This window comes from Halosimplex amylolyticum, from assembly GCF_051414035.1.
GTDB lineage: Archaea > Halobacteriota > Halobacteria > Halobacteriales > Haloarculaceae > Halosimplex > Halosimplex amylolyticum.
This window is the reverse complement of sequence record NZ_JBLKNW010000007.1, coordinates 1-56,799: the sequence shown is the minus strand read 5'-3', so window position 1 is coordinate 56,799 and position 56,799 is coordinate 1. Positions and strand designations below refer to the sequence as shown.

The window sequence follows — 56,799 nt, the reverse complement described above, 5'->3', positions numbered from 1 at the left end:
GCGGCCAAGCACGTCTACCCCGGTCCCCAGCCGGAGCCGGCGGACCTCGCGCGTCTCATCGAGGAGGAGGGCGTCACCGTCACCGCGGGCGTCCCGACGGTGTGGCTCGGACTGATGGAGTACGTCGAAGCGAACGACGTGGACCTGTCGGCGCTCGACCGGCTGGTGGTCGGCGGCAGCGCGGCCCCCGAGGCGATGATCCGCTTTTTCGACGACCACGACGTGGAACTGCTCCACGCCTGGGGCATGACGGAGACCTCGCCCGTCGGCTCGGCCGCCCACCTCAAGGGCAGCCTCGCGGACGCCGACTACGAGACGCAACTCGAAAAGCGGTCCAAACAGGGACTCATCACGCCGGGCCTGGAGTTCAGGGTCGTCGACGACGACGGCGAGGAGGTGCCCTGGAACGGCGAGGACTTCGGCGAACTGTGGGTCAAAGGGCCGTGGGTCACCACCGAGTACTTCGAGCGGCCGGAGGCGAACGACCTGGAGTTCGAGGACGGCTACCTGAAGACGGGCGACGTGGTCTCGGTCGACGAGGACGGCTACATCAAGATCGTCGACCGCGCCAAAGACGTCATCAAGAGCGGCGGCGAGTGGATCTCCTCGCAGGAGCTGGAGAACGAACTGATGGCCCACGACGACGTGGCCGAGGCCGCCGTCATCGGCGTCCCCCACGAGCGCTGGCAGGAACGACCGCTCGCGCTCGTCGTCCCGAACGAGGGCGTCGACCGCGACGCCCTCGACGCGAGCCTGCGCGAGCACATCCTCGAATCGTACCCCAAGTGGTGGGTCCCGGACAACGTCGTCTTCATCGACGAAGTGCCCAAGACCGCGACTGGAAAGTTCAACAAACAGGCCCTGCGCGAGGAGTTCGGCGACGAGTCGCTCGTCGAAGGGCGCGTCCCCGACGACGCCGCACCCGACGCCTGACCCCGTCGACGGCAGCGCCCTCCGACGACTGGGCCCGGGAACTCCGCCCGCACCGCCCGTCGAGAAGCGCGGGCGGGGTCGACACCGGAACTCGTCACGTCGGTCGCGGCGGCCGCTCGCGGCCAATCGAACGTCGCCGCGGGCAACGTCGTCGGTAGCTGCGTCTTCAACGTCCTCGGGGTGCTCGGGGTGGCCGCGATCGTTCGGCCCCTCTCGGTCGCCGATGCCGCGCTCCGCAGCGCGCTCTGGCTGCTCGCCATCTCCGCCGTCGCGACGGGCCTGCTGTGGACCCGACAGGCCCTCACGGGCCGCGAGGGGGCTCTCCTCGTCGCGCTCAACCTGTTCGACTGGGTCAGCGATCTCCTCTGGCAGTGACCGCCCGACGGCCTCGCGGCCGCTCCGCGACGGAGCGCGGAGGTGCTATTTTAACGATTTGTGCCGTTAGTACAGATCACATGACTCCCCTGGGGTCCGACCGATTTCTCGTGGTCGACGGCGGGGACGACGAGCGGCTCGCCCGCGCCGTCGGGCGCCACCGGGATCTGGCGACAGCGGCGGACTCGACGGCGGCGGTGACGGTGGTCGTCGGAGACAGTGCGCGCGCGGCCGAGGTCCGGCGGCTCGTCGCCGACCGCGGACTGGCCGGGCGCGTCTCCGTCGACGCGGTCGTCTCTGACGACCCCGCCGGTCTCGTCGCCGACCGCGTCGAGACTGGCGACGTGAGCGGCGTCGTCGTCGACCCCGCTCGCGTGGACCGAGCGTCGTTCCCCGACCTCCCGGTCCCGGTCGAGTGGCTACCGGCGCCGCGACCGACCCGCCGCCGACGTCTTCGCCACGGCCGCGACCGCCTGGGCGTCCTCGTCACGTTCGTCCTCTCCTCCTCGTTCTACCTCCTCCTCGGCGACCCGACCGACCCGTTCGACCTGGTCACGGGCGCCGCGACTGCCGCGCTCGTCGCTGCCGCGCTGGCCTCGGTGGCGGTCGAGACCGGTTCGTCGGCCGCGACGGCGGTCGCCCGGACCGCTCGCGCAACCCTGTTTCTCCCCTACCTCCTCTTCGAGATCGCGAGAGCGAACGTCCGAATCGCCTCCGTCATCCTCCGACCGTCGCTGCCGATCGACCCCGAGACGGTCGAGTTCGACCCCAGCGCCGATGGCCCCTTCGAGCGGGCCGTGCTCGCGAACGCGATCACGCTCACACCGGGGACCGTGACTGTCGACGCGACGGCCGAGTGTTTCCGCGTCCACACGCTGACCGCCGGGACGCGGGCGGGGCTCCGCGACGGGGGGATGGCCCGGGCCGTCGCCTGGGTGTTCCACGGGAGGGACGGGCGGTGATCGGCGGCGCACTCGTCGTCGGCGCTGCGGCGTTCGTCGCGCTCGCACTCGCGATGCTCGGGCGCGTCGCCGCCGGACCGACCGTCCAGGACCGCGTCCTCGCGGTCAACGCCGCGGGGACCGTGACGGTAGTCGTCATCGCGCTGGCGGCGGCCGCCTTCGACGAGCCCGGCTTCGTCGACGTGGCGCTGGCGTACGCGCTGCTCAACTTCCTGCTCTCGATCGGGCTGGCGAAGGTGCTCGTCGGTCGTGGGGGGCCGCTGTGACGCGCGTCGCCGCGCTCGCCCTCCTCGCGGGCGGGCTGGTCTTCACTGCGGTGGCCGCCGTCGGTCTCTACCGGCTCCCCGACGTGTACAGCAGGGCCCACGCCACCTCGAAGAGCGAGACGCTCGGCGCGCTGCTCGCACTCGGGGCGGCGGGCCTCGCGGACGCCGGGAGCGCGACGACCCCGAGGCTCGCCGCGCTCGCCCTCTTCTTGCTCGTGACCGGGCCGACTGCGGCGCACGCTGTCGTCCGTTCGGCCGAGGCCGACGGCGTCGAGCCCTGGGCGAACGACGGAGAGGAGGGCGAGGCGTGACGCCGGATCCGACCTCGCTCGCCGTCGTCCTGCTCGCGTTCGTCCTCGTCGCCGGCGCGACGGTGGCGCTCGCCCGGAACCTGTACGTGCTCACCGTCGCGTTCGGTGCGTACAGCCTCGGGCTCGCGCTGCTGTGGATCGTCTACCGCGCGCCCGACGTGGCGCTGACCGAGGCGGTCGTCGGTGCCGGCGTGACGACCGCGCTGTTTCTCGCCGCCGCGTCGCGGACCGACCCCTCGCCGGCCGAACGCGCCTTCGACGCGCGACCCGGCGGCCGCGGGCTGCTCGTCGGCGCGGCGGTGGTCGTCGTGCTCGGGTCGACGGTGCCGGCGCTCCCGCGGACCGGTGACCCGAGGGCGCCAGCGTTCGGCCCCGACGGCGCCGCGGCATTCTACCTCGCCGAGACCGGCGGGCTGGGTATCGACAACGTCGTCACGGCGGTGCTGGTCGTCTTCCGCGGTTTCGACACGTTCGGCGAAGTGGCCGTGGTGTTCGCGGCCGGCGTGGCCGTCGTCTCGGTCCTCCGGGGAGGGGAGTCCGCGTGAGCGACGACCCGCCAACGGTGGACAGCGTAGTCGTCACACAGACGGTCCGCGCGATCCTCCCGTTCGTCCTCACGTTCGGCCTGTTCACGATGCTCCACGGGACGTCGTCGGTCGGCGGCGGGTTCCAGGGAGGCGTCGTCGTCGGCGCGGCGGTCGTGGCCGTCGGCTTCGCGTTCGGCCTCGGACAGACGCGTCGGGCCGTCGGACTCCGCGGCCTGACGGTCGGCTCGGCAGCGGGCCTCGTCGTCTTCGCCGCCGTCGCGCTCGCGAGTCTCGCCCTGGACGGTGCGTTTCTCGACGCGAGAGCGTACGCGCGACTCCCCCTGGAGAAGGCCACCGTCTACGCGGTCGAGATCGCCGAGGTCGGGATCGGGATCACCGTCGCGAGCGTCGTCTCGCTGCTGTTTCTCGAACTCGGGAGGGACGAGCGGTGAGCGTCGCCGCCGCGCTGCTCGCCCGCCTCCCGCACGTCGTCGCGGTCCTGCTCGCGGCCACCGGGCTGGTCGTCCTGGTCGACGACGAGCACCTCGTGAAGAAGGTCGTCGGTCTGAACGTCTTCCAGACGGGGATCTTCCTGTTCCTCGTCGCAGCCGCGTTCCGCGCGGACGGGCGGTCGCCGAACCTCGCGTCGCCGGGTCCCCACGCCGACCCGGTCCCGCAGGTGCTCGTCCTGACGGCCATCGTCGTGGGCGTGTCGGTGACCGCCGTGGCGCTCTCGCTCGTGGTCAGGGTCTACCGGGCCACCGGAACCCTCCGCGAGGACGCCATCAGGGAGGTGCTGGAGCGGTGACCGTCGAGCCGACGCTGCTGGTGGCGGTGCCGCTCGTCGCCGGCGCGCTGGCGGTCGTCGCCGACCTGATTCCCGGCGGCGAACCGATCGAGAGCGGAGACGACGGCGCGACGCTCGCGTTCGCCGTGACCGCGGTCGCGCTCGCGGTCCAGACGGCGCTGGCCGCGGCGGTCGCCGCGCGGGCGATCACCGACGGCCCGGTCCGAACGGCGGTCGGCGGGATCGCCGAACCGTACGCGATCACGCTCGTCGTCGACGGGCTGTCGGCGCCATTTCTCGTCCTGACGGCGCTCGTCGGCCTCGGAACACTCGGATACGTCCGGGGGTCGGGCCCCCGGTCGGGCCCCTTTTTCGCCCTCTACTTGCTCCTCGTCGGCGGGGTTACCGGCGTCTACCTCACCGCCGACGCGTTCAACCTCTACGTCTTCCTCGAGATCAGCGGGCTGGCGTCGTACGCACTGGTCGCGCGGGGCGAGGGGCCGCGGGCGGCCCTCGCCGCGCTGAAGTACCTCCTCGTAGGCACCGTCGGCGCGTCGCTGTACCTGCTCGGGGTCGCCTACGTCTACGTGGCGTCGGGGACGCTGAGCATGGCGGCGCTGGCCGACGCCCTCGCGGCCGCCGGCGGGCTCGACGGGACGCTCGCCGTCACCGCGTTCGGCCTGATGGCCGTCGGCCTCGGCGTCAAGGCCGCTCTCTTCCCGCTGCACGTCTGGAAACCCGAAGCGTACGCGCAGGCACCGCCGGCCGTCGCGGGCCTGCTCGCCGCGCTGATCTCGACCGCCGCGGCGTACGCACTCGTTCGGTTGCTGCTCTCGGCGTTCACCGTCAGGTTCGTTCGCGCTGTCCCGCTCGTCGAGACGGGGCTGGTCGCCGCGGGGGTCCTCAGCGTCGCCACCGGGAGTCTGCTGGCGTTCCGCTCCTCTGACGTGCGCCGCCTGCTCGCGTACTCCTCGGTCGCGCAGATGGGCATCGTCGCGGTCGGGATCGGTCTCGTGAACCCGACCGGGTTCGTCGGTGTGGTCGTCCACCTCGTCGGGCACGCCGTCACGAAGGGCGGGTTCTACCTCGCCGCGGGCGCGCTCGCTGCGGGGTACGGCGTCCGGACGGTCGACGACTACGCCGGCCTCGCGGGCCGGGCACCGCTGCTGAGCGGCGCGGTCGCGGTGTTCGCCCTCGGCCTCGTCGGCCTCCCGCCGACGGTCGGCTTCGCCGGGAAGCTGTACGTCTTGCTCGCCGCCGCCGAGGGAGGCGCGACGGTCGCCGCCGCAGTCGTCCTCGCGAGCACGCTCGCCTCACTCGCGTACTTCGGCCGCCTCCTCCAGCGGGTGTTCGTCGAGCCCGTCCGCGAGGGGCCAGACGCCGGCGGTGCGCCGGTGGGAGCCGACAGCGACGAGTCGTCGGCCGACGGAGACGGTCGGCGCTCCGCGCGAGCGCCGGACCGTCACCCCTCGACGGGGGCGCTCGCGGTGATACTCGTCGCGGCCGTGCTCACCGTCGCGCTCGGCCTGGGCGCGGCGAGCATCGGCGGACTGGTCGACCCGACGGTCGCGAGGCTGGTCGGATGAGCGCCTCGCCGCTCGTCGCGCTGGCCGTGCTCCTCCCGGCCGCCGCGGTCCCGGCCATCTACGCGTTGCGCGCCCGGCCGAATCTCCGCGAGGGGGCGACGTTCGTCGCGGCCCTCGGACTGCTCGGGGTCGCGGCGGCGACGAGCTACCGGGTGCTCGGCGGCGCGCGCCCCTCCGCCGAGGCCGGTGCGTTCGTCTTCGACGTGAGCCTCGCGCTCCGCGCGGACCCGTTCGGGGCGCTGTTCGCACTTCTGGCCGCGGTGCTGTGGGTCGCGACCAGCGCCTTCAGCGTCGGCTACATGCGATCGCTGCGGGAACACGCCCAGACGCGGTACTTCGCGGCGTTCGCGGCCTCCATCGCGGCGACGACGGGGGTCGCCTTCGCCGCGAACCTCCTGACGTTCGTCGTCTGCTACGAGCTGCTGACGGTCGCGACGTACCCGCTGGTCGCCCACGCCGAGACCGACGAGGCGCGGGCGGCAGGCCGGACCTACCTCGCGTACACGTTCGGCGGGGGCGTCCTCGCGATCGGCGGGACCGTGCTGGTGTACGCCCTCGCCGGGACGACGACGTTCGCCCCCGGGGGGATCGCCGCGCTGGCCGACGCCGACCCGATGCTCGCACGCCTCGCGTTCGGCCTCCTGGCGACGGGTTTCGCCGTCAAGACGGCGGTGATGCCGCTGCACGGGTGGCTCCCGCGGGCGATGGTCGCGCCGGCACCCGTCTCCGGACTGCTCCACGCCGTCGCGGTGGTCAAAAGCGGCGCGTTCGGCCTCGGGCGGACGGTCATGTACGTCTTCGGCCCGGAGTCGGTCGCGGGGCTGGGCCTCGGGACGCCGCTGGCGGTCGCGGCCGGGACGACCGCGGTGCTCGCGGCCGTCGTCGCGCTCCGACAGGCGAAGATAAAGCGGGCGCTGGCCTACTCGACGGTGTCGCAGTTATCGTACATCGCGCTCGGATTCGCCATCGACGCCCGACTCGCGGTATTCGGTGCGCTCCTCCATATCGTCGCCCACGCGTTCATGAAGATCACGCTGTTCCTCGGCGCGGGACTGATATACGTCGAGACGGGCGTCGAGTACCTCGCCGACCTGCGGGGGATCGCCGCGCGGCTCCCGGCTACGACGGCGGCGTTCGCGGTCGGCGCCGCAGGTCTCGCCGGGATGCCGCTACTCGCCGGGTTCGTCAGCAAGATCTACCTCGTCCTCGGCGCGTTCGCGGCCGGGGTCCCCTGGTACGGCGCGGTCTACCTCGTCGCCGGTACCCTCAAGCTGCTGCTGTTCTGGCCGGTCCTCTCGGCTGCGTTCGTTCGTGAGGGCCCTCCAGTCCCGGTCCCCGAGTATCGCGACCACGCCGCGGACCACGAAGGGAAGCCTGCCGACCGGGCCGCCGACGGCGGGCACGGCGCGGGCGACGAGACGCACGACCGCGGACACGGCGACGCCGAGTGGGAGTCGCGGACGCCGTTCACCGAGACGCGCGTCGCGCTCCTCGCACCGGTCCTGTTCACCGCGGCGACGGCAGTGGTCCTCGGGATCGTCCCCGACGCGCTCCCGTTCTGGGACCTGGCCGAGCTGACGGTGGCGGAGGTGTTCGGCCCGTGAGCTTCACCGCCGTCCCGCCGGCGCTGGCGTTCGTCGCCGCGGCGGCGCTCGCGTCCGTCGACCGGCGCCTCGGCCACGCGGTCGGGGCTGTCGTCGCGGCTGGCGTCGTCGGCTGGCTCCTCGCCGTCCCGGCCGGAGCGCACGTCCCCGCGCGTCTGTTCGGCTTCGAGGCCGTCCTGTTCGCGGTCGATCCGGTCTCGCGAGTCGTCGGTCTCGTCTTCGCGTTCGTCGCCGTCGCCAACGTCGCCTTCGCGTACGGCACCGGCCTCTCGGCGCGCCAACTGGCGATCGGGCTGGCGTACATGGGCGCGGGGCTGGGCGCCGTCTTCGCGGGCGACTGGCTGTCGCTGGTCGTCTGGTGGGAGGCGATGGCGGTCACCGCGACGGCACTCGTCTGGCTCTCGCCCGGCGCCGCCCGTTCGGGGTACCGCTACGCCGTCTATCATCAGCTCGGCGGCGCGACGCTCGTCGCCGCCGTCCTCCTCCACTTCGCGCGGACTGGCACGTTCGCAATGGGTGACGGGCTCGCGGCGGGGGTCCCGACCCTGCTCGGCGTCCTCGGTGTCGGGCTGAACATCGGCTTCGTGGGGGTCCACGTCTGGATCGTCGACACCTACCCCCGCCAGCACGTCGCGAGCACGGTGATCCTCTCGGGGTTCACGACGAAGGTCGGCGTCTATGCACTCCTCAGGGTCGTCCCCGAGCAGCGACTGGCCGTAGCCTATCTCGGCGGCGCGATGGTCGTCGTCGGCGTCACGATGGCCGTCCTCCAGACCGACGTACGGCGCCTGCTGAGTTACCACATCGTCTCGCAGGTCGGCTACATGGTCGCCGGAGTCGGCCTCGCGACAGCCGGGGGTCGCGCTGGCGGGCTCGCACACCTGGTGAACAACGTCCTCTACAAGACGCTCCTGTTCATGGTGGCCGGCGCGGTGGTCGTCGAGACGGGCCGGGAGAGCCTGAAGAAGGTGGGCGGACTCGGCCGGCGGCTCCCATCGGTCGCGGCCGCCTTCGCCGCCGCGGCGCTCGCGATCACCGGCGTCCCCGGTTTCTCGGGGTACGTCAGCAAGGGGTTCGTCACGTCGGCGGTCGATTCGGCGGGCGCCGACCCGCTCTGGTGGCTGCTGCAGATCGGCGCGGTCGGCACCGTGATCTCGTTCGCGAAGTTCGGCTACTACGCGTTCCTCCGCCCCGCGCCCTCGGAGGACGACGGGCGACGGGGACACTCCGACGGCGTCGGTCCGTCCGCCAGCGCCGCGTTCGCCCTGCTGGCCGTCCCGTGCGTCGTCTTCGGCCTGTTCCCGGGCGCGCTCGCCGCGATCCTCCCGGCCGGCGTCTCCACGAGCACGGTCTTCTCGACGCGGAAGATGGTCGAGGCCGTCGTCATCGTCGCCGCGGGAACGGGCGCGTTCGCGCTCCTCCGCCGTCCGATTTCTCACCTGTCGCCCGCGCCCGACATCGACCGAGTCTACCATCCGTTGGGGGCGGCCGTTCTCGCTGCCGTCCCCGGTGCGGTGTCGAGGGCCGGCGCCGCCGGGTCGAACGCCGCCGCCCGCGCCGTCCGCCGGGCGAATGGCGTCGTCTCGGATCCCGGACTCGCGGAGCGGGCCGGCGTGTCCCGGGCCGACATCGGGACCGGCGTCCTCTGGCTCTCGCTCGCGACCGCGCTGGCGCTGGCCGCGCTGCTGTGGGCGAGCTGACGCGCCGGCCTCCGGACTTATCCTCGCGGAGCCCCCAGAACCCCGTATGGCACGCCCCGATTACGACGCCCTGCTGGAGTGGCTCCGCGACAGGTTCGGCGACTCCCTGCGGTGGGTGGCTTCCTTCGACAGCGACCGGTTCACCTACGACGTGCGCCACGTTCGCGAGGACCTGAAGACCGAGCTCACCAGCCTCCAGCTGGAGTACGTCATCCACCGGTCGATGGCGATATACAACCGTCGGCACCTCGAAGACGTCTATAACCACCTGGGCCAGGCCGAGGCGCTCGTCGTCCAGCACGACGAGGCGATGGCCGTCCACGTCTACTTCGAGGGCCCGAAGGGCGTGGTCGTCAAACTCGCCAAGGACGCCGCGGTGACGACGCCCGACTTCACCGACGACGCCATGGCACGGCTCTTCCCCGACGGGGAGTGAACGATCAACTCGCAGACCGTTTGTTAGCGTGTCAGCGTTTATTTGGGTCTCGCGCTCCTTGCGAGGGACATGGAACTACTGGACGACCGGCCGGTCCCCGAGGAGGCCCGCGAAGTAAAGGAACGGGCCCGCGAGTTCGCCGCCGAACACATCGCACCGAACGCCGAGTCGTACTTCGAGACGGGCGAGTACCCGACCGAGGTGCTGGAGGCCGGGATGGACGCCGGGCTCGTCGCCCAGGACATCGGGGAAGAGTACGGCGGGAAGGGGTTCTCGCTCCACCAGGTGCTGGCCATCGCCGAGGAGTTCTACCGCGCGGACGCGGGCATCGCGCTCACGCTGCAACTGGCGAGTTTCGGCGCCGAGATCCTCGAAGAACACGGCGACGAGGAACTCAAAGCGGAGTTCCTCCGACCCGTCGCTGAGAACGAGCAGATCACCGGGCTCGCCGTCTCCGAACCGGACACCGGGAGCGACCTGGCGGGGATGAGCACGACCGCAGAGAAAGACGGCGACGAGTACGTCATCGACGGGGAGAAGTACTGGATCGGCAACGGCGTCGAGGCCGACTGGGTGACCGTCTACGCGAAGACCGGCGACGACGAGAACAACCGCTACGGCAACTACTCGCTGTTCGTCGTCCCCACGGACGCCGACGGGTACGAGGCCGAACACATCCCCGAGAAGATGGCCTTCCGGGCGTCCAAGCAGGCCCACCTCACCCTGGAGGACTGCCGCGTCCCCGAAGACCACATGATCGGCGTGGAGGGCGCGGGCTTCTACATGCTCGCGGAGTTCTTCAACCACGGTCGCGTGATCGTCGGCGGTCACGGTATCGGACTGGCCGCGGCGGCCATCGAGGAGGCGTGGGAATTCGTCCACGACCGGGAAGCGTTCGGCCGGTCGGTCGACGAGTTCCAGGCCGTCCAGCACAAGCTCGCGGACATGCGGACGGAGTTCGAGGCCGCACGCGCGCTGAACTGGCGCGCCGCCGACCACGTCGCCGACAGCGACGACGCCGGCTTCTGGGCGGCGATGGCGAAGCTCAAGTCGACGGAGACGGCCAACGACTGCGCCCAGAAGGCCATGCAGCTCCACGGCGGCCGCTCGGTCCTCCACGACCGCCGGATCGCCCGCGTCTACCGCGACGTGCGCGTCCCGGTCATCTACGAGGGCGCGAACGACATCCAGCGCAACCTGATCTACAACCAGGCGCCGAAGTAACGCCAGCTTTCGACGCCGGGCCGAACCGGCGCCCGCTCGGTATTTCTGATACGACTCCCGTCCCACCCGACGCAGCGACGCCCACGCTCGCGACGTGACTACGACCGGGGGAGCCGTTCGCGCGTCCGATATCGGCGGATACCGGCCTGGAGCACGGCCTCGAGAGCGATCGATCACGCCGCAAACCGCTGTAGGGAACGGCTTACTGAAATAGAGAACACGTACAGAGATATACGACAGCGATCGTATGTGCGTGCAGTTGTCACCCTCGCCCGAGTTCAGGCGCGAGACGGTCCGTACCCATCCTTCACGATTATTCCCCGGTGACAGAGTGAAAACGCTTTAGTCAGGTCCATTCGTCGTTTCGTTCACGGCACCCGAATCGGGGCCGATCGATGTATCCATGACAGATCAGGAACTAATATGGCGGATTGCGGGTGGTTCCGGCGACGGTATCGACAGCAACAGTCGGTACTTCGCCAAGGCCCTCATGCGCTCGGGTCTCGACGTATTCACACACCGACACTATCCGTCCCGGATTCGGGGCGGCCACACCTACGTGGAAGTACGGGCCACTCCCGACGGGGCGGAGTCCCGCGGGGACGGCTACAACTTCCTGCTGGCGCTCGGTGACAGTTTCGCACGGAACCCCCAGGAAGACGCCTACTACGGGAACGAGGAACTGAAACCCCTCTCGGAGAACCTCGACGAACTCCGCGAAGGCGGTATCATCGTCTACGACTCGGGGCTCATCGACGAGGAGCAGGTCGCGGAGCTGAACCTCGAAGAGCGCGCCGAGGAGAACGACTGGCACGTCTACCCGGTCGACCTGCGCGGCATCGCGAAGGAACACGGCCGCGAGATCATGCGTAACAACGCAGGGATCGGCGTCACGGCCGCGCTCCTCGACATGGACACCTCGGAGTACGAGGGGATCATGGAGGAGATGTGGGACGAGGACATCCTCGAGGCCAACCTCGCAGTCATCCAGGACGGCTACGAGCAGGCCCAGGAGTTCGAGCAGAACCACGACATCTCCATTCCCGACCACGACGACCCCGAGGAGCCCCAGGCGCTGGTGTCGGGCAGCGACGCCATCGCCTACGGCGCCCTCGACGCCGGTTGCCGCTTCATCTCCGGCTACCCCATGACGCCGTGGACGGACGTGTTCACGATCATGTCCCAGAACCTGCCGAAGTTCGGTGGAATCTCCGAGCAGGTCGAGGACGAGATCGCCGCCGCGTCGCTGGCGCTCGGTGCCAGCCACGCCGGTGTGAAGGCCATGTCCGGCTCGTCCGGCGGTGGCTTCGCGCTGATGAGCGAACCGCTCGGGCTCGCAGAGATGTCCGAGACGCCGGTCGTGCTCGTCGAGGCCATGCGAGCGGGGCCCTCGACGGGGATGCCGACCAAGCCCGAACAGGCCGACCTCGAACACGTCCTCTACACGAGCCAGGGCGACTCCGCCCGCGTCGTGTTCGCGCCGGGCGACCAGGAGGAGTGTTACGAGCAGATCCGGACCGCGTTCGAACTCGCGTACGACTACCACATCCCGGCGATCCTGGTCTACGACCAGAAGCTCCAGGGCGAACTGCGCAACGTCGACGCGAGCTTCTTCGACCGCGAACCCGACGCGGACCCGGGTTCGGTCATCACCGAGGAGGAGATCGCCGAGGCCGCCGAACACCACGCTGGCAAGTTCAAGCGCTTCGAGTACGACGCCGAGGGCGGCAAAGAAGGCGTCAGCCCGCGCTCGGTGCCCGGACAGAAGGGCGGCCGCTTCCTCGCCACGGGGAACGAGCACAACGAGGCCGGCCACATCAGCGAGGACCCGACCAACCGCGTCCTCCAGATGAACCGCCGCCTCGGCAAGCTCGACTCCATCCGCGAGGAGCTCGACGAGAAGGGCAACCAGACCCACCACGGTCCCGACGAAGCCGAGTACGGGATCATGTGCTGGGGCAGCCACCAGGGCACCGTCTTCGAGGCCGTCGACCGCCTCAACGACGCCGGCCACTCGGTCAAGGCCATCGGCGTCAGCGACTTGATGCCCTATCCCGAGGAAGAGGTCAGCGAGTTCCTCGAATCCGTCGAGGAGTGCCTCGTCGTCGAGATGAACGCGACCGCGCAGTTCCGCGGGCTGACCCAGAAGGAACTCGGTCGCTTCGGCCCGAAGCTCTCGAGTCTGCTGAAGTACAACGGCAACCCGTTCGAACCGGCGGAGATCGTCGAGGGCTTCGAGTCCAGCATCGAGGGCGAGGAACTGGCCGTGAACAACATGAAGTACGTCCCAGCGGCAGGTGACTAACCAATGAGTGCATTCAGCGCCATCGGCGAACAACGAGAGGCCGAGGAAGACGAGTTCACACCCGGGATCGAGCCCCAGCCCACGTGGTGTCCGGGCTGTGGCGACTTCGCGGTGAACAACGCCCTGAAGAAAGCGATGTCCAAGCTCGGGAAGAACCCCGACGAGGTCCTCCTGTGTACGGGCATCGGCTGTTCGGGCAAGCTGAACAGCTACTTCGAGAGTTACGGGTTCCACACCATCCACGGGCGCGCGCTGCCGGTCGCCCGCGCTGCGAAACTCGCGAACCCCGGCGTCGAGGTCGTCGCGGCCGGCGGCGACGGCGACGGCTACGGGATCGGCGGGAACCACTTCATGCACACCGCCCGCGAGAACCACGACATGACCTACATCGTGTTCAACAACGAGATCTTCGGCCTCACCAAGGGCCAGACCTCGCCGACGAGCCCGAAGGGTCACAAGTCCAAGACCCAGCCCAGCGGGAGCGCCAAGCAGCCCGTTCGACCGCTCTCGCTGTCACTGGCGTCCGGGGCCTCCTACGTCGCCCGCACGGCGGCGGTCAACCCGAACCAGGCCGCGGAGATCATCGCCGAGGCCGTCGAGCACGACGGCTTCGCGCACATCGACTTCCTGACCCAGTGTCCGACCTGGAACAAGGACGCCCGCCAGTACGTCCCCTACACGGACGTGCAGGACTCCGACGACTACGACTTCGACGTCACGAACCGGGAAGAGGCCGGCAAGATGATGTACGAGGTCGAGTCGAAGCTCTACGAGGGCGAGGTGCTGACCGGTCGCTTCTACAAGAGTCCCGAGCGCCCCTCCTACGGCGAGGAGAAGCGCGCGACGGGCGAGATGCCCGAGGAGCCGCTGGCCGAGCGCTACTACGACGAGGACGCCGAGTGGGAGCGCTGCGCCGAGCAGCTCATCCAGAAGCACACGTAAGCCGGACCCGCCGGCGCGACGCGGAATCCCGCCGTCTCGGGGCGACTCGCCACCCCCGACGGGGCGCACTGGCGAACTCGAACGACCCGCCCGAACGGCGTTTGTGGTTTCGGAAGATATTTTTCGTCGCGAGGTAAATTAAGGTGTATGAGCGCCGAATCGACGGAGGAACAGATCCTCTCCGTCCTGGAGGAGGACGCCCAGGCCTCCTACGCCGAAATCGCGGACCGGGTCGAGGTATCGAAGCCTACGGTCCGCAAGTACATCCAGCGCCTCGAGGACGAGGAGGTAATCGTCGGCTACTCGGCCGACGTGGACCCGAAGAAACTCCCCGGCCAGTCGATCGCCCTCGTCGGGATGGACGTCGAGAGCGAACGCTACGTCGAAGCGATCCGCGAACTCAAGGGGATCGAGGAGATCGAAGCCCTCTACACCTCCAGCGGCGACCACATGCTGATGGCCGAAGTTCGCGCCTCAGACGGCGACGCGGTGGGGGACGTCATCGAGTCCCGGATCAAGGCCGTCGAAGGCATCAGCGCCGCCCACCCCTCTTTCCTCCAGGAACGCCTGAAGTGAGACTGACGAACGCGGACGGGGCCGCGACTCGGCCGATTCGCAGGGCGAAACGAGTGTGATGGTTTTTTACCCGCTGTTGACCGACCACAGGGTATGACGTCCCGCCTCGTCCTGGGGACCGGGTCGCTCGCGGGCACACTCGTCGGTGAGCTACGCGACCGGGAGGGCCGGCTTTCGGTGGTCGCCACCGACGAGAACGCCGTTCGGACGCTCCGCGAGGAAGGGGTGGCGGCGGAGGTCGGCGATCCGACGGCGGTGGCGACGCTGCGGGAGTGCGAGCGGCCGGACACGGTCGCCGTCGCGACGGCGGACCCGGGGACGAACGTGGCCGCCGCGCGCGCGGTCCGCCAGGTGTACCCCGACGCGTTCGTCCTCGCCTACGCGGGCGAGGAACCCACGGACGACCAGGTGGCGGCCGTCGAGGCCGTCGCCGACGAAGTCGTCGACCCGAGGGCGGCCACGGCCGAACGGTTGATCGAGAAGGTCGGCGACGCCGGCCTCCGGACGCGGAAACTGATGAGCGTGCTCCGGGACATCGGCGGTCGGTTGGCGATCGTCACGCACGACAACCCCGACCCCGACGCGATCGCGAGCGCCGTCGCGCTGGCCCGGATCGCCGACACCGCCGGCTGCGAAGCGGACATCTGCTACTTCGGCGACATCACCCACCAGGAGAACCGCGCGTTCGTTAACGTGCTGGAGTTCGATCTCATCAACCTCGAACCGGGGACGGACCTGGACGACTACGACGGCGTGGCGCTAGTGGACCACTCCCGGCCGGGAGTCAACGACGGACTGGCAGCGGACACGCCGGTCGACGTGGTCATCGACCATCACCCGCCCCGCTACCCGGTCGAGGCGCGCTTCGTGGACCTGCGCAGCGAGGTGGGCGCGACGAGCACGCTCCTGGTCGATTACCTCCGGACGCTGGGCATCACGCCGACGCGGGAGGTCGCGACGGGTCTGCTGTTCGGCATCCGCGTCGACACCGACGAGTACACCAGAGAGGTGAACCCCCGGGACTTCGAGGCGTCGGCGTTTCTCGTCCCGCACGCGGACGCGGGGACGCTCGACCGGATCGAGGCGCCGAGCATGAGCGCCGAGACGCTCGACACCATCGCGCGGGCGATCCGTAACCGCGAGCGCCACGGAACGGGACTGTTGAGTTGCGTCGGACAGCTCTCGGACCGAGACGCGCTCGCCCAGGCCGCCGACCGGCTGCTCGACCTGGAAGACGTGACGACGACGCTCGTCTACGGCATCAGCGACGGCACCATCTACGTCTCGGCGCGTGCCCGCGGCACGGACCTGGACCTGGGCGAGACGCTCCGTGACGCGTTCGGACAGATCGGGAGCGCCGGCGGCCACGCCGACATGGCCGGTGCCCAGATCTCGCTCGGCCTGCTGGACGCCATCGACGCCGACGACGAGTCGCTCAACGAGGTCGTCCGCGCCATCGTCTCCGACCGCTTCCTCGACGCGATGGGCTCTCGTTCCCACCGCGTCGTGGCCGACCTCCACGCCGAGGACTACCACGGCTCCGGCCTGGCCGGCGACGGCCGCTCGCAGGCGGACGCCGCCGCCAGCGGATCGAACAGTGACGACGGCGAGCGCGACGAGGACCGGTCCAGCGACGAGCGCGACGCCGGCGTGGAGTCCGACGGCGAGACCGGCGAGTGATCGGTCGGTCGCAGTCGCTCGACGACGCCCAGTACTGCGGGTCACAGGCGGTGTGTTTTTGCCCGCGCGACGAGTCTGACCGCTAATGGTCGAGGAGGGAGCGCTGTCAGTGAAAGATTACATGACCCGCGAGGTCGAGACCGTCTCACCGGACGACACTGTCGGCGACGTCGCCGCCAAGATCGCCGGCAGCACCGAACACAGCGGCTTTCCCGTGTGCGACGGGCGACACGTCGAGGGGTTCGTCAGCGCTCGCGACCTGCTCCAGGAGCCCGACGCCGAACCCATCTTCAAGGTGATGAGCGACGACCTGCTGGTCGCCCATCCCGACATGAACGTCGACGACGCCGCTCGCGTCATCCTCCGGTCTGGCATCCAGAAGCTCCCCGTCGTCGACGACGCCGGCAACCTCGTGGGCATCATCAGCAACGCCGACGTGATCCGGTCGCAGATCGAACGCGCCACCCCCGGGAAGGTGGACAACCTGATGCAGACGCTGGAGAATATCCACGGCGTCGCCGTCTCCCAGGAGCGTCGCGAGGTGTCGCTCGCGGAACTGACGCCCACCCAGGCGAAAGTCTACGCCGACGAACTGGAAGGGCGACGGTACGAACTCGAACGCCGCCTGGCGGAACCGCTCGTCGTCATCGACAACGACGGCGACCTGTTGCTCGCCGACGGCCACCACCGCGTCAAGGCCGCCGCGCGCCTCGACATCGAGTCGATGGACGCCTACGTCATCGTCCTCTCGGAACCCGTCGACCTCGGGATGGCCAAGACCGCCGAGAAGGAAAACCTCGAATCGATCGACGACATCGCCGTCGTCGACTACGCCCACCACCCGCTGGTCCAGAAGACCCACCGACTGCGGGACTGAACGCCGGAAACTCCCTTACTCGCGCTCGCATTCGACGACGTTCGTCTCCTCGTCGAGCCACAGCGACAGGCGGTCCCCGTCCAGACGCACGTCGATGCGAACGCGGACGGGATCCTCGGATTCGAGGGCGCCACGATCGAGGTGACAGAACGGCAGCGTGACGTAGGGCCGACCGCGGATCGGCTCGTCGTGGTGTCGGTAGAATGCCACGACAGCAGGGTGTTCGACGACGCACGCGCCCGGCGGGAGGTCGAACGAGATCCCACATTGGTCGCAATCGAACGTCGCGAGCAGGATGTCTTCGGGGAGGTCGACGTCTATCTGCGACGACAGCGACGCGTCCGTCCCGGGGAGTTGACCCTCTATCGGCCCCCAGCAGTTCGGGCAGACGCCCGCCCGGGCCCGCTGGACCTGCTGACGCATCTCCAGCATGGTGATCGCGACCAGTTCGTCCGCCGTGTGGTGATCGGCCGCGACGGGCGGGAGCGCCGTCCCGTTGAACACGTGGTGGGCCGGACAGCGAAGTCGGAAGTACTGGTCCTCGTAGACGGCGACGAGCGGGCGGTCGCAGTCGGGGTACGGACAGTCGTAGTCGACGTTCTCGCGCATCGGGTCTCCCGGGCCGGTGTACCGCCCCGACTCGACCGCACCGACCAGTTGCATGCCGCGATTGCGCAGGTGGTACTCGTCGCCGTCCTTGACGACGAGCGGCCCGCAGAGCTTCTCGAGGTGGTAGCTGAAGTTGCCGGCGTCTTCGACGCCCACAGCGCGGCGCAACTCGGCGAACGTCGCACCCGCCCACTGCCAGTTCGACTGGCGCTCCGCGGCGAGTTCCCGAACGATCGCCAGCCGCGTCTCGTCGGCGAGTAACTCGAACACCGACGTCGGGTCCGCGTCTTCGGCCGTCGTCTGCCCGTCACCACCGTCGCCGTTACCCACTCCACGGGATCCACCGCGCTCGACCATGCGATCCGTTGCCCGGCCGCCGGAAAAACGGTTGCGTCCTGTCAGATGCAGAACTGAACGGCCGTACAGGAAATGGTTATGGGCTGACACCGACTACGCCGAACTACGATGACCACGGCACCCGAACAGGTCCCCGACGAGGTGGCGACGGTCGACGAGCGTGGTGGACCGGCGCCGAGCGACGAGGGAGCGGCCCTCTCGATCCGGAACCTGACGAAGACCTTCGGCGAGGGCGAGGAGGCTGTCCGGGCGGTGGACGGCGTGGATCTCGACGTCCGGCCCGGAACGGTCGTCGGCGTGCTCGGCCCCAACGGCGCTGGCAAGACGACCCTCATCAAGTCCGTTCTCGGGCTGGTGATCGCCGACGAGGGCGACGTTCGCGTCGCCGGCGTCGACGTCTACGGCGACCCGCGGGCGGCCTACGCCCGCGTCGGCGCGATGCTGGAAGGCGCTCGAAACGTCTACTGGAAGCTCACCGTCCGCGAGAACCTGGAGTTCTTCGCGGCCGTCGGCGGCGAGTCCCCCGGCGCGCTCCGCGAGCGCCACGACGCCCTCCTCGAACAGCTCTCGCTCGCCGAGAAAGCCGACGAGCCGGTCAACGACCTCTCGCGGGGCCAGAAGCAGAAAGTGTCACTCGCCTGCGCGCTCGCCCGCGACGTGGAAGTCGCGTTCCTCGACGAGCCGACGCTCGGCCTCGACGTGGAGTCCTCGGTCGAACTCCGGCGGGAGATCCGCCGGCTGGCCGACCAGGAGGACATGACCATCGTCCTCTCCAGCCACGACATGGACGTCGTCCAGGACGTCTGCGACCGCGTCGTCATCATGAACGGTGGCGAAGTCATCGCCGACGACGCCGTCGCCGACCTGATCGACGTGTTCCGCACGTTCGCCTACCGCGTGGTCGTCGGCGCAGCGGGCGAGCGAGAGGCGGGGGCGACCGACGGCGAGACCGACGACAGCGGGAACGCGGTCGACGACGAGACGCGCGACCGCCTCCGGGAAGCCTACGGCGTCGAGGGGTTCGAGCCCCGCGGCGACCGGACGGCGTTCGACGTGGCGCTGGGCGACCCGGAACGGTTCTACGACCTCATGGACGACCTGCGGGACGCGGACCTGACGGTCCACGAGGTCGAATCGATCGACCCCGACCTCGAAGACGTCTTCCTCGAACTGACCAACGGGCACGGTTCGACCCCGCCGGGCCGGGCAAACGGAAGTGATCGGCGATGAGCGCCGAGACCGCTCCCGCAGAGCGCGGCGCGACAGACAGTCGAGAGCGCGAGCGAGCCACCGGGAGCTACGGGACGCTGCTGTGGGCGCTCGCGAAGAAGCGGGCGCTGTTGCTCTACCGCTACCCGGTGAACACGCTGTCGGGGCTCGCGATGACGTTCCTGTTCTTCGGGATGATCTTCTTCGGTGGACAGGCGCTGTCCAGTCGGGCGCTCACCGACAGCCTCGGCGGGATCATCGTCGGCTACTTCCTCTGGAGCATGGCGATGACCGCGTTCTCGGGCCTCGCGTGGAGCGTCACGCGCGAGTCTCAGTGGGGGACGCTCGAACAGCTGTACATGTCCCCGTTCGGCTACGGCCGGGTGATGCTCGGCCACATCGCGGTTCGCGTCGTCGAGAGCTTCGGCTGGGGCGCGGCCACGCTCGCCTTCATGCTCGCGCTGACGGGCGAGTCGTTGCACCTCCCCGTCGAGACCATCGTGGTCGTCACCGTCCTCGCCATCGCGCCAGCGATCGGGATGGGGTTTTTCTTCGGCGGCCTGGCGCTGCTGTTCAAGCGCGTCGAGAACGTGTTCAACATCCTCCAGTTCGTCTTCCTCGGACTGATCGCCTCGCCCACGCTGGACGTGTTCTGGGTTCGCCTGCTCCCCATCTCCCAGGGGAGCTACCTCCTCGCGACGTCGATGCAGCGGGGACTCCACCTCTGGGAGTTGCCGCCCGCAGAGGTCGCATTGCTCGTCGGCACCGCGATCGTCTACTTCGGGGTCGGCTACGGGGCCTTCCAGTGGATGGGCACCCGCGCCCGCCAGCAGGGACTGATGGGACACTACTGAGAGCCGTCGTCGGTTCGACTGGCCCCTTCGACGCTCGCGCGGCCGGTAATCACAGGTTACGGGCGGGTTCGTCCCACCGAGACGGGGCGTCCCGTGTCGAGTCCGGCCGGATCTCCGGCGCCTGGCAGGTATTCATCCGTGAGTATCCGGTAGTGAATCGCACGCACTGGTCCAGAGAACCGCAGGAACCCCTTTCAGGATATCCCTGTCTTACCCGGGTATGATGCGTCCTACCGCCCGGACCCGGACCGATTCGCACGGGCGTTTTCCATCGATCGAACCGACCACCTCGCCGACTCCCTCGACCATCACGAGCGGCTCCGCCCCGCGTTCGTTCCACCGCGGAGGGCGAGGCCGGTATCGGGACGTTACCGACGGTCGAGCGACCGTTGACGGGGGCCTGTGACGATGTCGACGCAAGGCGTCCAGTCGGAGCCCGAGTCGGTCGATCACCTCCGGCAGATACGGCAGGTGACGCTCCCCGAGCGCGTGGAACGGCTGGCCGACGCGTACGACGCCCACTTCGAGGAGCGCGACCGGTTCCTCTGGCAGTGGATCTACTCGCTGTTTCCCTCCTTTACGCTCTCGTCGGTCGCCGAGGAACACGCGGCGCACGTCCGCGAGCAGAAGACGATCCTCACGATGTACGTCACGGTGCTGGACGACCTGGTCGAACACCGCGGCGACCGCCGGACGTTCCGGGAGGCCTGCCGCCTGCCATGTGACGTCGTCGACGCCGACCCCGGGCGGGCCGCCGTCGACACCGAGACGTTCGCGTTCGTCGAGCGCCTGTGGACCGAGTTCGCGGACGGACTCGCGGACGCGCCCCGCCGCGAGGAGTTCGCGGACATCTTCGCCTACGACTTCAGCCAGACCGCGGACGCGATGGAGTACAGCGCGCTCCTCAGCGACAACCCCAGCATGGCGAACCTGACCGGCGCGACCCAGTACGACTCGCACAACATGGTAATGTTCCCCTACGCGGACGTCGACCTGATGTACTCGCCGGGGTTCGACCAGCGCGATCTGGGCACGCTGCGGAACACCCTCTGGGACCTCCAGGAGATGGCCCGCATCGGCAACTGGCTCACCACCTGGGAGCGCGAGGTCGTCGAGGGCGACTACTCGGCCGGGATCGTCGTCGCCGCCATCGAGGAGGGCGTCGTCTCTCCCACCGAGGTCGCGGCGACCGACGAACGGGAGGCCGTCGTCGAGGCGATCCGGGAAAGCGGCATGGATAGACGGTTCCGCCGACGCTGGCAGCGAATCTACGAAGACGTGCGTGCGCGCCACGCGACGGCCGACAGCGTCGACCTGGCGACGCTCGTGACCGGCATGGAGACCGTCTTCGAGTACCACCTCGCCACCGAGGGACTGAAGTGACGGCCCCCCGGGCTCCCCTCCGCTGGCGCTCCTCCGCTACCGCCATCGCACTCCCCCGCTGACGAGATCGCCCCACACCGCTTGCGTAATCCCCACCCGCTGGCGCCCCGCCGCTCGCACGCTGGCGCCCCTCCGTTCCCCACTGACGCGGCCCGTCCCACCCACTGACGCCGCTCCCATGCACGCTGTCGCCGCCCTCCTCGGCCCGCCCGAACTCTTATGCGCGCTCCGGCAATATTTGCGCCCATGTTCGACGACGAGGACCTCGCCGAGATCCGCGAGGCCCGCGAGGAGTGGGAGTCGGAGACGCTCGACCCCGTCCTCGACGGCTACGGCGAACGCAAAGCGGACTTCGCGACGGTCTCGAACCACGAGGTAGACCGGCTCTACACGCCAGAGGACGTCGCCGACGTCGACTACGACGAGGACCTGGGTTTCCCGGGCGAACCGCCCTACACCCGCGGGGTCTACCCGACCATGTACCGCGGGCGGACCTGGACGATGCGACAGTTCGCCGGGTTCGGGACGCCGCGGGAGACAAACGAGCGGTTCCACTACCTCATCGACGAGGGCCAGACCGGCCTCTCGACGGCCTTCGACATGCCGTCGCTGATGGGGCTGGACTCGGACGACCCGATGAGCGACGGCGAAGTCGGCCGCGAGGGCGTCGCCGTCGACACCCTGCGCGACATGGAGATCATCTTCGACGGCATCGACGTGAGCGAGGTGTCGACCTCCTTCACCATCAACCCGAGCGCACCGGTGGTCTACGCGATGTACGTCGCCATCGCCGACCAGCAGGACGTCCCCCGCGAGGAGATCCGGGGCACCCTCCAGAACGACATGCTGAAAGAGTTCATCGCGCAGAAGGAGTGGGTGGTGCCGCCCCGGCCGTCACTGGATCTCGTCGTCGACACCGTCGAGTTCGCCGTCGACCAGACGCCGAAGTTCAAACCCATCTCCATCTCGGGCTATCACATCCGCGAGGCCGGGTCGACGGCCGTCCAGGAACTCGCCTTCACCCTCGCCGACGGGCTGGCCTACGTCGAGGCCTGCGAGGAGCGCGGCCTCGACGTCGACGAGTTCGGGCCCCAGCTCTCCTTCTTCTTCAACTCCCACAACTCCATCTTCGAGGAGGTCGCGAAGTTCCGGGCCGGGCGGCGCATCTGGGCGACGCTCATGGACGAGTGGTACGACGCCAGCGAGGACGCCCAGGCGATGAAGTTCCACACCCAGACCGCCGGCCAGTCGCTGACCGCCCAGCAACCCCTGAACAACGTCGTCCGGGTGACCATCCAGGCGCTCGCGGGCGTGCTCGGCGGCACCCAGAGCCTCCACACCAACAGCTTCGACGAGGCGCTCGCCCTCCCGAGCGAGGAAGCGGTCCGCGTGGCCCTGCGGACCCAGCAGATCATCGCCGAGGAGTCGGGCGCCGCTGACATCGTCGACCCGCTGGGCGGGAGTTTCGCCGTCGAGGCGCTCACCGACGAGGTCGAGGCCGAGGCGATGGCGTACATCGAGACCATCCGGGAGATGGGCGACGGGTCGATGACCGAGGGCGTCCTGACGGGCATCGACGAGGGCTACTTCCACCGGGAGATCCAGGACGCCGCCTACGAGTACCAGCAGCGCGTCGAGGACGGCGACGAAGTGGTCGTCGGCGTCAACGCCTACACCGTCGCGGAGGACACCGAACCCGACCTCCTCCGAGTCGACGACGAGGTCCAGGAGACCCAGCTCTCGCGACTCGACGACGTGAAGGCCGAGCGGGACGACGAGGCCGTCGAATCGGCGCTCGCCGCCCTGGAGGAGGCGATCGACGCCGACGAGAACGTGATGCCGTACGTCGTCGACGCCGTCAAGGCGTACGCGACGATGGGCGAGATAATGAACCTGTTCGAGTCGCGATACGGCACCTACCGGGAACGGATCGGGATGGCCGACTGACCCGGGTCGCTACAGCACGTCCTTGTTCCTGAAGACGAGATAGCCCACGAGAGGGACGACTGCGAGCCAGACGAGCAGCGCGGCGACGGCGTACCACTCGGAGACGGCGAGGGAGTCGGCTTCCAGGCCCCGGGGGTTCGTCAGCAGCGGGAACGTGCTGTCCTCGTTGAACAACACGTTCACCAGCTCGAGGTAGGCGTTCATCGGGTTGAATCGCCCGAGGTAGAAGTACCACTCCGGATAGGGGCGGATGCCCACCTCGCCTTCCGGCCGGGTCAGCCACAGCCCGGCCCACTGCATCACGGGCCAGACCCCGCGGAAGAGCACGTAGGCGCTGATGATCCCGGTGGTCACCTGCGTCTCCGAGTCGAGGACGGCCGAGGTCGCGAGGCCGATGCCGACGAAGACGACCCCGAACGCGAGCGTCGCCAGCGTGAACAGGAGGAAGCTCAGGACGTCGGGCTGGCGCAGGACGCCGAAACCGACCCCCGCCACGACGACGAACCCGATCGCCGTCGAAGCGACGAACAGCACCGACCGGCTGAGGTACTTGCCGACGTAGGCCTCCAGACGCGAGTTGGGAAAGCCGAGCAGGAACCGGACCGATCCGGTCTCGCGCTCCTGGATTATCGCGCCGTAGCTCCCCAGCATCGCGACGAAGGGGAGGATGATCGAGGCGATGCTCCCGATCAGGAGCATGATCGAGTCGAACGGCGGCGCCTCGTTCCCGGGGTTCGAGTAGTGCGCGAGCGCGACCAGGATCGCGATCCCGGCCGTGAACGCGAACGTGGTCACGGCGACGCCCTGCCCGAGTCGGGACCGCCGCACGCCCAGCAGGTCGTCGTCCATGACAGTCTTCCAGGTCATCGCTCGACCCCCGATGTCGCTTCGACGCCGTCGGTCCGCCGCCGCCCGTTCTGCGTCCCGAGCGTCGCGACTTCGAATATCTCCTCCAGCGACGGGTCCTCCGTCGTGAAGTCGGCGAAGCCGACGCCCGCGCGCTCGATGGCGTTGAGAGCCCGGAGCTTGGCGTCGCCCCCGCGTGCGCGGACGAGGATCTGGTTGTCCGTCGCCTCGACCTCCTCGACGCCACTGATCCCGCGCAGATCGGCCAATAGTGAGGAGGGGGCGGCGCGTTCGACAGTGACAGTGATCGTGGCGGCGTCGAGTTGCGCCCGGAGGTCCGTGACGCTCCCCTCGGTGACCATCTCGCCGTCCTTGAGGATGCCGACCCGGTCGCAGACGGCCTCGACCTGGTCGATGAGGTGCGAGGAGAAAAAGACCGTCGCGCCGCGGCGGTTCTCCTCGCGGATCACCTCGCGCAGTTCGCGGGTGCCGTTGGGATCCAGGCCCGTCGACGGCTCGTCCAGCACGAGCAGGTCGGGGCCGCCGACCAGCGCCATGCCGATCGCCATGCGCTGGCGCATCCCCTTCGAGAGGCCGCCCGCCGTTCGGTCGGCGGCCTCGGGGATGCCGACGCGTTCGAGGACCGCCGTCGGGTCGTCGTCGGCGCCCTTCGCGCGGATCGCCCGTTCGACGTGTTCGCGGGCGGTGATCCGTTCGTAGACGCCGTAGCCTTCGAGGAGCGCGCCGGTCCGCTCGCGGACCCGCTTGCTCTCGGACCGGACGTCGTGGCCGAACACGCGAGCGGATCCGGCGGTCGGCTGCGTGAACCCGAGCAGGACGTTGATCGTCGTCGACTTCCCCGCGCCGTTCGGACCGAGGAAGCCGAATATCTCGCCTTCGGGCACCGAAAACGACAGGTCGTCGAGCGCTGTCACGTCGCGAAACCGTTTCGTGAGGTTCGAGATCTCGATCGCTGGCATCGGTTGGAGGGCAGAACGGGAACTCGACCGTCCTTGGTCAGACGCTCCGGCGGGGTGGTGATAAACCTGTCGCCCATCTTTCAGGGACGGACGGGCGCGGCGTTCGACGCGAACCCGGGCGGTACGGGCAGTGATGACGGAGCTACCGGACAGCGGACCGGCAGCCGTGTGCGTATCACTTTTTATAATTATGCACAACTATTATGATGGTGTCTGTCACCTGTGACTGTATGTCACGGGACGACAACTCGGTGTCGCGGCGTCGGCTACTGAAACACTCGGGCGCAGCGGGCGCCGTGGGACTGGCAGGACTCGCCGGTTGTACCGACGAAGGTGGCGACGGCGGCGACGGTGGCGACGGTGGTGATGGTGGCGACGGCGGCGACGGTGGTGACGGCGGTGACGGCGGCGACTACCCGTCGCTGGGTAACTACCCGATCGAGGGGGACACGGCGACCTTCGGGTTCAACGTGCCCCAGTCCGGGCCGTACTCCTCGGAGGGCGAGGACGAACTGCGTGCGTACGAGCTCGCCGTCAAGCACCTCAACAACGGGGGCGGGTGGGTCGACGAGTGGGACGACCTCTCCGGCGACGGCGTGCTCGGGTACGAGATCGACTACGTCGAGGGTGACACGGCGACGGACGCGTCGACCGCCGACGAGTCGGCGTCGCGGATGGTCCAGCGCGACGGAGTCATCATGTTCTCCGGTGGGTCCTCGAGCGCGGTCGCCATCGCCCAGCAGGGGGTGGCCCAGCGCGAGAAGGTCATGTTCATGAACTGCCTGACCCACTCGAACGACACCACCGGGAAGGACTGTGTTCGCTACGGCTTCCGGGAGATGTTCAACGCCTACATGACCGGACAGGCGCTCACGCCGGTCGTCACCGACGAGTACGGCGACGACCTCGAGTTCTACCAGCTGTACGCCGACTACTCCTGGGGACAGACCCAGCAGGCGTCGATGAAAAAGTTCTTCGAGGAAGCCGGCTGGAGCCAGGTCGACAGCGTGGCGACGCCGCTGGACACGAGCGACTTCTCGTCGTACCTCTCGGAGGCCCAGAGCTCCGGCGCGGACGCCCTCTTCCTCAACCACTACGGGCTCGACGGGGCGAACTCGCTGACGGACGCCATCGACGCGGGCATCGACGAGGACATGGAGATCGTGATGCCGCTGTACAACCGGCCGATGGCCGAGGCCGCGAGCGGGGCCATCGACGGGATCTACGGAACCATCGCCTGGGACTCCCAGATCGACAACGGCCCATCGAACTCCTTCGCCGAGGTGTTCGGCGAGGAGTACGACGGCCGCAGCCCGTCCGGACCGGCCCAGCTGGCCTACGCACAGACGCTCCAGTACGCGGCGGCCGCCGAACGCGCGGGGACGTTCTACCCGCCGGAGGTCATCCGTGAACTCGAAGGGTACGAGTACGACAACATCGGGATGGGCGAAGAGACGATGCGCGCGTGCGACCACCAGGCCCAGCGGGCGATCCCCGTCGTCCGGGGACTCCCCGAGTCGGATCAGCAGGGAGGCAACTACTTCGAGATCGTCAACATCACCTCTCGGGAAGACGTCGGCTACGCCTGCGACGAGGGGCCGGCCGCGGAATGCGAACTCGGCGACTACGGGGACGAGTAGGGACTCGGTTTCTCACAGGCACTAACAACTGTATACATGATTTCCAGACGACACGTACCATGAATGGCATTCACACCCGGACGGCTGACGACCGCGTCGGTCGCCACCGGAGACGGGGGGTGAGGTCGCAGTGAGCTTCGTCGGCGAACTCATCGTCTTGCTCGTCAACGGCCTCCAGACCGGAGCGATCTACGTACTGCTGGCGATCGGGCTCTCGATCATCCTCGGGACGCTCAAGTTCGTCAACTTCGCCCACGGCGCGCTCTACGTGATCGGCGCGTACGTAGGGCTGGTGATCACCCAGGAGATCTCGATCTCCAACGGGCGACTCGCCGAGTGGGGATTCCCGACGCTCGGGCTCGAGTGGGGCTTTTTCGCCGCGCTCGTCATCGTCCCGATGCTGGTGTTCGTCGTCGGGCTCGCGATGGAGCGGTTCGTCGCCCGCCCGTTCTACGACCGCCCCGACACCGACCAGATCCTGGTCACCTTCGGCCTCGCGATCGTCGTCCAGGAGCTGATCCACGCGCTGATCGGTCCCCGGACCTACAACTACGACATCCCGAGCGAGGTCGCCGGGGGCATCCCGCTGTCGGGGCCCGTCGGCGTCCCGCTCTCGGCCGTGACCATCGACGTCTGGCGCGTCTGGGTGATCGCGATCACGGCGGCGCTCGTCATCGCCGTCTACGCCATCGTCGAGTACACCGACTTCGGCCTGGTCGTCAAGGCCGGGACGCGCGACCCCGAGATGGTCCGGCTGCTCGGGATCCGGATCACCCGCCCGTACCTCGTGATGTTCGGCATCGGCGCCGCGCTCGCGGGGATCGCGGGCGTCGTCGGCGGCCCGCTGCAGAACATCAACCCCGAGATCGGGATGACCATCCTCGTCCCCGCGTTCCTGACCGTCGTCATCGGCGGCGTCGGCTCGGTCCGCGGCGCGGTGCTGGGCGGGACGCTCATCGGGATGGTGCAGGTGACGCTCATCTCGCTCGGGACCCAGTCGCTGGGCGGCTTCAGCGTCAACTTCACGCCGTGGGCGCAGGTCGGCATCTACGTGCTGGCGGTCGTCGTCCTGCTCACGCGGCCACAGGGACTGCTCGGGTCCGAGGAGGTGAGCACATGAGCGACGAGGTCCAGCCCTCGGGCGAGACGAGCGAGAGCGGCGAGGTCGCCGACGGCACGCCGTCGCTCTACGAGCGCTGGCGGGCCGTTCGCGACCGCGAGCTAACGATCGCCGTCCTCACGCTCGTCGGTGTCCTGCTGGCCCCGTTCGTGCTCGTGACGCTCCCGGAACAGCTGGGGATCCCGCGCGGGTACGTCTGGTACCGGAGCCTCGTCACGCTCACGCTCATCTGGGCGATCTTCGCCATCGGCTACGACCTGATACTCGGGTTCACCGGCCTCCTCTCGTTCGGACACGCGATGTTCTGGGGGACGGCGGCCTACGCGGCCGGTATCTTCAGCGCGAACGTGACCGGAAGTCCGATCGCGATGATCCTCGTGGGGACGACCACGGCGGTCCTGCTCGCGTGGGTGATCGGGTGGATCTCCCTGCGCCGCGGCGGCATCTACTTCGCGATCCTCACGCTCGCGTTCGGCCAGATGATCTACTACATCGCCCTCTCGCCGCTCGGGTGGCTGACCGGCGGCGAGAACGGCTTCAACGCGGTCGAGGTCGACCCGCTGCTGGGCTTTCTCGACCTCGGCGCGGGCGTCGCGCTCGTGCCGGACGCGATCATCGAGACGTGGATGTACGTGCTGGTCGGGGCCGCGACGGTCCTGGCCGTCGTCGTCGGCAACCGCATCCTCAACTCACCGTACGGCGCCGTCCTCCGCGCTATCCGCGAGAACGAGCAGCGCGCGGAGTTCGTCGGCCTCAACGTCTGGCGCTACAAGCTGATGGCGTTCGTCCTCTCGGGGGCGTTCGCCGGCGTCGCGGGCAGCCTCTACGTCATCCAGCGCTCGTTCGTCCCGATCGAGAACACCCTCAACTGGACGGTCAGCGGCGACATCGTCGTCATCACCGTCCTCGGTGGCGTCGGGTCCCTGTTCGGCCCGATCTTCGGCGCGGGTCTCTACATGTACGTCGCCAACATCGTCAGCGGGATGGAGGCCATCGGGCCCTTCTGGCACCTGATCCTGGGGCTCGTCTTCATCGCCGTCGTCGTCCTCATGCCGAACGGCATCTGGGGCGGCGTCGAGTGGGTCCGCGACCGCGTCGGCCGCAGCCTCGGAGGTGACGACCGATGACCGCGATCCTGGAGACGGACGACCTCGTCAAGGAGTTCGGCGGGCTCGTCGCCACGGACCACGTGAACCTGACGATCGAGGAGGGCGAACTGCTCTCGCTCATCGGTCCCAACGGCGCCGGGAAGTCGACGCTGATCAACCTCATCACCCGGATGCTCGAGGAGACCGAGGGCGACATCCGCTTCGACGGCGAGTCGATCACCGACCTGGATCCCCACGAGGTGGTACAGCGGGGCATCGGGAAGTCGTTCCAGACGGCCTCGATCTTCCCCGAACTCAGCGTCGAGGAGAACGCCAACATCGCATCTCTGGGCGCCGAACACGGCTCGTTCCGCTTCAACTTCCTGAAACACCGGAACAGCTACCCGGCGGTCGAGCGGCGGACGCTCGACACGCTCGAAGCGGTCGGCCTGCTCGACCAGAAGGACGCCAGCGCGGCCGACCTCCCCTACGGCGACAAGCGCCGCCTGGAGATCGGGATCGCGCTGGCGAGCGAACCGGCGTTGCTCCTCATGGACGAGCCGACCGCCGGCATGTCACCGGAGGAGACTCAGGCGACGGTCGAACTCATCAAGGACTTGCAGGAGGAGATGGACCTGACCATCCTGCTGGTCGAACACGACATGGAGATCGTCTTCAGCGTCTCAGACCGCATCGCCGTCCTCAACCGCGGCAGCATCATCGCAGAGGGCACCCCGGACGAGGTCCAGGGCGACCCGAGCGTCCAGGAAGCCTACCTGGGAGGTGTCGAACTGTGAGCCTGCTCGAACTCGACGACGTCGACAGCTACTACGGCCAGAGCCACATCCTCCGCGACGTGTCGATGCGCGTCGAGGAGGGCGAGATCTGCGCGCTGCTCGGGCGCAACGGCGCCGGCAAGACGACGACGCTGCGCAGCATCGCCGGCGCGCGACCCCCGGACGTCCGGAGCGGCCGGATCACCTACAAGGGTCACGACATCACGGACATGGAGACCGAGGACATCTCGGTGCTGGGCATCTCCCACGTGCCCGAGGAGCGCCGGGTGTTCGGCAACCTCACGGTCGAAGAGAACCTCCACCTGGCGGACGTGGTGCAAAACCGCTCGAACACCTGGGGCCGCGACCTGGAGTTCGAACACGAGGGTCAGTCGATCGAGCAGATCCTCGACGACTTCCCTCGGCTGGCAGAGCGACAGAACCAGCTCGCCGGGACGCTCTCGGGCGGCGAGCAGCAGATGCTCGCCATCGCGCGGGCGCTCAAACAGAGCACCGACCTGCTGATGCTCGACGAGCCCTACGAGGGGCTCGCACCGCAGATCATCCAGACGGTCGAAGGCGCGGTCGAGCGGATCCGCGAGCAGGGGACGACGGTCCTGCTGGTCGAACAGAACGCCGTCGCGGCGATGAAGATCGCCGACCGGTGTTACGTCGTCGACCAGGGGAGCGTCGTCTTCGAAGGGTCGGCCGACGAACTGCAAGCCGACGACGAGACGCGCGAGCGCTACCTCGGCGTCTGAACACACAGCTATGTCACAAACGATGGACGAACGGACGGTCGACACACACATCGACGCCCTCGTCGACGAGGGCGTCCTCGACTACGACGAGGCGAGCGACGAGGTGTGGACCACCGACGACTTCGAGCAGAACCGGCACGTCTACTACGACACGTACCTCGACGTGGACGAGGAGGAGTTTCACCGCTCGGTCGCCGACGCGTTCGACCTCCCCTCGACGGAGGCCGCCGCCGACCGGGTCGACCGCCTCGACGTCAGCCGCGAGGAGTTCGCGACGTACCTCACGCTGTACGCGCGCCTCGACGGGTACGACACCGGCGAACTCGCGGAGATGGCCGGCATCGTCGTCGAGGTCGGCCCCGACTCGCCCGTCCCCGACGCGGTGGCGGAACTCGACGACGACAGCTACGCCGACTTCCTCGCCGAACACGACCGCGCGGTCGTCACGGTGTGGAAACGCGGCTGCGCCCCCTGTGAGGGGATGAAGAGCGACCTCGACGAGATCCTGGCGGCGTTCCCCGACGACGCCGCGGTCGGCGGCCTCGACGGCGAGCAGTGTCCGGACTTCAGCCGGACCCACGAGGTCAACGCGGCCCCGGCCGTCGTCTTCTTCGCCGACGGCGACCGCCTCGACGTCGTGACCGGCCGGACGAGCCCCGACCCGCTCGCCGAGCGCGTCGCCGACCTGTACGGCGACGACTGATCCGGTCAGAGAGGCCCCTACGCTTTCTCGCCACTCCGTCGTTCGCCGTTCACTGCTGCTTGTCTGCACAGCGTGCGCTGTTCACTACCTCCTGTCCGCACAGCGTGCGCTGTGCACTGCTTCCTGTCGTCACAGCGTGCGCGTAGACGGCAACAGTGCAGACAGAACTGCCATGGACGGGGCCGAAAATCGGGGTCCCCCGTCGGTCTCGCGTGACTGTAGAAGACGGGTAGGGTCGAGCTACTGCGCGGCCGCGTCGCCGTGGAGCTGTTCGACGCTGTCGACGAGTTCGGCGACCGACGCCGTCTGCGAGTCGGTCGTCTCGACGATCCGGCGGGCGGCTGCCTCGGCGTCTTCCGCGTGGCTGCGTGCGTCCTCGATGGTGGTCGTGACGCCCTCGATGGCGTCGGCCTGGCTGTCGTTGGCGTCGGCGACCTCCTCGATGCCGGAGGCGGTCTCCTCGACGGCCTCGGCGATGTCGTCGAGCGCGTCGAGCGCCTGGGCAATCTCCTCCTCGGCACGCTGGATCTGCCGGTTAGAGGCCTCGACCGTGTCGACGGTGTCGGTGGCCTGGTCCTGGATCTCGGTGACGGTGCGGGAGATGCGGTCGGCGTACTCGCTCGTCTCGTTGGCGAGGGTCTTGACCTCGTCGGCGACGACGGCGAATCCGCTGCCGCTCTCGCCCGCCCTCGCGGCCTCGATGTTGGCGTTGAGCGCGAGCATGTTCGTCTGCTCGGCCACGTCGGCGATGATCTCGATCACTTCGCTGACCTCGTCCATGCGGTCTTCGAGCCCGACGACGCTGTCGACGAGTTTCTCGCTGGTGTCGGTGAGTTCGTCGGTGACGGCCTGGGCCGCCTCGCCCGCGTCAGCGCCCTCGTCGACGGCCTCGTTGGCGCGGTCGGCCGCCGCGGAGACCTGGTTCGACGTGGCGGCGATCTCTTCCATCGTCGCGCTCACGTCCTGGATGTCCTCGGCGGCCCGCCCCAGGATCTGGTTTTGCTCGACGACCACGTCCTCGATCTGGGCCGCGGCGTCGGCGGACTCGTCGGTCGCCGACGCCAGGTCCGTCGCGTTCCCGTCGACCCGCGTGATGAGTCGTTCGAGCGTGCTCGCCATCTCGTTGAGTTCGCCGACCACGTTCAACAGCGACTCGTCGACGTATCCTTCCGTGTTGTCGAACGACGCCCGCGCGTCGAGGTCGCCCGACTGGATCGCGCGCATCGTGTCCTCCAGTTCGGTCACCAGACTGGCGGTGTGTTCGTGGCGGAGCACGTCTGCCGTCCGGTCCTGGACCATCTCGACGACGCCCAGCAGTTCGCCGTCGTCGTCGTAGATCGGCGCCGCCGAGAAGGAGATGTGGACGTCCTCGCCGTGCTGGTCCTGCATCACGCTCGTGTCCCGGTAGAGGGTGAACGAGGCGTCCTCGACGCGCGGCACGTCGTACTCCTCGTCGGTCCGCTCGGGCGCGTCGATCACCTTGTCGGCGAGGGTCTTCCCCCGGCGTCCGTCAGGGTAGAACGCCATGCTCGCCATCTCCATGGCCATCGCCTCGTCCTCGGAGACGCCGGTCAGCTGCTCGAGCTGTGCGTTCCACGTGAGGATCTCGCCCTCGGGATCGAGGACGAAAAGCGGCGTCCCGATGTGGTGGAGAACCTCGTGGTAGTCGAGTCCGCCGCGCTCCGACGACCGACCGACCGCGTCGGCACTGTCCTCGCTATCGACCGCCTCCGTTGCCTCATCCTCGGTCGATTCGTTCGGCACTCGCTCGTATGCCTCGGCGCCGGCCGTGAACACGCCGTTCGCCGTCCGCAACCCCTCCCGCAGGTCGGCCCTGGTCTCCGCGAGCGCGTCCTGTGCGTCGGCGTCGAGTTCCTCCTCCAGTCGGTCGAACGCGGCGTCGACCAGCGCGTCCGAAACGACTCGCTGAGAGGCGGCGAACGACGGTGCGCCGATGCCAGCGGTCCGGTATTCGGCGACCACGTCGGCGACGGCGTCGCCGTCGAGGCCGAACAGGTCGCGGACGTGGCGGCCCCCGACCGCGGCGGCCTCGGCGTCGCCGTACACGCCTTCGAGGGCGTCCAGATCCGGGTCGTACCGCTGCGCCAGCGACTCGCCATCGGTTCGTTCGAGCACCGCCCCACCGTCGGCTTCGGCCCGTGGCCCGTCACTCCCGCTCCCGATTCGCTCCCGGAGTTCCCGGAGCACCGTCTCGGGTCTGGTCCGTTTCATCCTATGGGTGCAAACATCGAATCCCCACATAAACCCACGGCCTAGATTATCGCGAAAGATAATTATATTCCGTCGAACGGAGCCCCCAGGGCCGTGATTTCGGCGCTTCCACTATCGTACGTGGGAACGTGACGTGGGACAGACCCACTAGCGTCCGGCGATTTGCCGTCGCCGCCGGTGAAATTCGGCGTTCCACAGCAGGAGAGCGCCGACGGACCGTTCTTCAGCCGCGGCCGTTCGCGGGGCGCTCGGGGCGGCAGTCGGGGCACGGTGCCCGCGGATCATTTATGTCGGTTCCACCGCGATAGCCTACAGATGGACGACGAGTACGGGGTCGAAACGAACCCGCGAGACGGGCAGACGGTCGATCCGTCGGCGGCGTTCGTCGACCAGGCGAACGTCACCGGGGCGGACGTCGCGGCGTTCGCGGAGGCGTGGCCCGACTGCTGGGAGCGGGCGGCCGAGATGATCGACTGGGCGGCGCCGTACGACCGCGTGTTCGACCGGGACGGGGCGAACGGTCGGTGGTTCCCGGGCGGCCGAGTGAACGCCTCGGTCAACTGCGTGGACCGCCACCTCGACGAGCGCAAGACCCAGGCGGCGATCAAGTGGATCGGCAAGCGGGGCGAGCGCCGGACGTACACGTATCTCGACCTCTACCGCGAGGTCAACGAGTTCGCGGCGGGGCTTCGCTCGCTGGGCATCGGCGAAGGCGACGTGGTCACCCTCTACATGCCGGCGATCCCGGAACTCCCGATCGCGATGCTCGCCTGTGCCCGCATCGGCGCGCCGCACAACGTCGTGTTCGCGGGCTTCTCGGCCGCGGCGCTCGCCGAGCGGATGGAGCGCGCCGACTCGGCGTACCTCGTGACCTGCGACGGCTACTACCGCCGCGGCAACGCCATCCACCAGAAGAACAAGGCCGACAACGCCTGTCTCTCGGTTCCCCACGAGGTGACGGACACCGTCGTCGTCGAGCGACTGGACGACGAGAGCGTCCGCCTCGGCGACGGCGACCACGCCTACGACGACCTGCTGGCCAGACACAGGGGCGAGGAGGTCGACCCCGTGTCGCGCGACGCCAACGATCCCCTCTTTCTCATCTACACGTCGGGGACGACCGGCGAACCGACCGAGGTCAGGCACACGACCGGCGGCTACCTCGCCCACGCGGCGTGGACCAGCCACGCGGTCCTCGACCTGAAGCCCGAGGACACCTACTGGTGTTCGGCAGACATCGGCTGGATCACCGGCCACACCTACCTGGTGTACGGCCCGCTCTCGCTGGGGACGACGACGCTCCTCTACGAGGGGACGCCCGACCACCCGGAGAAAGACCGGGTGTGGGAGCTCATCGAGCGCAACGCTGTCGACGTGTTCTACACCGCGCCGACGGCCATCCGCGCGTTCATGAAGTGGGGCACCGAGCACCCCGATTCGCACGACCTCTCCAGTCTCCGCCTCCTGGGGTCGGTCGGCGAACCGCTCAACCCCAGCGCCTGGTCGTGGTACTACGAGCACGTCGGGAACGGGGAGTGCCCGATCGTCGACACCTGGTGGCAGACGGAGACGGGCAGCATCCTGCTATCGACGCTGCCGGGCGTCGACGAGATGAAACCCGGGAGCGCCGGCCCCGCTCTGCCGGGCATCGACGTGACGGTCGTCGGCCCGGACGGCGAACCGACGACGGCCGAAGAGGGCGGGCGACTCGCTGTCACGAAGCCGTGGCCGGCGATGCCCCTCGATCTAGAGACCGAGGACGGCGACGACTGGCGCTACGTCACGGAGGACGTGGCTCGCATCGACGACGACGGGTACGTCACCGTGCTCGGCCGCCTGGACGACACGGTGACCGTCGGCAGCCACCGGCTGGGAACCATGGAGCTAGAGAGCGCCATCGCCGACGTCGAGGGCGTCGCCGAGGCCGCGATCGTCGACGTTCGCGGCAGCGACGCCGACAACGCCATCTACGCGTTCGTCAGCACCGACGAGCGCCACGAGAGCGAACAGCGCCTGCGCGACCGCATCACGGACAGCGTCGAGCGCGCCATCGGCCCGTTCGCCGTCCCCGAACGGTTCGTCTTCACGCCGGAACTCCCGAAGACCCGATCGGGGAAGCTGATGCGACGCCTCCTCAAGGACATCGCCGACGACGGCGAGTTCGGGGACACCAGCGCCCTCCGCAATCCCGAGATCGTCGGCGAGATCGAGTCCGCACTCGAACGGGAGTGACTGTCGGTCGACACCCCCTGTGCCGTCGTCAGGCCCACCGCGCCCCCGGGACCACCCTTCACCCCTCACTTTCGTAACTTCTCCCCAACCGAAACGGATTGGATCGCCTCGGCCGTTCTCGATCCGATGCGCTCGCCGAGGCCCGAAATCCGCGTGAGGAAGTGTCTCTACCGCAGTTGGCGCGCGCTCGCCCGTTCGTGTCAACGGTGGCTACTGTAATTTTTCCGGTCACTTCTGCCCGGCCGGTGGCGAACACGTGCCGGTCGCCGAACGATTTATTTCGGTGGCGGGGAATATACGAAACGATTCGGCGATGGAACGAACTGGGGTGGGTTCCAGGACGGACGAGCTGACCGCGGAGACGTACGACCAGCTGCGCCGGGCGGCGGAGACCTACAGGGAGGCGCTCGTCGTCCGACTCTGCGCCGAGGTGGGGCTTCGGCCACCGGAGATCGCCCGCATCCGTCCCGCGGACTTTCGAACACGGACGACGCGCAACGGGACCCACCACCTGCTCTCCGTCGACGGTGGCGACGGCGAGTCGGCCCGCGAGGCGTACGTGCCGGCGGCCGTCCGGTCGGCGGTCCGGCGCTACGTGAACGAGGAGGACGTCGACGCGGACGGACGGATCGTCGAGGTGACGCCCCGGCGGATCCAGATGATGATCTCGGAGGTCGCCGACCGCGCGGCGGCGACCACCGGGGACGACGACCTCCGGGACGTCTCCTCGCGAGACCTCTGTCGCTACTACGCGCGCCGGCTCGTCCACGGGGAGGGGGTCGACCCGCGGGTCGTCCTGGCTATCGGTCCCTGGGACGGGCTCGAGAGCCTCTCACAGCAACTCGACGCCGTGGACGTCGATGCGGTCGTCGATGCGCTCGAACGAACGACGGTCGCCGGCCCAAGCGGGGCCTGGGGTCCCCAGGAGGTGGGTCGCGCGCTCGACGACGCCGACCTCGCCGTGGTCGTCACCGACGGCGACGGCGTCGTCGAGTACGCAAACGAGCGGGTGGCGTCGCTGACCGGGTACCCGACCGACGACCTCCGAGGCGAACCGCTCGACGCGCTCTACGCCGGGCGCGACGCCGAGGTCCCCCCGGACGGGAGCGCGAGGGAGGGAAGACTCGACCGGCGCGACGGGGATCCCGTCCCGGTCGTCCAGGTCGCCGCGCCGCTGGGTGGCGGCCGGGAGGGGGCCGGTCGCGTCGCCGCGTTCGTCGAAACCGACGTCGACCTCGACGCCGACGGGCGCCCCGACGCGGACGCCGATACCGACCGACCGGCGGCCGCGGGGCGCGTGACGGGCGTGATCGAGGCGCTGGGGGAGGCCACCGAGGTGCTGGGAACGACGTCGAAGCGGACCGAAGTCGCCTCGCGGCTCTGCGACCGCCTGGCCGCGACCGACGGGTACTCCTTCGCGTGGGTCGGGACGACGACCGGCGACCGCGGCGTCGTCTCGACGGCCTGGGCCGGGATCGAGGAACCGACCGCGGAGGGGCTGGCAGAGACGACGACCGCCGACGAATCCCTGCGGGAGGCGGAGAGCGGCCGTTCGGAGGACGTCCGCGTGTTACCGGACGGCGAGCGCGAAGGGCACCTGCCGGTGCCGGCCGCAGAGAGCGACGACGAACTCTCGGCCGCATCGGTCGCCATCGTCCCGATAACCTACGGCGACACGACCCACGGCCTGCTCGCGCTCGGGACGTCCGACGACGACGCGTTCGGGAGCGACGAGCGTCGACTCCTCGCGACGCTCGGGTGGCAGGTCGGTCAGGCGATGACGGACATCAAGCGCCGGAACCTCCTCCTCGCCGACAGCGTCATCGAACTGCGGTTCCAGGTCGAGAGCGACCGGGCGTTCTTCGTCGCGGCCAGCGACAGTCTCGGGGCCTCGTTCGAACTCCAGGGGATCGTCCCCGGCGAGGGACAGTCGCTGCTGTACTTCGTGATCATGCGCGGAACCACGCCCGAGCGGGTCGTCGACTTCGCCGCCGACGTCGACAGCATCGAGAACGCCCGCCTGATCCGCGACTACGACGAGAGTTACCTCGTCGAGTTCGTCGTCGGCGGCGAGGAACCGGCGACGACGCTCACCGAACTCGGCGGCCACGTCACCGACTTCGCCGTCGACGACGGCGCCCAGCGCGTCACCGCGGAGTTCACCACGGAGACCGACGTCCGGGCCGTGTTCAACGGTTTCCAGTCGTCGTTCCGGGAGTCCGCCCTCCTCTCGAAACAGGAGGTCGAGCGGCCGGTCCAGACGACCGACGGTTTCCGCCAGTCGCTCGAGGACGACCTCACCTCGAAACAGCAGTCGGTCCTGCGCGCGGCGTACCTCGCCGGCTACTTCGAGTGGCCACGCGGCAGCACGGCCGAGGAACTCGCCGACTCCATCGGCGTCTCCTCGCCGACGCTCCACAACCACCTGCGGAAGGCACAGCAGAAAGTGCTGACCGCCTTTTTCGACGACGAGTGAGCGACGTCGGGCGCGGCGACCACGCCGCGTCGCGGCGGCCGGGAACCGTCCGTTCCCCTGAACAAATCCGCAACATCTCCGCGTCGAAATATAGTTAGACGGTTCGCTTAAGAGTCTCGTTGGTGATATTCAGTACGAACCATGTCACCGAGACACGACCGTCGCCTAGCGGGACCGACAGGGAGGGGTCGATAGCCATGTCAGATGACGAAGGGACGCCGCTGGAGTCGCGCCTGACCGAACAGGAGTACTTCCGGCCGCCGCCGGAGTTCGTCGGCCAGGCCAACGCGACGGATCGCGACATCTACGACCGCTTCGACGAGAACTACCCCGAGGCCTTCGAGGAGTACGCCGAACTCCTCGACTGGAACGAACACTGGGACGAGGTGCTCGACGACTCGAACCCGCCCTTTTACGAGTGGTTCACCGGCGGGGAGCTCAACGCCTCGTACAACTGCATCGACCGCCACCTCGACGAGCGCAAGAACCAGGCGGCGTTCATCTGGGAGGGCACCGACGCCGACGAGCGCGAGACGATCACCTACCAGGATCTGTACAACCGGGTCAACGAGACCGCCGCCTCGCTCCGGGACGTCGGCGTAGAGGAGGACGACGTCGTCACCTGTCACCTCCCGATGCTCCCGGCGCTCCCGATCACGATGCTCGCCTGCGCCCGCATCGGCGCGCCGCACTCCGAGGTGTTCGCCGGTTTCTCCGCGCAGGCGCTGGCCGACCGCATCGACGACGCCGATTCCGACGTCGTCGTCACCGTCGACGGCTACTACCGCCGCGGCGAGTTCCTCAACCACAAGGAGAAATGCGACGAGGCGCTCGAACTCGCGGAGTCGGACGTCGACACGGTCGTCCTGTGGACGCGCCACGACGACCTCCACCCAGACGTGGAGATCGGCAGCGACGACCCGTACGTGCTCGCCGACGAGTTACTCGCCGGCAACGAGCGCGCTCGCGTCGACCCGGTCTCGCGCGATGCGGAAGATCCGCTGTTCCTGATGTACACTTCCGGCACGACGGGCCAGCCCAAGGGGTGTCAGCACCGCACCGGCGGCTACCTCTCGTACGTCACCGCCACGTCGAAGTACGTACTGGACATCAAGCCCGAGGACACCTACTGGTGCGCCGCAGACATCGGGTGGATCACCGGCCACTCCTACATCGTCTACGGCCCGCTCTCACTGGGGACCACCTCGGTCATGTACGAGGACACGCCGGACCACCCCCACAAGGGTCGCATCTGGGAGATCGCCGAGCGCTACGACGTGGACATCTTCCACACCTCCCCGACGGCCGTCCGCATGTTCATGAAGTGGGGCGCGGAGCACGTCGAGGACTACGACTTCGACTTCCGTCACATGACCACGGTCGGCGAACCCATCCAGCCGGAGGCCTGGCTGTGGTACTACAAACACATCGGCGACGAAGACGCCGTCATCGTCGACACCTGGTGGCAGACCGAGACCGGCGGCCACCTCATCACGAACCTGCCCGCGCTGAAGGACATGAAGCCCGGCTCCGCCGGTCTGCCCGCGCCGGGCATCCAGCCCGCCCTGTACGACGACAGCGGCGAACCGATGGAGGCCGCCAGCGGCAAGGCCGGCAACCTCGTGATCGAGAAGCCCTGGCCCGGCATGCTCCAGACCGTCTACGGCGACGACGAGCGCTTCATCGACGAGTACTGGCAGGACTTCTCGGACACAGAAAGCTCCGCGAGCGAGGACTGGGTGTACAAGGCCGGCGACGGCGCGGTCCACGAGCGCGACGGCTACTTCCGCGTCCTCGGTCGCCTCGACGACGTGATGAACGTCGCCGGGCACCGCCTCGGGACCATGGAACTCGAGTCTGCCGTATCCGAGGTCGAGTACGTCGCGGAGGCCGCCGTCGCCGCCCGCGAACACGACGAGAAAGGCGAAGTGCCCGACGTGTACGTCGTCGTCCGCGAAGGCATCGACGCCAGCCAGGAGGAAGTCCGCGACCGCATCATGGAGGCCGTCGAGGACGAGATCGGCAAGTTCGCCCGCCCCGCCCGCGTCGTCTTCGTCGAGGACCTCCCGAAGACCCGGTCGGGCAAGATCATGCGCCGCCTGCTCGAGAACATCTCCAACGGCGACGAACTCGGCGACACCACCACCTTGCGTGACCCGAGCGTCCCCGAGGAGATCCGCGATCAGGTCCACGGCGACTGATCTGGCCCACGGCTACTGAGACCCCCTCCCCGTCCGCCGACAACCGGTCCCCGTCGGGGCGCAGCGCCTCGACGGGTCGCCCCGAACGGGGCAACGCCCTATTACGAGCGGGCCGAACCTCGCAAGCGATGCCCGACACCGACGAGGGAGTGTACTACGTCGTCAGCGACCTCCACATCGGCGGGGACGAGCAACTGGAACACGTCGAGTTCCTCGACGAACTGATCGAGTTCCTCCAGAGACTGGAGCGGTCCGAGGAGGCCGCCGAGCTGATAATCAACGGCGACGCGTTCGGGCTCTGGGAGTTCACCAGCATCGACGGACCGGCTAAGTTCGACGCCCTCCTCGAGCGGTATCCGGACCTGTTCGAACAGTTCCGCGCGACCGGCGCGACTATCCAGATCACGCTGCAACCCGGCAACCACGACCACGAACTGGCCGCCTACGACGAGTACGTCGAGCGATTCGCCGAGTACAACGTCGACGTGGTCCAGACGGAATCGATCAGCCGGCGTGTTGGCGACCGGGTGGTTCACTTCGAACACGGCCACCAGCGCGACCCGAACAACCGGATCGAAGACTGGGGGTACCCCCACGCGACGCCGCTGGGGTACTACTACAACACGCTCGTGACGAGTCGGGCTGGCCGGCTCTCCGACCGTGGACGCTTCAACTGGTTGCGGGACATCCAGGCCGTGACGCCCACTGAACGGACACCCAGTTGGCTCCTCTCGAAGTACTTCTACCGCGAGATGAACCCGCTGCTGCGCTACGCGCTGGTCCCGTTCCTGCTGTTATTCAACGTCAGCGTCGTCCTCGCCGTACTGTCGGGCCTCGACCTGGCAGGTGTCTGGTCGATGCCGGTCGAACGAGCAACGGCCTTCCTCGGCCAGTTCGGTACCGCGGGCACGGCGGTCTGGTTCCTGCTCGCGGTCAACGTGGTCGTCACCGGACTGCTGGTGCTCGTCGGGATCCCGCTGTATTTCATCCGCCGGGACGTCCGGAAGACGATCCAGCGCTTCGGCGTCTTCGAGACGGCGCTCACCGTCGACGCCGAGGCGCCCTACGAGTCGGCCGCCCGCGAGGTGTTCGCCGACCGCCCGGAGACGGCGGTCTTCTGCTACGGTCACACCCACCGGCCGGCGCTCCGCGAAGTCGACGGCGGACTGCTGGTGAACACCGGGACCTGGCTCAAACGCCTGCATCGCCGGGACGGGGTCATCGGCGTCTTGCCGCCGATCTTCTACCCGTCCTATCAGCTCACCGCGGTCCGCCTCGCCGCCGAACCGGAGGGCCTCGTTGTCGAGCACGAGGAGATTCAGAAGCCGAACCCCGGGTCGGAGGAGCTCACGCTCTCCGAGCGCTTTCTCACCCTGGGCCGGGAGCCGGACCCGCAGCTCCCGGATCCGGTCGTTCTCGAAGACGACGGGACGGTGTCGGCCGCTCGCGCGTCGGCCCCTGAAGAGTAGCCCGACGCCGCCTCTCCCGCGCGGCGTCGTGGTCGAAGTCGTCCCTGGACGGTGTCGACCTGTCCCTCAACCGAGGTAGGCGTTCTCCGCGTCGATGGTGTTCGGCAGTCGCTCGGTTCCGTCACCGAAGGTCGCCGCCGCGTTGTGAGCGTCGAACGGATCCATCGGGGCCGGCTCGTCGTCGGTCGCGGCGACTGCGTCGTCGGTTGTGGTTTCGGCGGACGGTGCGTGTCGGGTCTCTGGGGTTGCGTGTGTGCTCATCTGCGTTCTGACGTCGGGCGGTCTGCGAACTGGACGACGCTGTCGGGGGAGAAAATCAGCGTACTGCTACGACGGGTGACGTCGTCCGGAGCATCGGATGTCTACATCGGTGGACGGACCAGTATGTAATAAACGTTCATGTTCGATTCAGCAGTGGGTTCGACTGTCATGGCCCGGTCTGAGTGGGCGGTCGAACGGTCCCGCGAACTCGACGCGGCCCTCGGAGCGGCCGTCGTCCCGGTGCGGCGAACCACCGAACGGTGGGCAAACCCCATAACAGTCGCGGCCGTTCCCTGTGGTATGGGTGCAAATAACAGGCCGACTGTCGAGGACGTGATGTCCACCCCGCTGGAGACCATCTCGAAAGACGCCTCTGTGATGGAGGCCGCACAGCAGATGCGGGAGAAAGACATCAACGCGCTCGTCGTGTTGACCACGCCGCGGGCGATCATCAGCAGCACGGACGTACTCGACGCCGTCGCCGAGGGACGGGACGTTTCCGAACTCCAGGTCGACGAGGTGATGACGACCGACGTCGAGACCGCCACGCCCGACCTCTACATGGAAGAGGTCGCCGCGATGCTGGACACCTACGGCATCAAGCACCTCCCCGTCGTCGACGGCGACTACGTCGGGATGGTCTCCTCCACCGACGTCACTGCGCATCTCTCCTAGCCATCTTTTTCCGCCGGAGGTGTCCTCGGCGCGCTTCGCGCGCCTGCGGGCACCCCCGGCGAAAAAACATGGGTGAAAAAGGCCGAGCGCTCACTACGTTCGCGCTCGGTGAACCGGCTCGGCGCTTCGCGCCTCGCCGGATGCAAAAATGGAAGCCGCTTACTGGTAGTCGACTTCGCCGTCGCCTTCGCCGATCCACGCGCCGCGGTCCGGTTCGCGGGACTCCAGCGGGTCCACGGCCACCACCTTTTTCTCGTCGGGTTTCCTCGCGTCGCTACGCGACGCTGCGGGAACCACTCTTCGAAAAACGTGGGCGAAAAAGCCGGACGTCTCGCTCACTTCGTTCGCTCGCGTCCGGAGAACCGCGCTCGCTTCGTTCACGGCTCACTTCGTTCGCCGGAAGACTCACTGCGTTCGTCTTCCGAGCCCTGTCTCAATCCGTTCGACAGGACGCCGTTCGCACCGAGGTGCTCCCGTTGGTCGCACCTCGCACCGCTCGCGCGAACAGAAAACGAGAGTCAGTCTACTGGTAGTCGACTTCGCCGTCGCCTTCGCCGATCCACGCGCCGCGGTCCGGTTCGCGGGACTCCAGCGGGTCGATGTCCTTGTACCAGGGAACGTTCTTCAGCTGTTCCTTGTCGAGGACGAACTCGTCTTTCGTGTCGGCGGTCCACTCGAAGTTCTGGGTCAGCAGGATGGCGTCGACGGGGCAGACCTCCTCGCAGAGTCGGCAGTAGATGCACTGGCCGATGTGGAGGTTGTACTGCTCGCCGTTGCGCTGGTCGTCGGTGACGATCTGGATGGTGTTGTTCGGACAGACGTTCTCGCACTGCCGACACCAGATGCACCGCTCCTGGCTGAACTTGTGGACGCCGCGGAATCGCGGACTGACCTCCGGCGGCGTCTCGGGGTACTCGACGGTGAACGTCTCGCCGTCGAGCGCGTGTTTCATCGTCGTTGCCATGGACTTGAGGATGCCTATCATTGGGAGTCACCTCCGACCGTCGTGAGCGTCGCGATCATGCGTTGACCACCCCGACGATGATGGCGGTCAGGATCAGGTTCGCGAACGAGAGCACGAGCATGCCCTTCCAGCCGATCTGGATGAGCTGGTCGATGCGCACGCGGGGCACCGCCGACCGCGCCCACTGCGTGAACAGGTAGACCGAGATCATCTTGACGAAGAACCAGACGACGCCCGGCAGCACCGGACCCGAAGCGCCGCCCAGGAAGATCGTCGCGATGATTGCGCCGCCGAGGAAGATGTGGATGAACTCGCCGAGGTAGATGAGCACGAAGTACACCGAGGAGTACTCGGTCTGGTACCCGGCGACGATCTCCGTCGGCGCCTCGGGGATGTCGAACGGGTTGCGCCCGACCTCCGCGAGGTTCGCGATCAGGAACAGCGCGAACGCGAAGGGGTTGACGAACGCGAACCACGACGGGATCGCGATGCCACCCAGCGAGACCAGCGTCTGCTGTTGCACCTCGACGATAGTCGACAGGCGCAGCGACCCAGCGAAGAGCACGACCGACGCGCCCGTGATGACCAGCGGGATCTCGTAGGCGAGGTTCTGCGCGACCGCGCGCAGCCCGCCGAGGAACGAGAACTTGTTGTTCGACGCGTAGCCGGCCATCAGCAGGCCGAGCGACGCGATCGACGCGACCGCGAACAGGTACGCGAGCCCGATCTCGGGGTCGGCTAGCTGCAGGTCGTTCCCGAACGGGATGACCGCGAACCCGAGGAGCGCGGAACTCGCGATGATGAGCGGCGCGAGGTCCCACGCCGGGCGGTCGACGCCCTCGGGAACGATGAGCTCCTTCGAGAGCAGTCGAACCGCGTCGGCGGGGATGATCAACAGCCCGTACGGGCCGTGGCGGTTAACCGCGATGCGGTCCGTGAACGCCGCGGTGATCTTCCGCTTGCCCCAGATGCCGAGTACGGCCGTCATCGTCAGCAGGACCGTCGCGATGACGCCCGCCGCGATGACCGCGGTGACCGCGATGACCCACGGCTCGTTGATGTCGAGCCCGAGCAGGTCGGCGAGGATCTTCGGGAACGGCGTCTCCGACTGGAGCGGTAGCATCACCGATCCACCTCCCCGAGGACGATGTCGAGGCTACCGAGCGAGGCGATCATGTCGGGCACGAACTCGCCCTCGGACATGACCGGTAGCGTCTGCAGGTTCGAGAAGCACGGGCTCCGGATCTTGAATCGAGCCGGCTTGTCCGTGCCGTCCGAGCGGATGTAGATGCCGAGTTCGCCCTTGGCCGCCTCGACGGCGCGGTAGATCTCCGTGTCTGGGTCCGGGCGGAGCGTGCGGGGCACGTTCGCCTGGATGTCGCGCTCGTCTTCCGGCCAGTCTTCGAGCAGGTCGACGCACTGCTCGATGATGCGGGCGGACTGCTCGACCTCGCGCATCCGGACGAGGACGCGCGCGTAGTTGTCGCAGCCGTCCTCGGTGACGACGTCCCAGTCGAGCTGGTCGTAGTAGCCGTAGGGGTCGTCCCGGCGCAGGTCGTAGTCGATGCCGGACCCGCGGGCGACCGGCCCCGTCGCGCCGTACTGCTTGGCCTCTTCCGGCGGCAGGACGCCCGTGTCGACGCAGCGCATCTGGAAGATCTCGTTGGAGGTGACCAGGTCGTGGTACTCCGTGAGCTTGTGCGGCAGGTCGTCGAGGAAGTCCCGCGTCTTCTCGAAGAACTCCTCCCGGGGCTCGGGCAGGTCCCAGGCCACGCCGCCCAGGCGGAGGTAGTTGAACATGAGGCGCTGGCCGGTCAGGTCCTCCAGCAGGTCCTGGACGACCTCGCGGTCGCGGAACGCGTACTGGAAGACGGCGGTGAAGTCGCCGAAGACGTCCAGCGCGAACGTCCCGAGCGCGAGCATGTGCGCGGCGATGCGGGACATCTCCGCGGACATCGTCCGGATGACCTGCGCGTACTCGGGCACCTCGATGTCGGCAAGGTCCTCCGCCGTGCGCGCGTACGCCCACTCGTTGAGGATGCCGGCCGAGACGTAGTCCCACCGGTCGGGGTAGGGCATGATCTGGTGTCGGTAGGTGCCCTGCTGGCACATCTGCTCCTCGCAGCGGTGGAGGTAGCCGATGTCCGGTTCCACGTGGGCGATCTGCTCGCCGTCGAGGACCGTCTCGACGTGGAGCACGCCGTGGGTGGCCGGGTGGTGCGGGCCGATGTTGATGTACATCGTGTCCGCGTTGTCGCTCGCCGCGCGGTGGTCGTCGGCCAGCGGGTTCGCGTGCTCGCGGAGGGTGACGATCTGCGGTTCCTCGCCGCTGAAGTCCTGGGACAGGGGGTGGCCCTGCCAGGTCTCGGGCAGGAGGATGCGCCGCAGGTCGGGGTGACCTTCGTACTCGATCCCCACCAGGTCGTAGGCCTCCCGTTCGTGCCAGTCGGCCGTCCGGTAGACCGGCTCGGCGGACTGGCTGATCGGCTCGTCTTTGGTCGTGGGGACGACGACCGACACTTCCTGGGTCGGGTCGTCGTACTTCCGCAGGTGGTAGATAGACTCGTAGCGGTCGTCGTAGTCCTGTGCGGTCACGCACGCGCAGTGGTCGAAGCCGGCCTCGTCGCGCAGGGCGAACAGCGCCTCTTGCACCTCGTCGGGCCGGACGACGAACGCCTCCGCGTTGACGTGGCTCTCGCGGTCGATGACCGTGTCACCGAGCAGGTCCGCGAGCGCGTCGTAGTCGACGCCGTCCTCGGTGACGCCGACGTCCTGGGTGGCGAGCAGGTCGCCTTCCGGGTCCTCTAAACTCATGGCGAGTCACTCCAGTTGTACCGCATGACGAGGTCGTCCTCGTCGATCTGGTCGGCGAGTTTGTCCACGAGTTCGTCCTGTTCGAGGTCGCCGAACTGCTCCAGTTCGTACGGCTTGACCGTCACGGGGGCCGATTCGCCGTTGGCGATGCGCTCCTGGAGTTTGGCGACGCCGTAGATGAGCGCCTCGGGGCGGGGCGGACAGCCCGGGACGTGGATGTCGACCGGGATGACCTCCTCCGCGCCCTTGACGACGTTGTAGCCCTCCTGGAACGGGCCGCCGGAGATGGTGCACGAGCCCATCGAGACGACGAACTTGGGCTCGGGCATCTGGTCGTAGACGCGCTTCATGCGCGGGGCGAACTTGGAGACGATAGTCCCCGGGACGATGATCACGTCGGCCTGGCGCGGCGAGGCGCGCGGGACGCCCGCGCCGAAGCGGTCCAGGTCGTGTTTGATCGCGTAGGTGTGGATCATCTCGATGCTGCAGCAGGCGATCCCGAACTGCAGCATGAACATCGACGACCCCCGCACCCAGTTCATGAACTTGTCGAACTTCGTGAGGATGAACGGCGAGGAACCGAACGCCTCCCGCAGCGTCGAGTTGAAGCGGCTGTCGACGCCCTCGCCCAGCCGCGCGTCCTGGGTCGATTCGATGTCTGTTCCCTGCTCGTGCGTGCGTGTGTTGTTGCTCATGATTACTGTTCGACCCGCTGTGCTTGAGCCCGCGGGCTGCGGACCCACTTGACCGCGCCGTTACGCCACGCCCAGCCGAGGCCGATGACGAGGACACCGATGAACACGAGCATCGGGACCAGCGCCTCCGCGAGCCCGACGTTCGCGACCGCGTCCTGGTAGATGACCGTCCACGGGAAGATCAGGACGGTCTCGATGTCGAAAACGACGAACAGCAGCGCGACCATGTAGTACTGAATGTTGAACTTGATGCGCGTGTCGCCAGTCGGGACCTCGCCGCTCTCGTAGACGGCGCGTTTCCCCTGTTCGGGCACGCTCGGTCGCAACAGCGCTGACACCGCCATCATACTGAGCGGAATGACCAGCGCCACCAGCGCGAGCGCCCCGATGGCTATCCATGGGTTACTCATGACTCTCTATCGTTCGACGGTTTGGGGTGGGGCCATATAAGGGTTGATTGTTGTCCTCGGCGCCTCTCGGCCTGCGATTTCCGGCCGACGGGTAATCCGGGTCTACCCGAACCCGTTCGACCCCGAGTGTCGCCGCCTGACGGCCGCCTCGGCGAACGCACGGCCCGTGCGCCAGATCCACCGATACGTTCTTTGTCCCGGCGCCGGTTCGGTCGTAGTCGAGCACGGTCATGCCCTCCGACAGCCCGTTCGCAAGCGCGGAATCGTACTACGCGGAGCACCGACCCCGGTACGGCGACCGACCGATACTCCATCTCGTCGACCGATTCGACCTCGGTGAACGGTCCCGGGCGCTCGATCTCGGTTGCGGCGCCGGACAGATCGCAGTCCCGCTGGCCGCGCACGTGGGGGAAGTGGTCGGCATGGACCCCAACGAGCGGATGATCGACGAGGCGCGCGAGCAGGCCCGCACCGCCGGTGCGTCGAACGTCGAGTGGCTGGTCGGCTCCGACGCCGACCTCCGCGGAGCGGTCGGCGAGGAGCTAGCCCCGCTGTCGGTGACGACGATGGGTCGGTCCTTCCACTGGATGGACCGGGGACCGACGCTCGACCGGATCCACGACCTGACCGAGCCCGGCGGCGGCGTCGCGGTCTTCGGCGACACGGAGTGGCTCACGAGCGGGCGTCGCGCGTGGCAGGACGAGGTGTACGACCTCGCCACCGAGTACCTCGACGACCTGCCCGAGCGGACCGGTCCGCGGACCGAACCCTACGAGAACCCGTACGACGAGATGCTGGCCGACCACGGGTTCGAGGACGTCGAAGTCGCCACGTTCGAGGAGACGAGAGAGTGGACCGTCGACGGCGTCGTCGGCTACGTCTTCTCCCTCTCGTTTTGCTCGCCGGCGACCTTCGGCGAGCAAGCCGACGCCTTCGAGACGGACTTGCGAGAGCGACTCGAAGAACTGGGTTGCCACTTCGAACAGGACGACGAGGTGCGCGTGATTTCGGGGCGAAAGTCGAGGTGAGCGACGCGGCTGCGGACGAACGCGTCTACTCGTCCCAGTATTCGTCTCTGAATCCCGGCGTCCACGAGCCACCTTTTTCGCCGGTGGGTTTCCTCGGTCGCGTCGCTCACGGCGCTCCGCGCCGTTCGCATCGAGGTGCTCCCTCCGGTCGCACCTCGCCCGCTCCCTGCGGGAACCCACCGGCGAAAAATCTGGACCAAAAAGCGCGAGGCGCGCAGCGCCTCGCGTGAACCGGCGCCTTCGGCGCCGGATGCTTACTCCCAGTACTCGTCCTTGAACCCGGGCGTCCCGAGTTCGTGCAGGTCCCGGGAGACATCGCCGACTTCCTCCTGCAATTCGCGGTGGTACTCGACGAGGCGCTCGCGGATCTCGGAGTGCTGACGCGAGAGGATCTGCGCTGCCGTCAGGGCGGCGTTGAACGACTTGCCCGCGTCGACGGCCGTGATGGGCGCGCCCTGTGGCATTCCGATGACCGAGTCGATGGACTTCTCCTGGACGGGGACGCCGATGACCGGGAGCGGGTAGGCGATGGAGGCGGTCATGTTCGGCAGGTCCGCGGACTTGCCGCCCGCGCCGGCGATGATCACGTCGATCCCCCGGGCTTCGGCCGTCTCGGCGTAGGCGTACATGAGATCCGGCGTCCGGTGGGCCGAGACCACGAACGTCTCGAAGGTGAACCGGCTCTCCGGGGCGTCCTCGTAGTCGGTCTGCTCCTCGAAGCCGAGTTCGTCCGCGAGCGCCGCGTACGCACCCGGTCGTTTGCCCTTGCCGCCGGCCATCGTCGGCAAGTCCGAGTCCGACCCCATGACGATGCCCACGTCGGGCGTCTCCTCGTTCGGCAGGTCCATCTCGGCCTCCTCGTGCAACTGGTCGATTATCGACTGGACGGAATCGGCGGTCATGCGCGAGTGTGCGCACGGGGTGACCGTAAGCGTGTGCGGTTCGGGCTACGGTGTGCGGTGCGAGCTACCGCGTGCGAATCGGGCCGGCTACCGGAAGGACAGCCCGTCTCGCAGTTCCCGCACGTCCGCGAGGATCCTGTCGGTCCGCTCGTCGGGTTTCCCGACCAGCGTGAGGTGGCCCATCTTCCGTAGTCGGTAGACCTCGTGCTTGCCGTACCAGTGGAGGTGCGCGCGCGGCCACTCGAAGACCGCGTCCTCGCCGGAGAGCGTCGCATCCTGGCGCTCTTCGACGTCGCCCAGGATGTTCGCGGACACCGTCGGCGCGCGCCGACTCGTGTCTCCCAGCGCGCGGCCGGTCACGGCGCGGACGTGCTGTTCGAACTGGGAGGTGTGACACCCCTCGATGGTCCAGTGGCCGGAGTTGTGCGGCCGCGGCGCGATCTCGTTGAGCAGGATCTCGTCGTCCGGTCCCTGGAAGAGTTCGATCCCGTAGACGCCTCGGCCCTCCATCACGTCGAGCACGTCGAGGGCGACCTCGCGTGCGCGCTCGCGAACTGACTCGTCGGCCTCGGCTGGCGAGCGGGTCTCGCGGAGGATCTCTTCCTCGTGGATCGTCTCCGTGACCGGGAACGTGTCCCGCTCGCCGTCGCCGAGACACCCCATCACGGCCAGTTCGCGCTCGAAGTCGACCATCTCCTCCACCATGGCGACGCCCGAGCGGTCGTCCTGGCTGCCGCCCTGTGCGGCGTCGACGATCTCCGCGAAGGCCGACTCCACGTCCTCGGGCGACTCGACGGGGACGTTCCCACGGCCGTCGTACCCGCCCTTGCGCGCTTTGAGCATCGCGGGGTAGCCCAGGTCCCCGAGCGCCTCGCGCAGTTCGTCGGCGGAGTTCACCTCGCGGAACTCGGGGACGGGGACGCCGGCCTCGGCGAGGCGGCGCTTCTGGACGAGTTTGTCCTCGATGATCCGCAGCGTCTCGGGGTCGGGGTGGACCGGCGTGCCCGTCTCCTCGGCGACCGCTTCGAGCAGGTCGGGGTCGGCGAGTTCGATCTCGAAGGTGAGGAAGTCGGCGCGTTCGGCGAGTTCGCGGATCGTCTCGGGGTCGTCGAAGTCGCCGACGACCTGGTCGCGGGCGACGGGCGCTGCGGGTGCGTCTGGAGTCGGATCGCTGACGACGACTTCGACGCCGAGCGGCGAGGCGGCCTCGGCGAGCATCCGGCCGAGCTGGCCGCCGCCGACGACGCCGAGGGTCGGTGCGGGCGAGGAGAGTGTCATTGCCGCCGGGTTACCCACGGGGCGGAATAAGCGTGTCTGTCTCCGGTGGCGCGGACGTCGAGCGCCGGGAAACGGTCGGTCGGCGGGACGCGAACGGTAGTTCTTTTACCCGCGCTGGCTTGGCCGCAGATATGGCACAGCTCGGTCTGGTGGTCGCCCAGTTCGACAAGGAGGGGTCGGTCATCGACGGCATGGAAGCGGCGGCCCGCGAGGCCGTACGCGAGCGCGACGCCGAGATCGTCGCGACCGTCGAGGTACCCGGCTCCTACGACACGCCGCTGGCCGCCGACCGGTTGGCCCGGCGCGAGGACGTCGACGCCGTCGCCGTCCTCGGCGCCATCGTCGAGGGCGACACCGACCACGACGAGGTCATCGCCGACGCCGCCGCGCAGGGACTGACCGACGTCAGTCTCGACCGGGACACGCCCGTGACGTTCGGCGTCATCGGCCCCGGGATGAGCGCGGCCGAGGCGAAGGCGCGCACCGACTACGGCGCGACCGCCGTCGAGAGCGCCGTCGACCTCGTCGAAGAACTCCCCTGACCGCACACAACACACAACCATGGACTTCGCAGCACGCGTCGACAGGATCGAACCGAGCGCCACCGTCGCGATTAGCAACAAGGCCTCCGAACTGGAGGCAGAGGGCGTCGACGTCGTCGACCTCTCCGTCGGCGACATCGTCGACTTCGACACCCCCGAGAACGTCAAACAGGCCGCCAAAGACGCCCTGGACGCCGGCCACACCGGCTACACACCCTCGAACGGCATCCCCGAGCTCAAGTCCGCGATCGTCGACAAACTCCACGGCGACGGCCTCTCACAGTACGGCACCGAGAACGTCGTCGTCACGCCCGGCGGCAAGCAGGGCCTGTTCGAGGTCTTCCAGACGCTCATCGACGACGGCGACGAGGTCGTCCTCCTGGACCCGGCGTGGGTCTCCTACGAGGCGATGGTGAAGCTCTCGGACGGGTCCCTGAAGCGCGTCGACACCGCGCAGTACGACTTCGCGCTCGAACCCGCCCTGGACGACCTCGCCGAGGCCGTCTCCGACGACACGGAGATCCTCGTCGTCAACTCGCCGGGCAATCCCCACGGCGCCGTCTACTCCGACGAGGCCCTCGAAGGCGTCCGTGACATCGCCGTCGAGCACGACGTGACCGTGATCTCCGACGAGATCTACAAGGAGATCACCTACGACGGCGTCGAGCCGACGAGCATCGGCACCCTCGACGGGATGGAGGACCGCACCATCACCCTCAACGGCTTCTCGAAGGCCTACGCGATGACCGGCTGGCGGCTGGGCTACTACGCCGCCCCCGAGGATCTGGTCGACCAGTCCGGCAAGATCCACGGCCACTCGGTCACCTGCGCCGTCAACTTCGTCCAGCACGCCGGCATCGAGGCCCTCGAAAACACCGACGAGGCCGTCGAGGAGATGCGGTCGGCATTCGAGGACCGCCGCGACATGCTCGTCGACCTCTTCGCCGAGCACGACAAGGAGGTCCCGACCCCGGAGGGCGCCTTCTACCTGATGCTTCCCGTCGCCGACGACGACAGCGAGGCGCGGAGCGCCTCGGACCAGTCGAGCGGCGATCAGCCGCGAGACGTGGCCTGGGCCGAGGAAGCCATCGAGACGGCCCACGTCGCGACCGTGCCGGGCAGCGCGTTCGGCACTCCCGGCTGGGTCCGCCTCGCCTACGCCAACAGCGAAGACCGCCTCCGCGAAGGCGTCGAGCGCCTCGCCGAACACGACCTGCTCTGACTGCGGTCTCGATTCTCACACCTCGATTGTCGTCCGTAACCGGAACGCCGCGCCCCCATCCGAGCGTATTTCCGACAGCCGCGGCCACACAGTCCATGCGCGACCACCACGAAGAAGCGCTCGCCGCCGCGGTCGCCGACGCGCGGGAGGACGACGGGTTCCTCGCGTGCATCCTCGCCGGCTCGGTCGCCCGCGGGTGGGAACTACCGGACTCGGACGTGGACGTGATCCTCGTCGCGACGGGCGAGGAATACGAGCGCCGCCGAGCCGAGTGGGACCTGCAGTACTACCGCGAGGACGTGACCGACCGCGCCGACGTGTACGTCGACGGCAAGGTCGTGAACGTCGACTTCCTCCGCGAGGTCGCCGAGAACGGGAGCGAACCCGCACGTGCGGCGTTCGTCGACACAGACGTGCGCTACACCGAGGACCCCGAACTCTCCGAACTCGTCGACGAGATCCCGACCTATCCCGAGGCGCACCGGGTCGACCGCATCGAGACGTTCTACAGCCAGATGGAAGCCTATCGCTGGTTCGTCGACGAGGCCGACAAGCGCGAAGACCCGTATCTCCGCCACCACGCCGCGACGCAACTGGCGCTGTTCGGCGGGCGTCTCCTGCTGGCGTACAACCGGACGCTGTTCCCCTTCCACAAGTGGTTCGCACGAACGCTCCGCGAGACGCCGGAGAAACCCGACGGGACGATGGAGCGCTTCGAGGCGCTGCTGGACGAGCGGACGCCCGAAGCCGCCGAAGCCTACGCGACGGTTATCCGTGAGTTCCGCGACTGGGAGACGCCGGAAGCCGGCTGGCCGGTACGGTTCCTGCTCGACCGGGAGTGGCAGTGGCGCGACGGGCGGCCCGCGCTCGAAGAGCTGTGACGTGACTTCGAAAGAACACTTACCGTGCAGCCGTGCGAAGAACCGACGGAGTCGCCATGGAAGACGCGGAACTCACCGGCTGGTTGCTGGCGGGCGACCCGGCGATCCGCTGGCAGGTGAAACGTGATCTGCTGGACGAGCCGGTGGCGGAGGTCGAGGCCGAACGCGAACGGGTGGCCCGATCGGGCTGGGGCCAGCGACTGCTCGACGAACAGGACCCCGACGGCCGCTGGGCGGGAAGTGACGGGGAAGGCGAGTACTACGGCCTCTACACGCCCAAGTGGACCTCGACGACGTACACGCTACTGCTCCTGCGACGCACGGGACTTCCCGCCCAGCACCCCGCCGTCTCGCGAGGCTGTCGGGCCCTGGTGGAGGGGTGTCGGTGGCCGGGCGACGGACACGTCTACCCGTGGCTGAGCGAGACCGCGGACGCGTGCGTCGACGCGATGATCCTCGGACTGCTCGAGTGGGCGGACTACGACGCGCCGGAGGAGCGGTCCGAGCTCCTGACCTCCCTCCTCGACGAACAGCGGGCCGACGGCGGCTGGAACTGCGACGCCGAGTCGTCGGTGGGCTCCGTCCACACCACGATCTCGACGCTCGAAGCGCTGCACTGTCGCCGGGAAAACCTGTCGAGCGGGGGCGCCGGGGAGCTAGCGACCGTCGAGGACGCGATGGCGAGCGGCCGGGAGTACCTGCTCGAACGCTCGCTGTTCCGGTCGCGGCGCACCGGCGACGTGATCAGGCCCGAGTTCACCCGCTTCTCGTTCCCGCCCCGCTGGTTCTACGACGTGCTCCGGGCGCTCGACCACCTGCAGGCGTCGTCCGCGCCGACCGACCCGCGAGCCGGGGACGCTGTCGACCTCCTCCGGGAGAAGCGTCGCGCCGACGGCACGTGGCCGCTCCAGAACCGTCACCCCGGACGCGTGTACTTCGAGATGGAGACGGTCGGCGAACCGAGCCGATGGAACACGCTCCGCGCACTCCGGGTGTTGCGCTGGTGGGAGTCGTCCCCGGACTGATCGCCGGAGTCCCGTCAGACGAGTCCGATCGCGCCGTGTCGCTTGTACGCGAAGTAGCCGAAGTAGAAGACGCCCGGGACCACGAGGAGCGTCGAGAACAGGGCGATGAGGAAGTGGTTCACCGGGTTGGGGCGCCAGTCGCTGTTGAGGCGGACGTAGATCGAGTCCTTGTAGATTCCGATGGTGTACAGCGGGAACGCGATCAGCGCGAGGCCCATGAGGAGCGGGTTGACCACGGAACCCACGATGCTGACGAGCCCGATGCCGACGCCGACCAGGGCGACGTGCCACCAGGTCTCCGATCCCACCCAGTCGATGACGTACTCGTGGCGCTTGTAGAGGTAGTGCAACACGGCGAGACCGCTGACGAAGAAGCCGAGGATCAGGTACAGGACGGGCTCCGGTTCCCAGTCGAGGTCCTGATCCGCGACTTTCTTGGCGTCGAGAAAGAGGAGCAGGGGGATTCCGAGTATCGACAGCAAGCCCAGGAAGATCGCGAGCAGCCACACGATCGCGACCCCGCCCAACAGCGCCGTAAATCCGGCGCCGGGATCCGATCCCGTCGCACCCGCAGCACCGGCCCCAGTACCGGCTCCCGCAGCGGCCTCCGTCGCGCCGGAGCCCAGACTCAGCAGGCCCACGACGAGGATCCCTAGACCCATCAGCACCGAGAGGATCATCGGCACCAGCATGAACAGTTCCAATCCCCGATACGACCACGACGGCACGTCTTCCACCGTGACCCGTTCCATACCCTCCCGAGGCGTACCGACGTGATTTAAAGATTGGTGATTTGACAGCAGGATTCGAGCCAGAACGCCGCGGTGAGGTCGGCTGGAGCGCGGATTCACGAGCAGGCTGGCGACTACCAGCGTGCCCGATTCGACTACGACCGCTCGTCGAGGATCCGGTCGACGATCCGCCCGGAGGAGAAGAGGCCGCCGTCGTAGTCGGGTTCGTAGGCGGTAGCCCGGCGGACCTCGCAGTCGAGTCCGCGCTCGTCGAGCGCCTCTCGGATGGCGTCGGCGTCGTGGTGCTGGTCGTAGCCCAGGGCGATGACGGCCGGGTCGAGGTCCTCGATGGGGACGAAGATGTCCTCCGGGTGGCCGAGACGCGCCTCGTCGACCGGGTCGAGACCGGCGACCATCTCGCGGCGCTGCGGGCCGGGAATCACCGGCGGCGCCTTGTGCGTGACGTTCTCCGAGCGGGCGACGATGACGACGAGTCGGTCGCCCATCGCCTTCGCGTCGCGCAGGTAGTGGAGGTGACCGGGGTGGAGGATGTCGAAGGTGCCCTGGGCGACGACGACCTCCGCGCTCTCCGTTCGGTCGCTGCCGGGGTCGGCGCCTCGCCCTTCCGTCATCGCTGGCCCCACTCCTCGTCGTCGGGTTCGGACCGGAAGTCGGTCGGGTCCGCGCCGTAGCCGGTCTCTTCCGCGAGTTCGGCGTCGATGTCTTCCTGCGTGAAGTCGAAGAACTCGTCTTCGGGCAGTTCGATATCGAGCACCGGCAGGTCGACGGGGTTGCCCTCGCGGTCGAACGCCTGCCAGTCGGTCTTGCCGTACGGCGCCCCGATGATGATGTGGACCTTCCCCTTGCCGAAGGTCTGGAGGTCCTCGTCGCTGGGGCGGAGGACGCCGTTGGGGTGGGAGTGGATCGACCCGGCGGCCCGCGAGTCGTTGGGGATCATGCTGGTCTTCACGGTGGCGCTGACCGGGTTCGATTCGGTGCCGGGGATGACGAGCACGTCCGTGAGGACGGTCCCCTCGTAGTCGAGGTCGAACTTGCGTGCGTCCTCGCCGCGCAGAAAGCCCATGTACTCGTCCGGGTGGGCGTCCTCCGAGGCTTCCAGCGCGAACTCCAGCGCCGCCTCGGCGATGCCGACCACCTCGCCCGAGCGGAACAGTCCCATGTCCCCTTCTCCGGTAGCCCGCGTAACAAGGCTTTCCAAACCATCTTTTTCGCGAGTGGGTTTCCTCGGGGCGCTTCGCGCGCCTGCGGGAACCCACCCGCCAAAAACATGGGTGAAAAAGGCCGAACTCGCGCCTGCGGCGCGAGTTCGGTGTCCGCGGGAGTGAGCACCGCGAACGACCGCGGGCTCGTCAGAGCAAAGCTCTGACGGCGAACCG

52 protein-coding genes and 2 pseudogenes (1 of these 54 only partly in view) are annotated in these 56,799 nt (G+C 68.3%); 38 read left to right on the top strand and 16 right to left on the bottom strand.

What is annotated here, in order from left to right:
• From ACMGFE_RS21375 to ACMGFE_RS21290, 18 genes and pseudogenes are all read left to right on the top strand, one after another.
• Positions 1–933: the 3' portion of a long-chain fatty acid--CoA ligase gene (locus ACMGFE_RS21375; protein WP_436927323.1), read on the top strand. 723 nt of this gene lie to the left of the window's left edge; the window shows 933 of its 1,656 coding nt (coding positions 724–1,656); its start codon lies off the left edge, out of view; its stop codon occupies positions 931–933.
• An 84-nt stretch (positions 934–1,017) separates the two neighbouring features.
• Positions 1,018–1,308, top strand: a pseudogene (locus tag ACMGFE_RS21370) (calcium:cation antiporter family protein); the annotation flags it as partial.
• Positions 1,309–1,388: 80 nt separating this feature from the next.
• On the top strand, positions 1,389–2,270 hold the full coding sequence (locus ACMGFE_RS21365) for a Na+/H+ antiporter subunit E (RefSeq protein WP_436927322.1): 882 nt from the start codon (positions 1,389–1,391) through the stop codon (positions 2,268–2,270).
• Positions 2,267–2,536, top strand: coding sequence for a monovalent cation/H+ antiporter complex subunit F (locus ACMGFE_RS21360; protein WP_436927321.1), 270 nt, complete (start codon positions 2,267–2,269; stop codon positions 2,534–2,536). Before ACMGFE_RS21365 ends, ACMGFE_RS21360 begins: the two co-directional genes overlap by 4 nt.
• A complete protein-coding gene (mnhG, locus tag ACMGFE_RS21355; protein ID WP_436927320.1) occupies positions 2,533–2,847 on the top strand; it encodes a monovalent cation/H(+) antiporter subunit G in 315 nt (104 codons plus the stop codon). Before ACMGFE_RS21360 ends, mnhG begins: the two co-directional genes overlap by 4 nt.
• Positions 2,844–3,392, top strand: a complete 549-nt coding sequence (locus ACMGFE_RS21350; protein ID WP_436927319.1) for a DUF4040 domain-containing protein — start codon at positions 2,844–2,846, stop codon at positions 3,390–3,392. Before mnhG ends, ACMGFE_RS21350 begins: the two co-directional genes overlap by 4 nt.
• Positions 3,389–3,826, top strand: coding sequence for an MnhB domain-containing protein (locus ACMGFE_RS21345; protein WP_436927318.1), 438 nt, complete (start codon positions 3,389–3,391; stop codon positions 3,824–3,826). Before ACMGFE_RS21350 ends, ACMGFE_RS21345 begins: the two co-directional genes overlap by 4 nt.
• Entirely contained in the window at positions 3,823–4,182 is a 360-nt protein-coding gene (locus tag ACMGFE_RS21340) for a cation:proton antiporter subunit C (protein WP_436927317.1), read from the top strand. Before ACMGFE_RS21345 ends, ACMGFE_RS21340 begins: the two co-directional genes overlap by 4 nt.
• Positions 4,179–5,747 carry a proton-conducting transporter transmembrane domain-containing protein gene (locus ACMGFE_RS21335; protein ID WP_436927316.1) on the top strand — a complete coding sequence of 523 codons (1,569 nt, stop codon included), beginning with the start codon at positions 4,179–4,181 and terminating at the stop codon, positions 5,745–5,747. The genes ACMGFE_RS21340 and ACMGFE_RS21335 overlap by 4 nt, the downstream gene beginning before the upstream one ends.
• Positions 5,744–7,351 (top strand): complex I subunit 5 family protein, encoded by a 1,608-nt coding sequence (locus tag ACMGFE_RS21330; RefSeq protein ID WP_436927315.1) that lies wholly within the window; start codon positions 5,744–5,746, stop codon positions 7,349–7,351. Before ACMGFE_RS21335 ends, ACMGFE_RS21330 begins: the two co-directional genes overlap by 4 nt.
• Positions 7,348–9,051, top strand: a complete 1,704-nt coding sequence (locus ACMGFE_RS21325; protein ID WP_436927314.1) for a proton-conducting transporter transmembrane domain-containing protein — start codon at positions 7,348–7,350, stop codon at positions 9,049–9,051. Before ACMGFE_RS21330 ends, ACMGFE_RS21325 begins: the two co-directional genes overlap by 4 nt.
• A 46-nt stretch (positions 9,052–9,097) precedes the next feature.
• The gene (locus ACMGFE_RS21320; RefSeq protein WP_436927313.1) at positions 9,098–9,487 is read left to right on the top strand and encodes a DUF7522 family protein; all 390 of its coding nucleotides are present in this window, start codon (positions 9,098–9,100) and stop codon (positions 9,485–9,487) included.
• Positions 9,488–9,556: 69 nt separating this feature from the next.
• A complete protein-coding gene (locus tag ACMGFE_RS21315) occupies positions 9,557–10,711 on the top strand; it encodes an acyl-CoA dehydrogenase family protein (RefSeq protein ID WP_436927312.1) in 1,155 nt (384 codons plus the stop codon).
• A 403-nt stretch (positions 10,712–11,114) separates the two neighbouring features.
• Positions 11,115–13,016 (top strand): 2-oxoacid:acceptor oxidoreductase subunit alpha, encoded by a 1,902-nt coding sequence (locus ACMGFE_RS21310; RefSeq protein ID WP_436927311.1) that lies wholly within the window; start codon positions 11,115–11,117, stop codon positions 13,014–13,016.
• Positions 13,017–13,019: 3 nt separating this feature from the next.
• Positions 13,020–13,958, top strand: coding sequence for a thiamine pyrophosphate-dependent enzyme (locus ACMGFE_RS21305; protein WP_436927310.1), 939 nt, complete (start codon positions 13,020–13,022; stop codon positions 13,956–13,958).
• Positions 13,959–14,105: 147 nt separating this feature from the next.
• A complete protein-coding gene (gene lrpA1, locus ACMGFE_RS21300) occupies positions 14,106–14,534 on the top strand; it encodes an HTH-type transcriptional regulator LrpA1 (protein WP_436927309.1) in 429 nt (142 codons plus the stop codon).
• Positions 14,535–14,627: 93 nt separating this feature from the next.
• A complete protein-coding gene (locus ACMGFE_RS21295) occupies positions 14,628–16,214 on the top strand; it encodes a DHH family phosphoesterase (RefSeq protein WP_436927308.1) in 1,587 nt (528 codons plus the stop codon).
• 85 nt (positions 16,215–16,299) lie between these two features.
• Positions 16,300–17,091, top strand: a complete 792-nt coding sequence (locus tag ACMGFE_RS21290; protein ID WP_436927307.1) for a CBS domain-containing protein — start codon at positions 16,300–16,302, stop codon at positions 17,089–17,091.
• Positions 17,092–17,106: 15 nt separating this feature from the next.
• Here ACMGFE_RS21290 and ACMGFE_RS21285 read toward each other — a convergent pair whose 3' ends face one another.
• The gene (locus ACMGFE_RS21285) at positions 17,107–18,057 is read right to left on the bottom strand and encodes a winged helix-turn-helix domain-containing protein (RefSeq protein WP_436927306.1); all 951 of its coding nucleotides are present in this window, start codon (positions 18,055–18,057) and stop codon (positions 17,107–17,109) included.
• 108 nt (positions 18,058–18,165) lie between these two features.
• Between ACMGFE_RS21285 and ACMGFE_RS21280 the strand changes: the two genes are divergently transcribed.
• From ACMGFE_RS21280 to ACMGFE_RS21265, 4 genes are all read left to right on the top strand, one after another.
• A complete protein-coding gene (locus tag ACMGFE_RS21280; protein WP_436927305.1) occupies positions 18,166–19,287 on the top strand; it encodes an ABC transporter ATP-binding protein in 1,122 nt (373 codons plus the stop codon).
• A complete protein-coding gene (locus tag ACMGFE_RS21275; protein ID WP_436927304.1) occupies positions 19,284–20,120 on the top strand; it encodes an ABC transporter permease in 837 nt (278 codons plus the stop codon). The genes ACMGFE_RS21280 and ACMGFE_RS21275 overlap by 4 nt, the downstream gene beginning before the upstream one ends.
• 408 nt (positions 20,121–20,528) lie before the next feature.
• The gene (locus ACMGFE_RS21270; RefSeq protein WP_436927303.1) at positions 20,529–21,503 is read left to right on the top strand and encodes a hypothetical protein; all 975 of its coding nucleotides are present in this window, start codon (positions 20,529–20,531) and stop codon (positions 21,501–21,503) included.
• Positions 21,504–21,749: 246 nt separating this feature from the next.
• Positions 21,750–23,450: an acyl-CoA mutase large subunit family protein gene (locus tag ACMGFE_RS21265; RefSeq protein ID WP_436927302.1), complete on the top strand. Its 1,701-nt coding sequence runs from the start codon at positions 21,750–21,752 to the stop codon at positions 23,448–23,450.
• A gap of 9 nt (positions 23,451–23,459) precedes the next feature.
• Here ACMGFE_RS21265 and ACMGFE_RS21260 read toward each other — a convergent pair whose 3' ends face one another.
• Together ACMGFE_RS21260 and ACMGFE_RS21255 are read right to left on the bottom strand one after the other, a co-directional pair.
• Positions 23,460–24,317 carry an ABC transporter permease subunit gene (locus tag ACMGFE_RS21260; RefSeq protein ID WP_436927301.1) on the bottom strand — a complete coding sequence of 286 codons (858 nt, stop codon included), beginning with the start codon at positions 24,315–24,317 and terminating at the stop codon, positions 23,460–23,462.
• Positions 24,314–25,276, bottom strand: a complete 963-nt coding sequence (locus ACMGFE_RS21255; RefSeq protein ID WP_436927300.1) for an ABC transporter ATP-binding protein — start codon at positions 25,274–25,276, stop codon at positions 24,314–24,316. The genes ACMGFE_RS21260 and ACMGFE_RS21255 overlap by 4 nt, the downstream gene beginning before the upstream one ends.
• Positions 25,277–25,506: 230 nt before the next feature.
• Here ACMGFE_RS21255 and ACMGFE_RS21250 point away from each other — a divergent pair, with 230 nt between their 5' ends.
• The 6 genes from ACMGFE_RS21250 (at position 25,507) to ACMGFE_RS21225 (ending at position 31,364) form a co-directional block, all read left to right on the top strand.
• Positions 25,507–26,916 carry a substrate-binding protein gene (locus ACMGFE_RS21250; RefSeq protein ID WP_436927299.1) on the top strand — a complete coding sequence of 470 codons (1,410 nt, stop codon included), beginning with the start codon at positions 25,507–25,509 and terminating at the stop codon, positions 26,914–26,916.
• A gap of 130 nt (positions 26,917–27,046) precedes the next feature.
• Positions 27,047–28,036 (top strand): branched-chain amino acid ABC transporter permease, encoded by a 990-nt coding sequence (locus ACMGFE_RS21245; RefSeq protein WP_436927298.1) that lies wholly within the window; start codon positions 27,047–27,049, stop codon positions 28,034–28,036.
• The gene (locus ACMGFE_RS21240) at positions 28,033–29,163 is read left to right on the top strand and encodes a branched-chain amino acid ABC transporter permease (protein ID WP_436927297.1); all 1,131 of its coding nucleotides are present in this window, start codon (positions 28,033–28,035) and stop codon (positions 29,161–29,163) included. Before ACMGFE_RS21245 ends, ACMGFE_RS21240 begins: the two co-directional genes overlap by 4 nt.
• On the top strand, positions 29,160–29,921 hold the full coding sequence (locus ACMGFE_RS21235; RefSeq protein WP_436927296.1) for an ABC transporter ATP-binding protein: 762 nt from the start codon (positions 29,160–29,162) through the stop codon (positions 29,919–29,921). The genes ACMGFE_RS21240 and ACMGFE_RS21235 overlap by 4 nt, the downstream gene beginning before the upstream one ends.
• A complete protein-coding gene (locus ACMGFE_RS21230) occupies positions 29,918–30,661 on the top strand; it encodes an ABC transporter ATP-binding protein (RefSeq protein ID WP_436927295.1) in 744 nt (247 codons plus the stop codon). Before ACMGFE_RS21235 ends, ACMGFE_RS21230 begins: the two co-directional genes overlap by 4 nt.
• Positions 30,662–30,683: 22 nt before the next feature.
• On the top strand, positions 30,684–31,364 hold the full coding sequence (locus ACMGFE_RS21225) for a thioredoxin family protein (protein WP_436927294.1): 681 nt from the start codon (positions 30,684–30,686) through the stop codon (positions 31,362–31,364).
• 240 nt (positions 31,365–31,604) lie between these two features.
• On the opposite strand, the gene ACMGFE_RS21220 is transcribed toward ACMGFE_RS21225, so the two are convergent.
• The gene (locus ACMGFE_RS21220; protein ID WP_436927293.1) at positions 31,605–33,596 is read right to left on the bottom strand and encodes a methyl-accepting chemotaxis protein; all 1,992 of its coding nucleotides are present in this window, start codon (positions 33,594–33,596) and stop codon (positions 31,605–31,607) included.
• A gap of 315 nt (positions 33,597–33,911) precedes the next feature.
• Between ACMGFE_RS21220 and ACMGFE_RS21215 the strand changes: the two genes are divergently transcribed.
• From ACMGFE_RS21215 to ACMGFE_RS21200, 4 genes are all read left to right on the top strand, one after another.
• On the top strand, positions 33,912–35,828 hold the full coding sequence (locus ACMGFE_RS21215; RefSeq protein WP_436927292.1) for an acetate--CoA ligase: 1,917 nt from the start codon (positions 33,912–33,914) through the stop codon (positions 35,826–35,828).
• Between the two features lie 313 nt (positions 35,829–36,141).
• Positions 36,142–38,304, top strand: coding sequence for a bacterio-opsin activator domain-containing protein (locus ACMGFE_RS21210; protein ID WP_436927291.1), 2,163 nt, complete (start codon positions 36,142–36,144; stop codon positions 38,302–38,304).
• Between the two features lie 197 nt (positions 38,305–38,501).
• Entirely contained in the window at positions 38,502–40,505 is a 2,004-nt protein-coding gene (gene acs / locus ACMGFE_RS21205; RefSeq protein WP_436927290.1) for an acetate--CoA ligase, read from the top strand.
• 128 nt (positions 40,506–40,633) lie between these two features.
• Positions 40,634–41,974 (top strand): metallophosphoesterase, encoded by a 1,341-nt coding sequence (locus ACMGFE_RS21200; protein ID WP_436927289.1) that lies wholly within the window; start codon positions 40,634–40,636, stop codon positions 41,972–41,974.
• Positions 41,975–42,040: 66 nt separating this feature from the next.
• Here the strand turns inward: ACMGFE_RS21200 and ACMGFE_RS21195 are convergent, their stop codons facing one another.
• Positions 42,041–42,235, bottom strand: a complete 195-nt coding sequence (locus ACMGFE_RS21195; protein ID WP_436927288.1) for a hypothetical protein — start codon at positions 42,233–42,235, stop codon at positions 42,041–42,043.
• A gap of 300 nt (positions 42,236–42,535) precedes the next feature.
• Here ACMGFE_RS21195 and ACMGFE_RS21190 point away from each other — a divergent pair, with 300 nt between their 5' ends.
• Entirely contained in the window at positions 42,536–42,910 is a 375-nt protein-coding gene (locus ACMGFE_RS21190) for a CBS domain-containing protein (protein ID WP_436927287.1), read from the top strand.
• A 159-nt stretch (positions 42,911–43,069) separates the two neighbouring features.
• Here ACMGFE_RS21190 and ACMGFE_RS21185 read toward each other — a convergent pair.
• The 6 genes and pseudogenes from ACMGFE_RS21185 to ACMGFE_RS21160 form a co-directional block, all read right to left on the bottom strand.
• A pseudogene (locus tag ACMGFE_RS21185) lies at positions 43,070–43,147 on the bottom strand (NuoI/complex I 23 kDa subunit family protein); the annotation flags it as partial.
• A gap of 286 nt (positions 43,148–43,433) precedes the next feature.
• Positions 43,434–43,895, bottom strand: coding sequence for a NuoI/complex I 23 kDa subunit family protein (locus tag ACMGFE_RS21180; RefSeq protein ID WP_274324529.1), 462 nt, complete (start codon positions 43,893–43,895; stop codon positions 43,434–43,436).
• 34 nt (positions 43,896–43,929) lie between these two features.
• Positions 43,930–44,997 (bottom strand): complex I subunit 1/NuoH family protein, encoded by a 1,068-nt coding sequence (locus ACMGFE_RS21175; RefSeq protein WP_436927286.1) that lies wholly within the window; start codon positions 44,995–44,997, stop codon positions 43,930–43,932.
• A complete protein-coding gene (locus ACMGFE_RS21170) occupies positions 44,997–46,688 on the bottom strand; it encodes an NADH-quinone oxidoreductase subunit D (protein WP_436927285.1) in 1,692 nt (563 codons plus the stop codon). Before ACMGFE_RS21170 ends, ACMGFE_RS21175 begins: the two co-directional genes overlap by 1 nt.
• Positions 46,685–47,383: an NADH-quinone oxidoreductase subunit B gene (locus ACMGFE_RS21165; RefSeq protein ID WP_436927284.1), complete on the bottom strand. Its 699-nt coding sequence runs from the start codon at positions 47,381–47,383 to the stop codon at positions 46,685–46,687. The genes ACMGFE_RS21170 and ACMGFE_RS21165 overlap by 4 nt, the downstream gene beginning before the upstream one ends.
• A gap of 2 nt (positions 47,384–47,385) precedes the next feature.
• Positions 47,386–47,793, bottom strand: a complete 408-nt coding sequence (locus tag ACMGFE_RS21160) for an NADH-quinone oxidoreductase subunit A (RefSeq protein WP_415381118.1) — start codon at positions 47,791–47,793, stop codon at positions 47,386–47,388.
• 230 nt (positions 47,794–48,023) lie between these two features.
• Between ACMGFE_RS21160 and ACMGFE_RS21155 the strand changes: the two genes are divergently transcribed.
• A complete protein-coding gene (locus ACMGFE_RS21155; RefSeq protein WP_436927283.1) occupies positions 48,024–48,821 on the top strand; it encodes a class I SAM-dependent methyltransferase in 798 nt (265 codons plus the stop codon).
• Between the two features lie 254 nt (positions 48,822–49,075).
• On the opposite strand, the gene purE is transcribed toward ACMGFE_RS21155, so the two are convergent.
• Positions 49,076–49,723 carry a 5-(carboxyamino)imidazole ribonucleotide mutase gene (gene purE / locus ACMGFE_RS21150; RefSeq protein WP_436927282.1) on the bottom strand — a complete coding sequence of 216 codons (648 nt, stop codon included), beginning with the start codon at positions 49,721–49,723 and terminating at the stop codon, positions 49,076–49,078.
• A gap of 87 nt (positions 49,724–49,810) precedes the next feature.
• Positions 49,811–51,001 carry a 5-(carboxyamino)imidazole ribonucleotide synthase gene (locus tag ACMGFE_RS21145; RefSeq protein ID WP_436927281.1) on the bottom strand — a complete coding sequence of 397 codons (1,191 nt, stop codon included), beginning with the start codon at positions 50,999–51,001 and terminating at the stop codon, positions 49,811–49,813.
• Positions 51,002–51,132: 131 nt separating this feature from the next.
• On the opposite strand from ACMGFE_RS21145, the gene ribH reads away from it, so the two are divergent.
• From ribH to ACMGFE_RS21125, 4 genes are all read left to right on the top strand, one after another.
• On the top strand, positions 51,133–51,543 hold the full coding sequence (gene ribH / locus ACMGFE_RS21140; RefSeq protein WP_436927280.1) for a 6,7-dimethyl-8-ribityllumazine synthase: 411 nt from the start codon (positions 51,133–51,135) through the stop codon (positions 51,541–51,543).
• Positions 51,544–51,562: 19 nt separating this feature from the next.
• Complete coding sequence (locus ACMGFE_RS21135; protein ID WP_436927279.1) at positions 51,563–52,765, top strand: pyridoxal phosphate-dependent aminotransferase; 1,203 nt, start codon at positions 51,563–51,565, stop codon at positions 52,763–52,765.
• A 95-nt stretch (positions 52,766–52,860) separates the two neighbouring features.
• Complete coding sequence (locus ACMGFE_RS21130; RefSeq protein ID WP_436927278.1) at positions 52,861–53,646, top strand: nucleotidyltransferase domain-containing protein; 786 nt, start codon at positions 52,861–52,863, stop codon at positions 53,644–53,646.
• Positions 53,647–53,702: 56 nt separating this feature from the next.
• Positions 53,703–54,671, top strand: coding sequence for a hypothetical protein (locus ACMGFE_RS21125; protein WP_436927277.1), 969 nt, complete (start codon positions 53,703–53,705; stop codon positions 54,669–54,671).
• Between the two features lie 14 nt (positions 54,672–54,685).
• Here ACMGFE_RS21125 and ACMGFE_RS21120 read toward each other — a convergent pair whose 3' ends face one another.
• From ACMGFE_RS21120 to ACMGFE_RS21110, 3 genes are all read right to left on the bottom strand, one after another.
• Positions 54,686–55,423 (bottom strand): hypothetical protein, encoded by a 738-nt coding sequence (locus ACMGFE_RS21120; protein WP_436927276.1) that lies wholly within the window; start codon positions 55,421–55,423, stop codon positions 54,686–54,688.
• A 134-nt stretch (positions 55,424–55,557) separates the two neighbouring features.
• A complete protein-coding gene (locus tag ACMGFE_RS21115) occupies positions 55,558–56,034 on the bottom strand; it encodes an FAD synthase family protein (protein WP_436927275.1) in 477 nt (158 codons plus the stop codon).
• Entirely contained in the window at positions 56,031–56,582 is a 552-nt protein-coding gene (locus tag ACMGFE_RS21110; RefSeq protein WP_436927274.1) for a JAB/MPN domain protein-containing protein, read from the bottom strand. The genes ACMGFE_RS21115 and ACMGFE_RS21110 overlap by 4 nt, the downstream gene beginning before the upstream one ends.
• Positions 56,583–56,799 lie beyond the last annotated feature (217 nt).

Excerpts from the sequence above, each read along its gene's own strand:
- ACMGFE_RS21365 (WP_436927322.1), top strand. The coding sequence starts at position 1,389 with ATGACTCCCCTGGGGTCCGACCGATTTCTCGTGGTCGACGGCGGGGAC.
- ACMGFE_RS21330 (WP_436927315.1), top strand. The coding sequence starts at position 5,744 with ATGAGCGCCTCGCCGCTCGTCGCGCTGGCCGTGCTCCTCCCGGCCGCC.
- ACMGFE_RS21320 (WP_436927313.1), top strand. The coding sequence starts at position 9,098 with ATGGCACGCCCCGATTACGACGCCCTGCTGGAGTGGCTCCGCGACAGG.
- ACMGFE_RS21315 (WP_436927312.1), top strand. The coding sequence starts at position 9,557 with ATGGAACTACTGGACGACCGGCCGGTCCCCGAGGAGGCCCGCGAAGTA.
- ACMGFE_RS21310 (WP_436927311.1), top strand. The coding sequence starts at position 11,115 with ATGACAGATCAGGAACTAATATGGCGGATTGCGGGTGGTTCCGGCGAC.
- ACMGFE_RS21305 (WP_436927310.1), top strand. The coding sequence starts at position 13,020 with ATGAGTGCATTCAGCGCCATCGGCGAACAACGAGAGGCCGAGGAAGAC.
- lrpA1 (WP_436927309.1), top strand. The coding sequence starts at position 14,106 with ATGAGCGCCGAATCGACGGAGGAACAGATCCTCTCCGTCCTGGAGGAG.
- ACMGFE_RS21295 (WP_436927308.1), top strand. The coding sequence starts at position 14,628 with ATGACGTCCCGCCTCGTCCTGGGGACCGGGTCGCTCGCGGGCACACTC.
- ACMGFE_RS21290 (WP_436927307.1), top strand. The coding sequence starts at position 16,300 with ATGGTCGAGGAGGGAGCGCTGTCAGTGAAAGATTACATGACCCGCGAG.
- ACMGFE_RS21285 (WP_436927306.1), bottom strand. The coding sequence starts at position 18,057 with ATGGTCGAGCGCGGTGGATCCCGTGGAGTGGGTAACGGCGACGGTGGT.
- ACMGFE_RS21280 (WP_436927305.1), top strand. The coding sequence starts at position 18,166 with ATGACCACGGCACCCGAACAGGTCCCCGACGAGGTGGCGACGGTCGAC.
- ACMGFE_RS21275 (WP_436927304.1), top strand. The coding sequence starts at position 19,284 with ATGAGCGCCGAGACCGCTCCCGCAGAGCGCGGCGCGACAGACAGTCGA.
- ACMGFE_RS21270 (WP_436927303.1), top strand. The coding sequence starts at position 20,529 with ATGTCGACGCAAGGCGTCCAGTCGGAGCCCGAGTCGGTCGATCACCTC.
- ACMGFE_RS21265 (WP_436927302.1), top strand. The coding sequence starts at position 21,750 with ATGTTCGACGACGAGGACCTCGCCGAGATCCGCGAGGCCCGCGAGGAG.
- ACMGFE_RS21260 (WP_436927301.1), bottom strand. The coding sequence starts at position 24,317 with ATGACCTGGAAGACTGTCATGGACGACGACCTGCTGGGCGTGCGGCGG.
- ACMGFE_RS21255 (WP_436927300.1), bottom strand. The coding sequence starts at position 25,276 with ATGCCAGCGATCGAGATCTCGAACCTCACGAAACGGTTTCGCGACGTG.
- ACMGFE_RS21250 (WP_436927299.1), top strand. The coding sequence starts at position 25,507 with ATGTCACGGGACGACAACTCGGTGTCGCGGCGTCGGCTACTGAAACAC.
- ACMGFE_RS21240 (WP_436927297.1), top strand. The coding sequence starts at position 28,033 with ATGAGCGACGAGGTCCAGCCCTCGGGCGAGACGAGCGAGAGCGGCGAG.
- ACMGFE_RS21235 (WP_436927296.1), top strand. The coding sequence starts at position 29,160 with ATGACCGCGATCCTGGAGACGGACGACCTCGTCAAGGAGTTCGGCGGG.
- ACMGFE_RS21225 (WP_436927294.1), top strand. The coding sequence starts at position 30,684 with ATGGACGAACGGACGGTCGACACACACATCGACGCCCTCGTCGACGAG.
- ACMGFE_RS21220 (WP_436927293.1), bottom strand. The coding sequence starts at position 33,596 with ATGAAACGGACCAGACCCGAGACGGTGCTCCGGGAACTCCGGGAGCGA.
- ACMGFE_RS21215 (WP_436927292.1), top strand. The coding sequence starts at position 33,912 with ATGGACGACGAGTACGGGGTCGAAACGAACCCGCGAGACGGGCAGACG.
- ACMGFE_RS21210 (WP_436927291.1), top strand. The coding sequence starts at position 36,142 with ATGGAACGAACTGGGGTGGGTTCCAGGACGGACGAGCTGACCGCGGAG.
- acs (WP_436927290.1), top strand. The coding sequence starts at position 38,502 with ATGTCAGATGACGAAGGGACGCCGCTGGAGTCGCGCCTGACCGAACAG.
- ACMGFE_RS21200 (WP_436927289.1), top strand. The coding sequence starts at position 40,634 with ATGCCCGACACCGACGAGGGAGTGTACTACGTCGTCAGCGACCTCCAC.
- ACMGFE_RS21195 (WP_436927288.1), bottom strand. The coding sequence starts at position 42,235 with ATGAGCACACACGCAACCCCAGAGACCCGACACGCACCGTCCGCCGAA.
- ACMGFE_RS21190 (WP_436927287.1), top strand. The coding sequence starts at position 42,536 with ATGGGTGCAAATAACAGGCCGACTGTCGAGGACGTGATGTCCACCCCG.
- ACMGFE_RS21180 (WP_274324529.1), bottom strand. The coding sequence starts at position 43,895 with ATGATAGGCATCCTCAAGTCCATGGCAACGACGATGAAACACGCGCTC.
- ACMGFE_RS21175 (WP_436927286.1), bottom strand. The coding sequence starts at position 44,997 with ATGCTACCGCTCCAGTCGGAGACGCCGTTCCCGAAGATCCTCGCCGAC.
- ACMGFE_RS21170 (WP_436927285.1), bottom strand. The coding sequence starts at position 46,688 with ATGAGTTTAGAGGACCCGGAAGGCGACCTGCTCGCCACCCAGGACGTC.
- ACMGFE_RS21165 (WP_436927284.1), bottom strand. The coding sequence starts at position 47,383 with ATGAGCAACAACACACGCACGCACGAGCAGGGAACAGACATCGAATCG.
- ACMGFE_RS21160 (WP_415381118.1), bottom strand. The coding sequence starts at position 47,793 with ATGAGTAACCCATGGATAGCCATCGGGGCGCTCGCGCTGGTGGCGCTG.
- ACMGFE_RS21155 (WP_436927283.1), top strand. The coding sequence starts at position 48,024 with ATGCCCTCCGACAGCCCGTTCGCAAGCGCGGAATCGTACTACGCGGAG.
- purE (WP_436927282.1), bottom strand. The coding sequence starts at position 49,723 with ATGACCGCCGATTCCGTCCAGTCGATAATCGACCAGTTGCACGAGGAG.
- ACMGFE_RS21145 (WP_436927281.1), bottom strand. The coding sequence starts at position 51,001 with ATGACACTCTCCTCGCCCGCACCGACCCTCGGCGTCGTCGGCGGCGGC.
- ribH (WP_436927280.1), top strand. The coding sequence starts at position 51,133 with ATGGCACAGCTCGGTCTGGTGGTCGCCCAGTTCGACAAGGAGGGGTCG.
- ACMGFE_RS21135 (WP_436927279.1), top strand. The coding sequence starts at position 51,563 with ATGGACTTCGCAGCACGCGTCGACAGGATCGAACCGAGCGCCACCGTC.
- ACMGFE_RS21130 (WP_436927278.1), top strand. The coding sequence starts at position 52,861 with ATGCGCGACCACCACGAAGAAGCGCTCGCCGCCGCGGTCGCCGACGCG.
- ACMGFE_RS21125 (WP_436927277.1), top strand. The coding sequence starts at position 53,703 with ATGGAAGACGCGGAACTCACCGGCTGGTTGCTGGCGGGCGACCCGGCG.
- ACMGFE_RS21120 (WP_436927276.1), bottom strand. The coding sequence starts at position 55,423 with ATGGAACGGGTCACGGTGGAAGACGTGCCGTCGTGGTCGTATCGGGGA.
- ACMGFE_RS21115 (WP_436927275.1), bottom strand. The coding sequence starts at position 56,034 with ATGACGGAAGGGCGAGGCGCCGACCCCGGCAGCGACCGAACGGAGAGC.
- ACMGFE_RS21110 (WP_436927274.1), bottom strand. The coding sequence starts at position 56,582 with ATGGGACTGTTCCGCTCGGGCGAGGTGGTCGGCATCGCCGAGGCGGCG.